Source organism: Pseudoclavibacter sp. CFCC 11306 (assembly GCF_008831235.1).
GTDB lineage: Bacteria > Actinomycetota > Actinomycetes > Actinomycetales > Microbacteriaceae > Pseudoclavibacter_A.
This window is the reverse complement of sequence record NZ_WBKF01000003.1, coordinates 115,343-172,131: the sequence shown is the minus strand read 5'-3', so window position 1 is coordinate 172,131 and position 56,789 is coordinate 115,343. Positions and strand designations below refer to the sequence as shown.

Genomic DNA, 56,789 nt, shown 5'->3' with positions numbered 1-56,789 from the left:
TCGACGAGGTAGCCGAGCGCCTCCTCGTATCCGAAGATCAGGCCGGGCACGCGGTTCACGTACTTGAAGCCGGTGAGCGTCTCGACGTGCTCGATGCCGTAGTGTTCGGCGATGCGGCCGAGCAGTGGGCTGGACACCAGCGAGGCGGCGAGCGCACCCGGAGTGCCGGGACGGTGCTCGCTGGCGATCAGGTCGCCGAGCAGCCAGCCGACCTCGTTGCCGGTGAGGCGACGCCAGCCGCCCTCGGCCGCATCGTCTGGAATTGCCACAGCCAGTCGGTCGGCGTCGGGATCGTTGGCGATGATGAGATCGGCCCCGGTCTTGCGGGCCAGTGCGAACGAGAGGTCGAGCGCGCCGGGCTCCTCGGGGTTCGGGAACGCGACGGTGGGAAACTCGGGATCCGGCGCGATCTGCTCTGTGACCGTCGCCGGTGCCGGAATGCCCAGCGTCTCGAAGAGTCGTGCGGCGACCTCCCAGCCCACACCGTGCATGGCGGTGTAGACGAAGCTGAGCCCGTCGGCGGAGGCCTGGGGCGCCCGTTGAGCGACTGCAGCCGCGGTCTCGGTGACGTAGGCGTCGATGACGTCTTCGCCCAGTACCCGGTAGGCCTGCGAGCGGGGCAGCTGGTCGACGGTGAAGTCTTGGGCGATCTGATCGATGTGCGCGGCGATCAGCTGATCGGCAGGGCTGATGATCTGTGACCCGGCGTCGATACCGCCGAGATACACCTTGTAGCCGTTGTCGGCGCCGGGATTGTGGCTGGCCGTCACCATCACGGCGGCCGAGGCGTCGAGGTGGCGCAGCGCGAACGCAGTGACCGGGGTGGGCAGGTTGCGCGGCAGCAGCAGCGCGTCGACGCCGGCGGCCTGTGCGAGCTCGGCGGTGTCGCGAGCGAAGATCTCGGAGTTGTGGCGACCGTCGTAGCCGATGACCAGCGTCGGGCGTTCGTCGCCGGCGTGCTCGACCAGGTACGAGGCGAGGCCGGCGGCGGCCTGCGAAACGAGCACGCGGTTCATACGGGCGGGGCCTGGGCCCATCTCGCCGCGCAGTCCGGCGGTGCCGAAGGCGAGGCGCTCGTCGAACTCGCTGTGCAGGGTGCTCAGTGCCTGCTCGTCGCCCTTGCGTGCCAGGTCGATCTGGTCGTCGAGCAGCTTCGAGGTCTTCGGGTCTGGGTCTTGGTCACGCCACTGCTCGGCCTGAGCGACCAGAGCGGCAAGCTGCTCAAGCTCTGCGGCGTCGCCGGGCTCTCGACCCGACGCGTCGGCGTGCGTGTTCCCCTGGGCGTTGGCGGTATCGGTCATACGATGTTCTCCAGTATCTCGGCAAGCAGTTCGGTGAGCTGTGGCGCTGCATCGCGGCCAGCCTGAATGACCTCGGCATGGCTCAGCGGTTGGGCAGAGACCCCGGCAGCGGCGTTCGTCACCAAAGACAAGCCTAGAACCTCGAGGCCCAAGGCGCGAGCTGCGATCGCTTCGAGGGCGGTCGACATGCCCACCAGATCGGCTCCGATCGCCCGCGCCATGCGCACCTCGGCCGGGGTCTCGTACTGCGGGCCGCGAAACTGGGCATAGACGCCTTCGCGCATCTGCGGGTGCCGCTCGCGCACCGCGGCGCGGAGCCTGGGGGAGTACACGTCGGTCATGTCGACGAAGGTCGGGCCGCTCAGCGGCGAGGTGCCGGTGAGGTTGACGTGGTCGCTGATCAGCACCGGACTGCCGGGAGCGAGCGACGGGTCGATCCCTCCGCAGCCGTTGGTCAGTACGATCGAACCCGCCCCGAGCGCGGCGGCGGTGTGCACGCCGTGCACCACGGCATCCACACCATGCCCTTCATAGAGGTGCGTGCGCGCGGCGATCAGCAGCACACGACGACCTGAGGCGGTCTGCACGATCTGCAGCGTGCCGGCATGACCGGGCACGCCCGACACGTGAAAGCCGGGCACCTCGGCTGCGGGCAGCGTCGTGAGGGTGGTGCCGAGACGATCGGCGGATGCTCCCCAGCCCGATCCGAGCACCACGGCGCGATCGATGCCCGAGACGCCGGAGCGCTGCCTGATCGTGTCGGCCGCCTGCTGCGCGAGCGGCGTGGGTGTGCGTCCGGAGGCCGCGGGTGCATAATGTGCAGGCGTGGCGGTCTCTGATGGGCCATCTGGAGTGGCAGAAGCTGTCATACTGATAAAGATAGGCAACTCTGCAGAGGGAGAACACCGCACATGGCATACGAGTTCGGCGACAAGCACGATCTGGTGGTCATCGGAGGAGGGCCTGGCGGTTACGAGGCTGCGCTGACCGGCGCCCAGCTCGGGGCCAATGTCACCCTCATCGAACGTCATGGAGTCGGCGGCTCTGCCGTGCTCACAGATGTTGTGCCCTCGAAGGCCCTGATCGCCGTGGCCGAGGCGACGACGCAGGTCGCGAACGCACAGCGTCTGGGGGTGCAGATCTTCGCGCCGGGCAGCGACGAGCCGATCGCTCCCGACTACCGCATCGACCTCAAGACGGTGAACCGTCGACTGCTCGATCTGGCCCGACAGCAGTCGGCGGATATGGCGGCGACCCTGGAGAAGCAGGGTGTGCGCATCATCAAGGGCACGGGTCGGCTGCTCAACCATCACGCCATCGCGGCAGATCTCACCAACGGGGAGGTCAGTGAGTTCCACGCCGACACCACGGTCGTCTCTGTTGGCGCGCACCCCCGCAAGCTGCCAAGCGCGATGCCAGACGGCGAGCGCATCCTCACTTGGACTCAGCTGTATCAGCTCGAAGAGCTGCCGCAGCACCTGATCGTCGTCGGCTCCGGTGTGACCGGTGCCGAGTTCGCCAGCGCGTTCCGCCACCTCGGCAGCGAGGTCACGCTGATCTCGAGCCGCGACCGCGTGCTGCCCGGACAGGACGAAGACGCCGCACGCGTGATCGAAGAGGTGTTCCTGCGCGAGGGGATGAACGTGCTCTCGAAGTCTCGCGCCGAGAGCGTTGTGCGCGAAGGCGACGAGGTCATCGCCACGCTCAGCGACGGCAGCACGGTGGTCGGCAGCCACTGCTTGATGGCGGTCGGGTCGATTCCGAACACGGCCGGGCTGGGGCTTGAGGGCGCCCGGGTGCAGACGACGGCATCCGGCCATATCAAGGTCAACCGTGTCGCGCGCACCTCAGTGCCCGAGATCTACGCCGCCGGAGACTGCACCGACTTCTTCCCGCTGGCCAGCGTGGCGAACATGCAGGGCCGAACCGCGGTGTTCCACGCGCTCGGTGACGCGGCGCAGCCGATCAAGCTGCGCAACGTGGCCTCGAACATCTTCACCGCGCCCGAGATCGCCTCGGTCGGCTGGTCGCAGTCGCAGATCGAAGAGGGCCTCGCACAGGGCGTCATCTACAAGTACCCGCTCGCCGAGAACCCGCGCGCCAAGATGCAGAACATCAGCGACGGGTTCGTCAAGCTCTTCGCCCGCACGCAGTCGGGCACGGTCATCGGCGGCGTCGTCGTTGCGCCCAAAGCCAGCGAGCTGATCTTCCCGCTCGCACTTGCGGTCGAGCAGCGGCTGACCGTCGACCAGGTCGCCAACGCCTTCGCGGTCTACCCCTCGCTGTCGGGAGCGATCACCGATGCGGCGCGGGCGCTGCACATGTTGAAGGGCTGATTCGCGAGCCTGCGCGGAGAGCGGTCTGCGGTGCCCTGCAGGCGTGTGCGGCGCTGGTGCGGATGGGATCGCCATGTGGCTTGGCGGGCCCCTGCAGTCGATCCTTCCGGTCAGTGAACCGAACGTCATCCACGGTTGGCGTCCAGTTGGGAATGGCCTCCGGCCGAAATTGTTGTAGCTTCATGTGAAAAATATCGCATTCCTGTCATTCGGGCATTGGCAGAACTCCATTCATTCGCCCGTGCGCACCGGCGGCGACGCGCTGCTGCAGTCGATCGATCTGGCTGTGGCCGCCGAAGAGATCGGCGTCGACGGCGCGTACTTCCGCGTTCACCACTTCGCTCAGCAGCTGGGGTCTCCGTACCCGCTGCTGGCCGCGATCGGCGCGCGCACCTCGCGCATCGAGATCGGCACCGGCGTCATCGACATGCGCTATGAGAACCCGCTCGCAATGGCAGAGAACGCCGGCGCGGCCGACCTCATCGCAGCGGGCAGACTGCAGCTGGGAGTCAGCCGCGGGTCACCTGAGCAGGTGATCGACGGATTCCGACACTTCGGCTATCAGCCGGAGGCACATGACTCCGACGGTGCTGAGATGGCGCGGGAACACACAGCTCGTTTCCTGGAGGTGATCGAGGGCGAAGGCTTCGCCGAGCCGAACCCCCGGCCGATGTTTCCGAACCCGCCGGGCCTGCTGCGCGTCGAACCGTACTCGCCGGGCCTGCGTGATCGCATCTGGTGGGGTGCCGGTTCTCGGGCGACCGCGGAGTGGACGGCGCGCCAGGGCATGAACCTGATGAGCTCCACGCTGCTCACCGAAGACACCGGTGTGCCGTTGAGCGTGCTGCAGGCCGAGCAGATCCGTCTCTTCCGTGCCGCGTGGAAGGAAGCGGGATGGGATCGCGAGCCTCGAGTGAGCGTCAGCCGCAGCATCATGCCGATCACCTCTGACCTCGATCGGCAGCTGTGGGCGGGTCGTGACGAGAGCCATGACACGGTCGGCTGGATCGACTCGAAGACCGTGGCTCGGTTCGGGCGCAGCTACGCAGACGAGCCCGATCGCCTGGTCGAGCAGCTGGCGCAGGATGAGGCCGTCGCCGAGGCCGACACGGTCACGCTGACCGTGCCCAGCACGCTGGGCGTCGAGTACAACGCGCATCTGCTGCGCAGCGTCGTCGAAGACGTCGCGCCCGGGCTCGGCTGGCGCTGACGACAGCCGCCGACACCGCAGAATGCCGCCAGCACGGTGACCGAAAGGGCCCGTGCTGGCGGCATTCGCAGCAGCGACTCGGCGCGCTGACTACTCGTCTTCGATGGTGAGCAGCGTGTGCCCGGACGGAATCGTCTGCCCGATCGGCGCGTTCAGATTGCGCACGACACCGGCGCGCTGCGCGGTGATCGGCTGTTCCATCTTCATCGCCTCGAGCACGACCAGCAGATCGCCCTCGATGACCTTCTGACCCTCTTCGACGGCGACCTTGACCACGCTGGCCTGCATCGGGGTCGAGACGGCGTTCGTGTTGTCGCCGGTGACCTCGGCGGCGCGGAATCGGCGCTTCGGGGCCGGGCGGCTCGCCGTGCCCCAATCGCCCTTCACCAGCACGTCTGGCACGCTGACCTCGATGCGTCGACCGGCGACCTCCAGCACCACGTCGCTGCGCTTGGCGAAGATGCTCTCGTCTTCAGAAGGGGTGCCGCTCCACGCCGGAATGCGATTGTCGAAATCGTTCTCGATCCAGGTGGTGTGCACCTTGAAATGCCCGTCTGCGGCCACGAAGTCGGGCTCGTTGACCACCACGCGGTGGAAGGGCAGTGCGGTCGGCATGCCGGTGATCTCGAACTCGGCCAGTGCTCGGCGTGAGCGCTCAAGCGCCTCTTCGCGAGTGGCGCCGGTCACCACCACCTTGGCCAGAAGCGAGTCGAACGCACCGGAGACCACGTCACCGCCGGTCACCCCTGAGTCGACGCGCACGCCTGGGCCGCTGCACTCACGGTAGGTGACGATCGTGCCGGGCGCAGGCAGAAAGTGGTTGCCGGGATCTTCTCCGTTGATGCGGAACTCGAACGCGTGCCCGTGGTTCTCCGGGTCTGGGTAGTCGAGTTCGCCGCCCTCGGCGATGCGGAACTGCTCGCGCACCAGATCGAGGCCGGTCACCTGCTCTGAGACCGGATGCTCCACCTGCAGTCGCGTGTTCACCTCGAGGAACGAGAGTGTGCCGTCGTGCCCGATGAGAAACTCGCAGGTGCCTGCGCCGACGTACCCGGCCTCGCGCAGGATCGCCTTCGAGGCGGCGTAGAGACGATCATGCTGTTCCTGCGTGATGAACGGCGCCGGGGCCTCTTCGACCAGCTTCTGGTTGCGCCGCTGCAGCGAGCAGTCGCGTGTGCTGACCACGACGACGTTGCCGTGCTCGTCGGCGAGGCACTGCGTCTCGACGTGGCGAGGGCGCAGCAGGAACTTCTCGACGAAGCACTCACCGCGGCCGAATGCTGCAACGGCCTCACGTGTGGCCGAATCGAACAGCGCGGGAATCTCGTCGAGCTCGTAGGCCACCTTGAGCCCGCGACCGCCGCCGCCGAACGCCGCTTTGATCGCGACCGGCAGGCCGACCTTCTCAGCGAAGGCCACGACCTCGTCGGCGCCCTTGACCGGGTCGCTGGTGCCCGGAGCCAGAGGAGCCCCGACCTTCTCTGCGATGTGTCGCGCCGAGACTTTGTCGCCCAGCGATGTGATCGCTGCGGGTGGTGGGCCGACCCAGATCAGACCGGCATCGATGACGGCCTGTGCGAAGTCGGCGTTCTCAGAGAGAAAGCCGTAACCGGGGTGGATCGCATCGGCACCGGAGCGTCGAGCCACCGAGATGAGCTTCTCGATCGAGAGGTAGGTGTCGGCGGCGCTGTCGCCGTTGAGTGCGTACGCCTCGTCGGCCAGGCTCGCGTGAATCGCGTTGATGTCCTGGTCGGCGTAGACGGCGACCGATGCGATGCCGGCGTCGCGTGCGGCTCGGATCACCCGAACGGCGATCTCACCGCGGTTGGCGATGAGAACTTTGGTGATCTTACGAGGCAGAGTGGTGTTGAGGGCAGTGCTCATAGTCGAACAGCCTACGATGCAGGCGCACAGATTCTGTGGCAACCTCCGACAAAATCGATTTGCCGGTTTCGTGCAGTCCTACAAGCGCACGGCGAGCCGACCTCGCACGTCAGCCTCGGGCCGCGCCTATGTTCCACAGGTCGGGCCAGAACACTCCGAGCTGTGCGGCGAGTCGGCGCACGACAGGCACTGAGAGCCCGATGACGCAGCTGGGCGCGCCCTGCACCGACGTGATGAACGCCTGCCCGAGCCCGTCGACAGTGAAGCTGCCGGCCACTTCGAGCGGCTCGCCGGTCGCGACATAGGCCTCGATCTCGGCGTCGCTGATGTCGTCGAACGTCACAGTGGCACTGTCCCACGCGCCTGCCTCGGCGATGGTCGAACCCCCGCGGTGGTCGACCAGCCAGTGCCCCGAGTAGAGCGTCCCGGTGCGTCCGCGCATCTGACGGATGCGCTCTGCGGCCCGCTGCGGTGTGTGCGGCTTGCCGAGCGGCACGCCGTCGATCTCGAACATCGAGTCTCCGCCGAGAACGAGCCCGTTGACCTCGGGGGTGAGCACCGCTCGCGCCTTCGCACGGGCGAGCGTCGAGACGATCTGCGCGGTGCGCCCGCCGTCGTCGACCGTGCGGTCGCGACCCTCGACCACGCTCTCACCGGCCAGTCCGGCGGCGGCGACCACGGCATCCTCGTCAACGTGGCTTGGCACGACGACCGGCTCGATGCCGGCCGAGCGCATCGTGGCGAGGCGGGCCGGTGACGTCGAAGCGAGCACGAACGGCACACGCGGGCGCCGAGCGGGGGCCGCCGTTGGCGCAGTAGAGTCGTTGATGTGCATGAGCAGACCTTTCCCGAACCGCAGTCGAACGCCAAGAACCCCAGCCGCAAGTCTTCGAACGTCGAGGGCGGTGCGGCGAGTGACACGCAGCCGCAGGTCGGCGACGTGATCGATCTCGATGTTACCGGCGTCGCTCATCAGGGCGTCTTCGTCGCGCGTCACGCGGGCCGCGTCGTGTTCGTGCCCGACACCATGCCCGGCGAGCGGGTGCGTGCCCGCCTGACCGAGGCGAAGCCACGATTCGCCAGAGCCGTTGCGCTCGAAGTCTTGGAGGCATCCTCGGATCGCCGTCGTCAGGTGCTGCCCGAAGGTGACATCAGCCGTGAGCCCGAGGTCCGGGCCGGCAGCGCCGACTTCGGGCATATCGCCCTGCCGCGCCAGCGCGAGCTCAAGAGCATCGTGCTGCGGGACGCCTTCGAGCGCATCGGCCACTTCGATGCGGATGCCGTGGCGGCCTGGAATCTCGATGTCGCGCCCGTCGGCGACGCGGCGTCGCGCGATGCCGTCGATCTGCCGGGACTCGACCCCGATCACAGACCCGGGCGGCGCTGGCGCACCCGCGAGCTGCTGCACGTCGACGCCGAAGGGCGGGTCGGCCCCTACGCGGCGCGTTCCCACACGGTCGTTCCGGTCGAGCATCTGCCGCTGGCCGTCGACGAGCTCGAAGAGCTGGGCGTTCACCGCGGGCTGCGCAAGGGCCACAAGACCGTGCAGCTGGTGCTCGACGAGCGCAAACACTTCGACGGGCCCGGTCGCGCACGCATCGTGCTCGACGGCGGACACGGCGCAACGGTCGTGCGTCGGGTGCACGGTGTCGAGTTTCAGGTCGACGAGGGCGGGTTCTGGCAGGTGCATCGTGATGCGCCGACCACACTGGTCGACGCGGTGGCGAGCCTTGTCGCCGTCGATCGGATCGACCCGGACGCACCCCACCTCGACCTCTACGGCGGCGTCGGGCTCTTCGCCGTGTGGCTCGCACGAGCAGGCCTGGCGGTCACCACAGTCGAGGCCGACCAGCGTGCCAGCGAGCTGGCCGACATCAACGCCCGCGAGTTCGAACGCGTCGACGCGCGCAGCGAGTCCGTCGAGGGCTTTCTGCGTCGTGAGGCGGAGCAGGCGCCCGCGTCGATGTACCGGCGTTCGCTGGTCGTGCTCGACCCGCCGCGCTCTGGTGCGGGCAAGAAGGTCGTCGCCGACCTGGCGAAGCTGCAGCCGGCGCAGGTGATCTATGTGGCCTGCGATCCCGTCGCTCTGGCTCGGGATGCTCGGCTGCTCGCCGACGCCGGCTATCAGATCGCCGATGTGCGCGCGTTCGATCTCTTTCCCCACAGCCACCACTTCGAGACGGTCGTGTCGTTCGTACGCTGAGCCGTCAGACGACGGCTGGAGCATGAGGCTCGCCCAGGCACTTCTCGTACGGCGGTCTTCTGAAGAATGCTCTGAGCTCGCTGTGAATGCCGTCGTCGCTGGTCGCCCAGAGCGAACGCCTTGGTGGGCCGACGTGCGCGGCCGGTAGTCTGAGCGGCATGGTTCTCCAACGTGTGATGGCTCGTCTGCAGCCTGCGCTCACTGTGCTCTTGCCGCTGTGGCTCTTCTTCGGCGGCGGCTTCCGCGCGCAGAGCGGATGGCAGGTGCTCGCGCTCGGAATCGGCGCACCGGTGCTGTTCATCGCACTGATCGTGCTGGCGCTGCTGATCTTTCTGCGTCCGGGCCGTCGCCCGGGGCACTTCGACTGGGTCGATGTCGTGGTGGTCATCGTCGTCGACATACTGGTGGTTGTGGCGTCGATGCTGGGCGATCTGGCCTGGCTGAGCTTTCTCCTGCTTGCGGTCGCTGCGGTCGGGGCGATCGCCCTGTCAGGCTGGCGGCTCGTGCAGGCGGGCAGACAGTCGGTGCAGCAGATGCGCGAGCGGTTTCAGCCGCGCACCGAGATCTCGGGCGAGACCATCGACGGCGGCGAGTACACCGTGATCGAGGTCGAGGAGTCGGGCCCGGACGCAGATGACCAGGCCGACGATTCGGGGCGCTCCAGAGAACCGAGAGCGTGAGACGACTCGCTCACAACGGCGCTCCGCTAACCTAGTCGTGTATCTCGTGCCTTGTTTCGTCGACACTGAAGCAGACGGCGCACGATTCGCGACCGGCAGCATCCCCTCACCAGATGACAGGAGCACCTCCGATGATCGAGGCCCGCGACCTCAGCAAAAGGTATGGCAGCAAGACCGCTGTCGACCACGTCACCTTTCGCGTGGAGCCCGGCCGTGTGACCGGGTTCCTCGGGCCGAACGGCGCCGGCAAGTCGACGACGATGCGGCTGGCACTCGGCCTCGACCGCCCGACCACCGGCACGGTGACGGTCAACGGACGTCGCTACGCCGAGCATCGTGCGCCACTGCGTGAGGTGGGCGCCCTGCTCGACGCCAAGGCCGTGCACCGCGGCCGCTCCGCCCGAGCACATCTGCGTGCGCTCGCTGCCACGCATGGCATTCCCGACGCACGTGTCGACGAGGTCATCGCGATGGCCGGGCTCGAATCGGTCGCCGACAAGCGGTCAGGCGGCTTCTCACTCGGCATGGGCCAGCGGCTCGGCATCGCGGCCGCGCTGCTCGGCGACCCCGACACGCTCATTCTTGACGAGCCGGTCAACGGCCTCGACCCAGACGGTGTGGTGTGGGTGCGGCAGCTGCTGCGCTACGAAGCGTCGAAGGGCAAGACGGTGCTCGTCTCAAGCCACCTCATGGCCGAGATGGCGCAGACCGCCGATCATCTGATCGTGCTCGGCCGCGGTCGGGTGCTGGCCGACACGTCGCTGCAGCAGTTCATCACACACGCAGGGCGAAACTACGTGCGTGTGCGCTCGCCACAGGGCGCCGACCTCGCCGCCGAGCTGCAGCGCATGGGTGCGACCGTGACCGCCGGCGCCGATGGCGCACTGTCGGTCACCGGGCTCGATGCCGCGGTGATCGGCCAGACGGCAGCCGACACACATGTCGTACTGCACGAACTGCACACCGTCGAGGCCTCGCTCGAGCAGGCCTACCTCGAACTCACTGAGAACGCCGTGCAGTACAACGCCGGCAGCCTGCCCGAAGGAGCCCGCGCATGACACCTCAGCCAGGACAGCCAGATCAGCCCGTACAGCCAGGCCAGCCCGTACAGCCAGGCCAGCCGGCTCAGCCGTCGGCCGAGTGGCAGGTATCGTCAGGCGTCGCCCCGCAGCCTGCGGCCGCACCTGTTCCCGGTGTCGCACCGCAGCCGCCGACGCGTCGCGCAGCCGCGGCAGCAGCTCGTCGTGACCGGCTCGGCAGCGCACGTCTCGGGTTCGGGGGAGTGCTGCGCTCTGAGTGGATCAAACTCTGGAGCGTGCGATCGACCTGGTGGACGCTCAGCGTGCTCATCGTGGTCGGAGTCGGCCTGGCCCTGCTGGTCGGGTTGGCGATCGCCTCGGTCGCCGGGCAGACCGGTACAGACAGCTCTGGGGTGACCGGTCTCTTCGAGTCTGGAGACTCCGACGCACAGACCGCACAGATGCTGCAGCTGGCTGCGTCCGGCATCGGAGCAGCGGCGCTCGTCGCCAGCGTGCTCGGCGTGCTGAACATCACCACCGAGTTCTCGGGTGGCTCGATCACCACCTCGATGCTCGCCGTGCCTCGGCGATGGCCGGTGCTGCTCGCCAAAGCCTTGGCCGTGGGCATCGTGCTCGCGGTGCTCGGCTTCGTCACGATGCTGTTGAGCGCGGTCGTGGTCTCTCTGCTGCTGCACGGAGTGCTGCCCGACCAACAGCCGTTCAGCTCTCAGATGCTGTTGGTCAGCCTGGGCGCCGCTGCCTACCTGGCTGCTCTCGGCATCATCTCGGTGCACATCGGAGCGGTCGTGCGCTCGCCGGCCGCCGGCATCGCGATCGTGGTGGGGCTCCTGATGATCGTGCCGACAGTGCTCTCGATCGTCAGCGGCTTCGACATCGACTGGGCTCTGACGGTCAACGACTGGCTGCCCAGTCAGGCTGGCACGGCACTGACGACGATGCCGATGGATGCTCCCGCTGGCATGCCCGCACCAGAGCACCCCGCGATGACGGCATGGCAGGGCGGGATCAGCCTCGCGGTCTGGTCGGTCGTGTCAGGCGCGGTCGCCTGGCTGCTGACACTGCGTCGAGACGTGTGACAGTTGGTGCTCAGGGAGCAGGTCGGCCGCTCTTCGGCTGAGTGCTGCTGGTGATCGGTATCGGCTCCAGATCGATTCACGGGCGTCGGAGTGGAGCGTCTGCGGCTCACCGGCATGGCGGCGAACTGGTGCCTCCTCGTTCTGTAGCCCGGTGCGGGCGCGGCGCGTGACGAACCACTTGTGCTGCGACAGGCTGAGGGACATGATCGACACATGACCGTCGAACCGTCCCATACCGTGCAGCCGCTGACCATCACCATGCTGCTGTTTCCCCAGATCACTCAGCTCGACCTCACCGGGCCGGCCGAAGTCTTCGCACAGATCGAGGGGGTGCACATGCAGTACGTGTGGCACGACCTGAATCCCGTCGAAACGAGCGCCGGCTTCGCGCTGGTGCCGACTGTTCGCTTCGACGAGGCACAGCCGGCCGACGTTCTCGTGGTTCCGGGAGGCCAAGGCGCCTTCGCTCTGCTCGAAGACGAACAGGCGATCGGGTTTCTGCGCAGCCAGGCCGAACACGCCCAGTGGATCACCTCGGTGTGCACTGGGGCCTTCGCACTCGCACAGGCCGGATTACTCGCCGGCCGACGCGCGACCACGCATTGGAGCAGTCGGCCGCTGCTGGCAAGGTACCCCGACATTCTCGTGACAGACGAGCGCGTCGTCGTCGACGGTAACTTCATCACCGCAGGCGGGGTCACCTCGGGCATCGACTTCGCACTGACCCTCGTCGCGCGGCTGCGCGGCGAACAGGTTGCCCGAGACATCGCACTCAGGCTTGAATACGACCCACATCCGCCTTTCGAGGCGGGCACGCCTCGCACCCATCCGTCAGAACAGGTGGAGGGCATCATCGCCGCCAACGAGCGCCGACGCGGCCCTCTGGTCGAACACGCGCTGACGCATCTCGGGCGCTGAAGGCCGCCCGCGGCCCGAGAGACGCCGCCTCAGTACAGCTGGCGATCGCGTCGTGCCGACCGCTGCTTCTCACGCCAGGACGGCTCCGGCTCGTGCGACTCAATGGCGCGCTTTCGCTGCTCACGGTGCCGCTCACGTTCTGCCAGGCTCAGCGCCGAAGCGATCGCCGAGAGATCTTCGGGCGTCGGCGAGCCTGAGACGACCTGCAGCTGCTCGAGATACTCCTGTGGGCTGTGTGCCTCAGGCTCGTCTGCGGGGATGCTGGGGTCAGGCCCGCCCGCGGCGGTGACGTTGGTGTGCTGGTCGTCGATCACAGCGGGATGTTCCCATGCTTCTTGGAAGGCCGGTTGTCTCGTTTGGTGCGCAGTGTGCGCAGGGCCTTCGTGATCTCGACTCGCGTGGCTGCGGGCTCGATGACGCCGTCGAGCTCGCCTCGTTCGGCTGCGAGGAACGGACTCGCGACGTTGTAGGTGTACTCATTTGCCAGCCGGGTGCGCACGGCTTCGACGTCTTCACCGCGTTCTTCGGCCTCTTTGAGCTCGTGGCGGTAGAGAATGTTCACCGCACCCTGGCCGCCCATGACCGCGATCTCCGCAGTGGGCCAGGCGAGGTTGAGATCGGCGCCCATCGATTTGGATCCCATCACGATGTACGCGCCGCCGTAGGCCTTTCGGGTGATCACTGTGACCACAGGCACGGTTGCGTCGGCGTAGGCGTAGAGCAGCTTCGCACCGCGGCGGATCACGCCGTTCCACTCCTGATCGGTGCCGGGCAGGTAGCCGGGCACATCCACCAGGGTGACGATCGGAATCGAGAAGGCGTCGCAGAACCGGACGAAGCGGGCGGCTTTCTCACCGGCGTCGATGTTCAGGGTGCCGGCCATCGCGGCTGGCTGGTTGGCGATGACGCCGACTGTGTGCCCCTCGACGCGGCCGAAGCCGATCACGATGTTCGGGGCGAAGAGCGCCTGCACCTCCAGGAACTCGCCGTCATCGACGATCGTCTTGATGACCGTCTTCATGTCGTAGGGCTGGTTGGTCGAGTCGGGGATCAGCTGGTTGAGCCGTCGGTCGACGTCGGTGATCTCGAGCTGGGTGTTCGACGCATAGGTCGGGGCGTCGTTGAGGTTGTTGTCGGGAAGATAGCTCAGCAGCGTGCGCGCGTAGTCGAGCGCGTCGTCTTCGTCCTGCGCCAGATAGTGCGAGACGCCGGAGGTCTTGTTATGGGTGAGCGCGCCGCCGAGCTCGTCGAAGCTCACCTCTTCGCCGGTGACGGTCTTGATGACGTCCGGGCCGGTGACGAACATGTGGCTGGTCTTGTCGGCCATGATCACGAAGTCGGTCAGCGCGGGGGAGTAGACCGCACCACCGGCGGCCGGGCCGAGCACGATCGATATCTGCGGGATGACACCGCTGGACTTGGTGTTCAGCCGGAAGATCTCGCCGTACTTCGAAAGTGCGGTCACCCCCTCCTGGATGCGAGCGCCGCCCGAATCGAGGATGCCGATGATCGGGATGCCCGTCTTGAGCGCCAGCTGCATGATGCGCACGATCTTCTCACCGGCGACCTCGCCGAGTGATCCGCCGAAGACGGTGAAGTCCTGACTGTAGACGGCGACCTGTCGGCCGTGGATCGTGCCGGTGCCGACGACGACGGAGTCACCGTATGGGCGCTTGTCCTCCATGCCGAAGGCATGTGTGCGGTGCCGCACGTAGGAGTCGATCTCGACGAACGATCCGTCGTCGAGCAGTTCGTGCACGCGCTCGCGGGCGGTCTTCTTACCGCGCTTGTGCTGCTTCTGCGCAGCGGTTCTGCTCGGCTCGACGACTGCTTCGCGGTAGCGGTCAGTGAGGTCGGCGATGCGTTCGGCAGTGGTGGATGGAACCACCTTGTCCGTGTTCTCAGCCGTGCTCTCGGCCGTTTTCGCGCTCGGGTTGGCGCTGGAATTCGCTGTCACAGAGGTCTCCTCGATGTCGATCGCAGACGAGTCTACCGGCGGGGTATGCCCGTTCTGCTGTAGTGATCACGCAAGACGACGGGGGGTGAATTGTGCGATCTGCACACTGTTTGGCTGTGTTTGCTGGTGTGAACCGGTCATTTTGCTCTAGTGAGGGATGCTCATCTCCGCTCTGCTGAGGGGGGCATGCTCGTCGTGCGGGGATGGTCGTCATGCGCTCTGGCAGACGTGCCGAGAGCAGTGGAGTTCGGAGACATCGAGCCAGGGGAAATATCGAGCCATGGGAAATGCTGTCCATACCGATCGAGACATGGCAAGTTCCATGTCTGGACGTTGTGGTGCAGCATTTGCGGCGACTGGACTGGCGTTCCTCACCCACAGTTCTGCCTCGTGCTCTGCGGCGGTGATCCGTTCCGTGCTTCGCAGCCGTGCTCGTCCCGGTGCTCCACAACTGTGCTTCGCAGCCCTGATACGCACGGGGCTGCCCGCCCAGGGGCGAGACCGCGAGAACGACCGGCTCCGTATGATCGAGACATGGAGTTTCCTCTGAGCAGCGCCGAGTCGCCCAACCTCATCGCTCTCGATCACGTCGATTCGACGAATACCGTGCTTTCAGACATGATCCGCACCCAGTGGGCCGATGGGCAGCCTACTGAAGCCTTCACGACTGTGGCGACACTCGATCAGCGCGGTGGTCGCGGCCGACTGGATCGTGTCTGGCAGGCGCCTCGCGGGTCGGCACTCGCCGTCTCGATCGCATTCGTCGTCCCAGCAGAAGACGTCGATCTGCTCCCATGGCTCCCACTCATCTGCGGAGCAGCCACCCAACAGGCCATGCAGCAGCTGGGTGTGCACGCCGGCGTCAAATGGCCCAACGATCTGCTGATCGAAGGACGCAAAGTCTGCGGCATCCTCAGCGAACTCGTCTCGACGACGCCTCGACCGGGACGCCAGGTTCCGACCGACCTGCCCGTCTTGGTGGGCTTCGGCATCAACCTCATGCAGACCGCTGCCGACTTCGAGGCGCAGGGGCTCGATCCCCGAACCGTGACCTCGCTCGCACGCGAGGGCGTCATGGTCACCGGCGACGTCATGCTGCAGCATCTGCTGGCGCGGCTCCGAGACCTCTGGGCGCGCGCCCTGCGGCACGACTCCTCCGTGTTCGACGCCGTGCGCGACGCCTGTGTCACCGTCGGACAGCGGGTGCGGGTGATGCTGCCGGGCGGCGACGCCCTGGTCGGCGTCGCCGTGGGCCTCGACGCCGGCGGCAGACTGATGGTCGAGGCCGGCGGCACGACGCACTCGCTGTCGGTGGGAGACGTGATCCATGTGCGCCCCGCGGCGCGCTAAGGTTTCTGACATGACGTTCGGCACGCAACCCGCAGAGGAGCCCCGCTCGCGGCCGCAACTCGACGGCGGCGACGAGGTGGCATCCGCCCGCGCCTCACACGGCGAGGCGGCCGGCGGGCGCGATCGGCGCGAGATCCGTCTGCGTGCGAGGGCGACCCGCCTGATTCTGCCGGTGCTGCTGCTCTGGGCCGCTGCCTGGGCGGTGCCGCAGTATTGGGGCGCTACCGCAGGGGCCATGCGCTGGGTGCTCGCCGTCGTCGCCGTTGCCATCGTGCTGCTGCTGCTCTGTGCGTGGATGTCATGGCGGGGTCGCGCCTGCCGACTCACCGACGAGACAGTGGCCATGACCGAAGGCGTGCTGCGTCGACGGCTGCGACAGATGCCGCTCGACACGATCTCTTCGGTCGAGATGCACCAGTCGCTCTCGCAGCGTTTCTGGGGCAGCGGAGACATCCGTCTGCTGGCCGGCGACCAGTTCTCGCTCGTGCTCAGGTCAATGCCTGACCCGACCAGCCTGCGTGAGGCGATTCTCGAGCGCTCGGCCCAGGCCCGTGCACGCCGAAACCGATATCAGCTCGCTGCGATCACCACGCAGCCCATGCAGCCACCGACGCCCCCCGACGTCGGCCCTCGATTCGCAATTGCGCCCCCGAGCGCAGAGAGGTTTCCGCAGCCATGACATATCGTGTCGGAGTCATCGGAGCCGGCCAGCTGGCCCGCATGCTCACCCCAGTCGCCGTCAATCTCGATATTGAGCTGAAAGTGTTCGCCGAGGCGGAAGGCGCTTCGGCGAAGCTCGCGACGACAGTGGTCGGCGACTACACCGATGCCGAGCAGGTGCTCGAGTTCGCACGCGGCGTCGATGTGATCACCTTCGACCACGAGCACGTGCCTCAGCCGGTGCTGCAGCGCCTCGTCGAAGCCGGTGTCGCCGTGCGACCGGGCCCGCAGGCGCTGCGCTTCGCACAGGACAAGATCGAGATGCGACAGAAGGTCGCCGAACTCGGGCTGGGCCAGCCAGAGTGGACGCGGGCGACCACAGCGGACGAGGTTCAGGCCTTCGTCGATCTGCACGGCGGTCGCGCGATCGTGAAGACGCCGCGTGGTGGGTATGACGGTCACGGCGTGCGTCTGGTCTCATCGGGCAGCGAGGTGTCCGACTGGCTGGCGGCCGAGGTGCTCGACCAAGTCGGCGGTGCGCTGCTGGTCGAAGAGGCCGTGGACTTTCGGCGCGAGCTGTCGCAGCAGGTGGCGCGGCGTCCCTCGGGCGAGATGTGTGCCTGGGCGCTGGCCGCCAGCGAACAGGTCGACGGCGTCTGCGCCGAGGTCATCGCCCCGGCGCCTGACACCACGGATGACGTGGTCGAGCAGGCCCGTCACATCGCGACCACCATCGCCGAGGCCGTCGAAGTGACCGGCGCGCTCGCAGTCGAGCTCTTCGAGACGAACGATGGTCGTGTGCTGGTGAACGAGCTCGCCATGCGCCCGCACAACTCGGGGCACTGGAGCATGGACGGTGCGGTCACCGGACAGTTCGAACAGCATCTGCGCGCAGTGCTCGACCTGCCGCTGGGCGACCCCGAAGCACGCCAGCCGGTGACGGTGATGGTCAACGTGCTGGGCGGTCATGACGGCACCGAGCACGAGCAGGCGCTCGTCCGTGCGCTCGCCGAGGTGCCGCAGGCGAAAGTGCACTGGTACGGCAAGTCGTACCGGCCGGGCCGCAAAATGGGGCACGTCAACGTGACCGGGTTCGACCTGGTCGAAACGAGGGATGCGGCCCGCGACGCCGCTCGCGCGCTCGGCTCCGAGGTCGTTGACAGTCTCTCCGTGTAGTCTGGGGTGTCATGACAGCTGTGAACCCCAAAGTCGCCATTGTGATGGGATCCGACTCCGACTGGCCGGTCATGTCGAAGGCCGTCGAGGCGCTTGACCGCTTCGGCGTCGCGCACGAGGTCGAAGTGGTCTCAGCACATCGCACGCCGCGTCGGCTGATGGAATTCGGATCGGCTGCAGCGGGTCGCGGCCTGCAGGTGATCATCGCAGGCGCCGGCGGTGCCGCGCATCTGCCCGGTATGCTCGCCGCGGTGACCGAGCTGCCCGTCATCGGAGTACCGGTGCCGCTGGCGAAGCTCGACGGTCTCGATTCGCTGCTTTCCATCGTGCAGATGCCGGCCGGCATCCCGGTCGCAACCGTCGCGATCGGCAACGCGTTCAACGCCGGGCTGTTGGCGGTGCGCATCCTCGGGGCCTCCGACCTCGGGCTGCGCGAGCAGCTGCACGACTACGCCGTCGAACTCGAAGAGCTGGTCGAGCAGAAGAACGCACGACTGCAGCGCTCGCTCGACTGAGATGACCTACCAGACCCCACTGCGCACCCCGAACCAGACTGACGAGCCGCTGATGCGGCGACGTGCCTGGTGGCTCGTCGTGCTGAACTTTCTGCTGCCGGGAACCCCGCAGCTGCTGACCGGCAATCGACGACTCGGTCGCATCGGCTTCGGGGCCTGGCTCATCATGGTCGCCGGTGCGATCGCTGCGCTGATCTGGTCGAAGAACAACCTCGCCGGGTTCACCTCGGTGGCGCTCAACGTCTGGACGCTCACGGCGCTGCAGGTGCTCATCGTGGCCTGGGTGCTGCTGTGGGTGCTCCTCACCGTCGACACCTTTCGCACGGCGAAGATCGGCCGGGTGCGGCCGGGCGCACGAGCCGCGCTGAGCCTCGTCACCGTGGTCGGACTCGCTGCGACCCTCTTCGGCGCATATGGCGCCGTGCAGTACATCGGCTCGGCGCGGTCGCTCTTCGACGATCTGTTCAAGGGTCAGGGGCAGCTCGAAGCGGTCGACGGCCGATACAACTTCCTGCTGCTCGGCGCTGATTCGGGCGAAGGCCGCGACGGTATGCGTCCCGATTCGATCTCTGTCGTGAGCGTCGATGCGAAGTCAGGGCAGGCCGCGATCATCGGCATCCCGCGCGACCTGCATCCGGTGCGACTGCCGGAGGGGTCGCCGCTGAAGGGCGTGTACCCACGGTCGTGGAAGGCCAACGGCGGCTACACATACGTCACGCAGGTCAAGACGGGGCTCTACCCAGACATCCATGACGACACCGGCTTTCAGCAGGGGATCCAGGCGATGAAGGACATCGCGTCGGGCGTCACCGGGCTTCGCGTGCCGTACTACGTGATGATCGACATGAACGGCTTCTCGAAGATGGTCGACGCTCTCGGCGGTGTCGACATCGACGTCACCGAGCATCTCGACTTCGTCGACGGCAGTGACACCCATCACGTCTACCACGGGTCTGTCGAAGCCGGACGTCAGCACATGAACGGTGAGACGGCGCTCTGGTACGCGCGCAGTCGTAAGACGACCAGCGACTGGGATCGCATGCGCAGGCAGAGGCAGGTGCAGGAGGCGCTGATCCAGCAGTTCACCCCGCAGACGCTGCTCACGAACTTTCAGCAGATCGCCGAGGCGAGCCCCGACTTCGTGAACACCGACGCTCCGCGCAATTCGATCGGGGCGCTGGTGTCGCTGGCCGACAAATCTCGCAAGCTGCCGATCAACAGCCTTGAGCTGGTCCCGCCCGACTTCCCCGAGTCGAACCTGGACTGGTCGAAAGTGGATGCCGCAGTGGCCGACGTGATCGCTCGGTCGCGCGGTGAGGGCTGAGGGCATCGGCGCCCGCCAGGCCAGCGGCGAAATCGACCGGCACCTCGGAGTGCGGATATCCGCCTCTAAGCCCTCTAAGCCGTGATCAGGCCAGGCTGCGATGCAGCGCCCAAATGGCGCGCGCAGAGTCTTCCCAAGTGAACGAGCGAGCGCGATCGGCGCCCTCCTGCGCGAGACGTTTGACCGCCTCTTTGTCAGTCATGACTGTGCGCATGGCTGCGGCCATGCCGTCGACCAGTGACGAACCCTCCAAAGGCACGCTGAGGCCGGCGCCCCCCGTGACTTCGAGCAGCGACTCGGCATTCGGGTAGATGACCGGGGTGCGAGCGACCATCGCATCGAACAGCGGCAGCCCGAGGGCGTCTCCGTCGCCGAAGTAGATCAGAGCGCTGGCCCGAGTGTTCAGCACGGCAAGGGCTTCGTCGTCGACCTCGCCGAGAAGCCGCACCTGATCGGCGTTCAGCCCGGAGTCGGCGATGATTCGCGAGGCCGGGGTCTGGCCGGGATCCTGGCGGCCGATGAGCAGCAGCGGTTCCTCGAGATGCGCCTGAGCGTAGGCAGCCAGCAGCAGTCGCAGGCTGGCCGGCCGTTCGCTGGCGAATGCGATCAGGAATCGATCGGGAAAGCCCAGCTCGCGAGCGCGCCCGGCGACCGATCCGCGGGCGACGAGATGGCGGGTAGGAGAAACCGGCACGACCTGCACTCGGTCGCCCATGCGCGTGTTCTGATCGACCAGATGCGCCAGCTCGTGGTGTGTGACCACGATCGCATCGGCGTATCGTTCGGTCAGTTTCAGCAGCCGGCCGATTCGCATGCGCTCACGGCGTGAAAGCGTCTCCGGAGCGGTCCAGATCGCCCCGGAGTGCAGCGTCACGGCGGTCTGGACGCCGGGCTCGATCATGCGGTTGTGCGAGAAGAACGGAGCCAGCATCGTCGGCGAGTGCGTCGTGCCGTCGCTGAGCAGTCGCGGCGGAATGCCCATGTTCCATGCCAGCGCGAGCTGACTGCTGCTGGCAGGCAGTCGGATGAGACGGTCGAGTCCCGGAAACTGGGACTCGAGCCGTCGCGTGAGCTCCTGCGGGTGCGAGGCGATGACACCGCTGACCGTATCGCCGTTCTCCGCGGTCCGAATGAGCGCGCGCGTGATCTCGGTGGTGTAACGGGTCACTCCGCTGGGGTCGGCATCGAAGAGATTGTCGATGACCACGCGAAGCTGCGTCATCTGTCCTCCTGTGCGATCATCGCATTGCTGTCGGTGTATGTGGGATGCGGTGCAGGCCGAGCCTCAGACCTCAGTGCCGGGGTGGCTGACGAGCCAGGCCTGCCAGGCGCTCGTCACGATATCAGACAGGTCGTGGCTGGCGTGCCAGCCCAGCACCTGATTCACTCGCGAGCTGTCGGCGATGAGCTGCGGAGGGTCGCCCGCCCGCCGGCCGCGCACCTCGGGCACCAGATCGCTCCCGGTGACCTTGAGGATCTCGTCGACCACCTGGCGCACGCTGAAACCGCTGCCGGTGCCGATGTTGAAGGTCGACTCTGAGCGGTCGTCGCCCTTGAGATAGGCGAGTGCGCTCAGATGTGCGTCGGCCAGATCGTAGACATGGATGTAGTCGCGCACGCAGGTGCCGTCGGGGGTGGGGTAGTCGTCGCCGAAGATGAGCGGCGCTTTTCCCTGGGCGATGCGGTCGAACACCATGGGAACGAGGTTCAGAATGGCCGGATCGCCGAGGTCGTCCCAGCCTGAGCCCGCGACATTGAAGTAGCGCAGCTTGGCGACGTGGATGCCGTGGGCGCGAGCAACGGCGTCGATCAGCCATTCACCCGCGAACTTGGTCTGGCCGTAGGGATTGATCGGCTGGCAGACGACGTCTTCGGGCACGACGGCCACGTCGGGTTCGCCGTAGACCGCTGCGGAGGACGAGAAGACGATGTTCTGCGCATCTGCGTCGACCATCGCCTGCAGGACGTTGTTCAGACCGTCGAGGTTCTGGCGGTAGTACCAGAGCGGACGCTCGACCGATTCGCCGACCTGCTTCTTCGCCGCGAAGTGGACGACAGAGTCGATCTGCTCATCGCGCATGATGCCAGCGAGTCGCTCGTTCGCGCCGGCGGCCGAGATGTCGAACTGATGCAGCGTGGCGTCACCGACTCGATCGGCTGCCCCGGTCGTGAGGTCGTCGACGACGACGACGTGTTCGCCACGCTCCTGCAGCAGACGGACGACATGTGCGCCAATGTACCCGGCACCGCCGGTAATCAGAGTTCCCATGAGAGCCAACTATACCGACTGGTGTCTGCTCGACGCGGATGCGAAGGACTCGCCGTTTCGAGGATGCGGTGTCGATGACGACCTGTCGGCAGCCCGGTTTCCGATGCGGTTCGACTTGACTCAGGAGAATTACACGGGTGTAATTAGACAGGTCGAATTGCTTACACACCATCTGCACAGAGGGAGGCACCTGCATGGCCGAGCAGCATCTCAGCGCGGTGCCTGACGACTGGTTCGACGACCCCATTCTGCGCGGTGTGGCCGGCTATACCGGCTATGATCGCGAAGCCGGCGTGCTCGAATGGCAGTCTGAGGCGCTGTGCGCCCAGACCGATCCAGAGGCGTTCTTTCCAGAGAAGGGCGGCTCTACCCGAGATGCGAAGCGCATCTGCTCATCCTGCGAAGTGCGCGCCCAGTGCCTTGAGTATGCTCTTCAGAATGATGAGCGATTCGGTATTTGGGGTGGTCTGAGTGAGCGTGAGCGCAGAAAGCTCAGAAGGCGTGCAGTCTGAAAGGCAGCAGTCTTAGATGAGCGCACGCATTTTCGCCGTCGTCGTCGTGCACAACGGTGCGTCGCAGCTGGCTGACACACTCACGGGCCTGCGCCAGCAGACGGTGCAGGTGCCAGTCATCGTCGTCGACACCGCATCAACCGACGACTCCGCAGCCGTCGCCAGAGCCGGCGGCGTCAACTACATCGTTCGCACCGGAGCAGACACATCGTTCGGTGCAGCTGTCGGCGACGCCGTCGACGCTGTCATCCCCGATCTGCAGGATGACGACTGGCTCTGGCTCCTGCATGACGACAGCACGCCCGAGCCCACCGCTCTCGCTCATCTTCTCTCCGAGCACGATCGGTCGCCGAGTGCGCTGCTGCTCGGGCCGAAGCTGATCGACGCCGACCGTCCCGATCATCTCGACGAGTTCGGCCTCACGATGACGACCCGCGGCGAGAAGGTGAGCCCCGCCGCAGGGGAGCTCGACCAGGCGCAGTTCGATACGCAGTCCGACGTGCTCGCCGTCGGCACGGCCGGCATGCTCATCCAAGGCGGGCTGTGGAGGCGTCTCGGCGGCCTCGACACCAATTTGGCCTTCAGCGACGACGGACTCGACCTCGGCATCCGTGCGCGCCTCGCCGGGGCTCGTGTCGTCACCGTGCCTTCGGCCCGTGTGGCGCATCATCGTCTCAGCGAACGCAGCAGCACTCCGGCCGCGCGGACGCGTCGGCCGAAGTATCGCCAGGTGCGCTGGGCGCAGCTGTACCGTCGGCTCAGCTACACCACCGGCACAAGTGCAGTGTTTCTGTGGCTTGCGTTGCCCTTCATCGCGTTCGGGCGAACTCTGCAGCACCTCTTCGACAAGCGTCCCGGACTGATTGCAGGGGAGTGGGCAGCCACTGTCACCGCCATGTTCAGTCGCGGCCGTGTGGCCGCGCACCGCAGACGCATCGCCGATGCCTCGGTCGCCCCATGGTCGGCCATCGAACCGCTGCTGCTTTCAGCGGGCAGCGTGAACCGACTGCGTGCCGATCAGCGTGAAGAGGCTCTCTTCATCGACACCGACGTCGACGACGATGACACGGTGCCGTTCTGGCGCTCGAAGGCCCCCCTGGTCGCTCTCGCGCTGTGGGCGTTCAACGTGCTGCTGCTGTGGCGCCTGATCGCCGCAGGCGAGGTCTCGGGCGGCGCAGTCGAGCCGCTGCGGCCTGACTGGTGGGCGAGCTTCACCTCGCTTTTCTCGCTGCAGCACTTCGGTGCCGTCGACACCGGTTTGATGACCGATCCGAACTCCGCCCTGTGGACTCTGCTCTCCGCCCTCACGTTCTGGCATCCGTCGACCGTCATTGTGCTCCTGCTGCTGACAGCGATGCCGCTCGCCTTCGCGTCCGGCTGGTATCTGATGCGGGCGCTGTCGAAGACGTCTTGGGTGCGCATCGTCGGCGCTGTCGTCTGGGCGCTGTCACCGGTGTTCGTGCAGGCGCTCGTCTCGGGAGACCTGTCACCGACGGTCTTCCACATCGTGCTGCCTCTGGCGGTCGGCTCTCTGCTCGCGGTGGCCCGCCCCGGAAACGGTCGAGAGCGCTCGATTGGTCGCGCAGCCGCTGCGGGCCTCTGGCTCGCCCTGCTGAGCGCCTGCTCGCCGATCGGATGGATCGTCCTGCTGGCGGGCATCCTCGTCTGGTCGGTCTTCGCACACCGACTGCTGCGGTCTCTCTGGGCGGTGCTGATCCCCAGCCTCGTGGTCTGGGTGGGGCCGGTGCGCGACGCAGTCGTGACTCACGACTGGCTGGGGCTCCTCTCCATCGGCGGCTCGCTGCCGTCCAGCGGCCCGAACGATCCCCTTGATCTGCTGCTGCCCGGATCCGCTCCATGGCTCTGGCAGACCCTGGTTCCTGCTCTCGACGGCCAACCGCTGGTCGCACAGGCTGTCGCCGCGATCTCGGCGGCGGTGCTCATCGTCATCGGGCTGGTCGGTCTCTTCACCCATCGTTGGGGACGCGTCCTCATCGGTCTCGTCCTGTTCTCGGCGACTGGTGCACTGGCCGTCGTGTTGTCAGGGATCACGTCGATCCGGGTCTTCGGAGCGCCCAGCACCTGGGACACGACCCCGCTGCTCTCTGCGGCGACGCTGTTCCTGCTGGTGGCTATCTCGGGCACGCTTGTCGGCGCACGGGTCGGCCTGGCGAAGACAGCGGCGGCCGTCGCCGTCTGCGGTGTCGCCGTGGGCATCGCCGCGCCGGGAGCGCTGGCGATCAGTCAGGGCGGGGCCGTGGGGGCGGTCGCGAACACCGCTCCGGCGCTGGTTCAGGCCGAAGAGCGCAACGCCCCCGGCGGGCGTGTGCTCGAGATCGTCGCGAATCCCGACGGGTCGTTTGATGCGACGACGACTCCGTCGGCGTTCTTCGGCACGCTGCAGGGCCGACATCGTCAAGTGATCAGCGCGAGAAGCCTCGACGACGGCCGGCAGCAGGTCGAATCGACCGTGTCGAATCTGGCGAGCTACAGCGGCTACGATCCCACGGACGCGCTGAACCAGATGGGGGCCCGTTTCGTCCTGCTGCGCGCCGCTGACTCCACCGTCTCGACCGATCGCGTGAGCTCGGTGCTTGACGCCAACACCGCGCTCGAGCCGGCTGGTCGCAGCGACATCGGTCAGCTGTGGCGCGTCACTGGATCGACTGCGGTGACCGACTCCGGGCCCAGCATTTGGTGGCTCATCGTGCCGCAGGCGATCGTGCTGCTGTTCTTCCTCGCGCTGAGCCTGCCGACCGGCCGCCTGCGCGACGAGGCCGAGACGTCGTCGGCACTCTCGCTGCTGGAAGGAGACGCCGATGATGTCTGATACGGCATCCGAACAAACGACCCCGAAGATCTCCGATACCCCCGCAGCCCAGCCAGAGGCGTCGTCGAGCGGGAAGCAGCCGGGCGGCGTCCGCCGTGTCGCTCGCCACGCCTCCCGGTGGCTGCTCAGCGTCGTGGTGGTCGTCGCATTGGTTGCCGGGGGATGGGCGCTGACCAGATTCGCCACACCCGAAGTCGACCTCAGTCGTCAGGCGAGCACCGTTGTGCCGGCCTCGGTCGAGAGCACTCGTGTCTGCCCGGTCGGGTTCCGCACCGGGGGCTCCATGACCTCGGTGGATGCCGGTGACGCCGTGGGCAGCGGATCGATCGCTGCGATCTCTGACTCAGACCTCACGGTGCAGAGCGTCGGTCAGTCGGAGCCGACACCGTTCGGCACGGCCGGCGGAGTCGCGACACGCGACGGCGTCTCAGCAAGCACCGTCGTGCGTACCAGCACTGACCATCAGTCTGCGCTGGGCGTGCTCAGCGGTGCACGGGTCGACGATGGGCAGAGCAGGGGCACGCTGCTGGCCGACTGCACCAGCCCGACGTTCGACAGCTGGATCGGCGGCGGTTCTCAGCAGGTCGGACGCTCCACGTCGGTGCGTGTGGTCAACCCGAGCTCGCTCGCCTCGACGGTGACGCTCACGGTCTTCACCGGCGAAGGACAGCTTCTGTCAAGCACCGGGGAGCTGAATGTCGAAGCAGGCAGCGAGCGTGTGCTGCCGATCTCGGCCGTCACCACCACCGATCAGCAGATCTTCGTGCGCGTGCAGGCGGTGCGAGCGCCGGTCGCCGCGTTTCTGCAGCAGTCGACCGTGCGCGGTCTCGAAGCCGGCGGCCTCGATGTGCAGGCGCCGGGGGCTCAGCCCGCGACGCAGCAGAACATCACCGGTGTGCGCATCTCCGGCGGAGCCGATCGTGCAGGCCTGGCAGGCGAGGGCGGCTGGGAGGACACTCAGCCGGTGCTTCGCCTGCTCTCGCCAGACGAAGGAACAGTCGCACACGTGACCGTGAGCGGCGCCGACTCGCGGTCGTTCGACGTCTCACTGACGCAGGGGGTCGTCGTCGACACGCCGCTTGGTGACCTGCCTGACGGCGACTACCAGATCTCGATCACGGCAGACGCATCGATCGTCGCCGCAGCGCGTGTGACCTCGGGCGGGCGCGATCAGGCCGACTTCACCTGGCTGCAGAGCTCAGACGCCGTGACGGCGCCGCTGTCGTTCGCCGTTCCGTCGACTCCGACTTCGCTGGCCCTGAAGCTCAGCGGCGCACCGTCGTCGACGGTTTCGGTGCAGGTCGACGGGGCGTCACGAGACGTTCAGCTCGACGACAGCGGCATCGGCTCGTTGGATCTCTCGGCGGGGCAGTCCGTCGAGGTGCGTCCGACACAGGCCGTGCATCTCGCGGTGGTGACGAACGGTGGCGATGGCATCGCGGCGACCGCGCTGGCGGGGCCAGAAGCCGCTGGCGCGGTGGACGTTCTGGCGCGCTGACGTCGACCGCTAGATCTGGTGGCCGTGCATCTCCCACGGCTGACGTCCAGTGAGTTCGGCGAAAGCCGACAGCACGCAGTATTCGATCGTCATCTGACGCTGCACCTCGTCGGCGTCCTCCACCTCGGCGCCGAGGGTCAGGGGCAGGCGATGCAGAACGATGGTGCGCTGACTCTGATCGACCGTCCAACGAGGGTCATGCCCGTCTTTGAGCTGATTCGGCATGTCGGAGAGCAGGACTGTCACGTCGTCGAGTTCGGGGGCCCAGTTCGCTTTGACGTACGAACTCGTGGCGGTGATCCGGTCGATGAGCGCCTGTCGGCGAGAGCCGAGCCTCTGCAGGTACGGACCTCCGACACGGCTGCGCAGACGGCGGTGCCGTGACCGGTGCCCGGAGCGTGACGGGTGAGACGAAGACGCTGACATGGCTCCAGTCTAGAGGCGAGCGCACCGACTACAGTTGGTACAGTCCGTCGATACTGCAAGGAGCACTGCCCAATGAGCGAGACCCACGAGCCCTTCGACTATCAGATTCGCGATCTGACGCTCGCCGAGGCAGGTCGACACCAGATCCGTCTCGCAGAGTACGAGATGCCGGGTCTGATGTCGCTTCGTGAGCAGTATGCCGGGCAGCAGCCGCTGAAGGGCGCTCGTATCGCCGGTTCGCTGCATATGACGGTGCAGACCGCTGTGCTCATCGAGACGCTTGTCGCGCTCGGCGCCCAGGTGCGCTGGAGCTCGTGCAACATCTTCTCGACGCAGGACGAAGCCGCCGCCGCTGTGGTGGTGGGCCCCCACGGCACACTGGATGCGCCGGCGGGTGTCCCGGTCTTCGCGTGGAAGGGCGAGACGGTCGACGAGTACTGGCAGATGCTCGCTCGGGTGTTCGACTGGTCGCATGAGGCCGAGCAGCAGGGTGCTGACTGGATCGGCCCGAACCTGATCCTGGACGATGGGGCAGACGCCACCGGATTCGTGCACCTCGGCTTCCAAGCCGAGCAGGATGCGACCTCGCGGCCGTCGCATGAGCTCAGCCACGAAGAGACGGCCATGTGGGCGGTCATCGACGCGCTGCTGTCGGAACGTCCAGGCTGGTTCACTCGCGTCATCCACGACATCAAAGGGTCGTCCGAAGAGACGACGACCGGTGTGCACCGGCTGGCGCACATGGCCCGCGATGGCGAACTCCAGTTCTCGGCCATCAACGTGAACGACTCGGTCACCAAGAGCAAGTTCGACAACAAATACGGCATTCGACACTCTCTGCCCGACGGCATCAACCGCGGCACCGACACGTTGATCGGGGGCAAGGTCGTGTTCGTCGCCGGCTACGGCGACACCGGCAAGGGCGCGGCCGAGGCGATGCGGGGCCAGGGTGCTCGCGTGATCGTCTCCGAGGTCGACCCCATCTGTGCGCTGCAGGCGGCGATGGACGGCTTCCAAGTCGCCCGACTCGACGACGTCGCCCACGAGGTCGACATCGTGGTGACCGCCACCGGCGACCTCGGAGTCGTCACCGTCGATCAGCTGCTGAAACTGAAGAATCACGCCATCGTCGGCAACGTCGGGCACTTCGACAACGAGATCGATATGGCCGGTCTCGAACGGCTTCAGGGCGCCAGCAAAGTGAACATCAAGCCGCAGGTCGACGAATGGCACCTGCCGAACGGCAACAGCATCCTGGTGCTCAGCGAGGGACGCCTGCTGAACCTCGGCAACGCCACGGGGCATCCCAGCTTCGTCATGAGTGCCTCTTTCACCAACCAGGTGCTGGCGCAGATCGAGCTGTTCACCAACCTCGAGGCATACCCGATCGGCCTGCACCGGCTGCCGAAGGCGCTCGACGAGCACGTGGCACGGGTGCATCTTGCCGCCCTCGGCGTCGAGCTGACCACTCTGACGCCTGCACAGGCCGACTACCTCGGCGTTCCCGTCGACGGCCCGTACAAGCCGGATCACTATCGGTACTGACCTATGGCACATCGCATTCTCGCCGTCGACGACGATCCCGATCTGCTGGAGATGATCGAGATCGTGCTGCGCGGGCAGGGGTGGTCGGTCGTCACGGCAGCGGACGGGCCGTCAGCCGTTCAGACCTGCCGCGAGCAGCACCCTGATCTGGTGCTGCTCGACGTGATGCTGCCCGGCTTCGACGGCGTCGAAGTGGCGCGACGCATCCGCAGAGAATCCGATGTGCCCGTCGTCATGCTCACAGCGCGCACCGACACCACCGACGTGGTCGCCGGGCTCGCCGCCGGCGCAGACGACTATGTGTCCAAACCGTTCTCACCGCAGGAGCTCGTGGCCCGCATCGAAGCCCGCCTTCGCCGACTGCCCGGAGACATCGCCTCGGTGCTGCGTCTTGGCGCGCTCACGATCGACACCGCAGCGCATCAGGTCACGAAGAACGGCGAGATCGTGCGACTCACACCGCTCGAGTTCGACCTCTTGGCGGCCCTGGCTCGACAGCCCGGGGTCGTCGTCAGCCGCGACCAGCTGCTCGAGGAGGTCTGGGGCTACCACTACAAGGCCGACACCCGACTGGTGAACGTGCACGTGCAGCGCCTGCGGGCCAAGATCGAGGACGACCCGGAGAACCCCGAGTACGTGCTCACCGTGCGCGGCGTCGGCTACACCGCAGGAGAGCGCTGATCGTGGCGGCAAATCTGCTTCGCGTGCCCGCCCGGCGTCTGATGCAGTGGCTGCGGCGCTCGCTCACGGCTCGCGCGCTCGTGGTGTCTCTGGTGCTCAGCACGCTGACCACACTGCTCGTGTTCGGACTCATCTCACTGCGCATCTCGACCGAGCTGTTCAAGTCGCGCAGCGAGACGGTGGTCGGTCTCAGCCAGTCGGCGATCGAAGACGTGCGATCGATCGGTCTGGGCTCGACGGCGCAGGACGAACAGTCTCTGCAGACGCTGAAAGTGTCGATGCTGCGCAGCGCCGAGTCTCTGGCCCTCTCACAGCAGGTCGCGCTGCTGCAGACGGAATCAGGCGAGCGGCCGGTGCTGAACAGCCCCGATCTGATCAGCGCCTCGCTGAACGCGCAGAGCATTCCCGCATCGCTGCGCGAACAGGTGCAGGCCAACCCCGACACGATCTTCTGGCAGTCGGTGAAGGGAGCCTCCGGAGAGCCCGCCATCGTGGTCGGCGGTTCGTTCAGCGTGCCGCTCGCCGGCGAGCACGAGATCTACATCGAGAACTCGCTGGCCCCCGAGCAGCAGACGCTGGAGTTCGTGCAGCTGATGCTGTTGATCGCGGCTCTCGTGCTGGTGCTGATGACCGGCGCGATCGCGGTCATCGTCACCTCGCTGATTCTGCGGCCGATTCGCCGCACCGTCCAAGTCTCGAGCCGCCTCGCACGAGGCGACCTCGGGCAGCGTCTGCCCCAGACAGGCGCGGCCGAGGCCGTCGCGCTGGGGCGTTCGTTCAACAAGATGGCCGACTCGCTCGAACGTCAGATCCTCGAGCTGCGCCGGCTGTCGACGCTGCAGCGGCGCTTCGTCTCGGACGTCTCACATGAGCTGCGCACGCCGATCACCACGATCAGCCTGGCAGCAGACGTCATCTACGCCAGGCGCGACGATCTGGAGGGGGCGACGCGTCGATCGGCCGAGATTCTGCACACCCAAGTGCAGCGCTTCGAACGGCTGCTGAGCGAGCTGCTCGAGACCAGCCGTCTCGACGCCGGCGTCGTCGCGCTTGACCGTTCAGAGGTCGATCTCGTCGGCCTGGTGCGCAGCGTCGTCACCGACTGCGAGGCGCTCTCCCAGCGACAGGGTAGCCCGATCACGGTGACGGCTCCAGACGGGGTCGTGCCTGCATCCATCGACAGCGTGCGAGTGGGGCGGGCGGTGCGCAACCTTCTCTCGAATGCTCTGGAGCACGGCGCAGGATCACCCATCGAGGTCGTCGTCGATCGACCGAGCGGGGCGACGCCGGCCGTCGGGCGCATCCGTGTCGTCGACCACGGTCGCGGCATCTCGGCCGACGATCTGGAACACGTGTTCGACCGGTTCTGGCGGGCCGACGCCTCGCGTCAGCGCACACTCGGCGGCACCGGGCTGGGGCTGTCGATCACACGTGAGGACATGCAGCTGCACGGCGGCAGCGTCTCGGCGGAGTCCGAGCTGGGGCACGGAGCGACGTTCACGATCACGCTGCCTCTCGAAGAGGAGAGCTCATGACGAGCGGGCCGAAACGAGTGCTCGTCGGGCTGGTCGCCGCTGTGCTGCTGCCGATTGCTCTGCTGCTCGGCGGATGCGTCCGGCTGCCCGATTCCGGGTCGCCGCAACGCGTGGTCGACAGCGGAGGCAGCGAGAACAGCAGCGGCTACGTGGTCAACGCCTCGGGGCCGGCTGACGGCGCGAGCCCGATCGAGGTCATCAACGGGTTCATCCTGGCGTCGGCAGACACCAGAGGCAGCCACTCTGTCGCCCGAGAGTTTCTGACCGACGGTCTGGCAGCCAGCTGGCAGCCAGATGCGCAGGTGCAGGTGCTCGACAGCATGCCCGACCTCGACGATCACGACAGCGGCCACGTCGAGGCAACGGGTGCGCTGCAGGCGACGGTCGACGCCGTCGGCGTCTACCGCGAGCAGACGTCTCGGCTGAAGCAGGAGTACTCGCTCGTGCAGGTCAACGGACAGTGGCGCATCAGCTCCGCACCCGACGGAGTGCTGATGACGCGAGCGAGCTTCGACCTGGTGTTCAGACCAGCGCGGCTCGCCTACCTCTCGACGTCCGGCGACACGCTCGTGCCCGACGTCCGCTGGTTCCAGGCGGGCGATCAGACGGCCACACGACTGGTCAAGGCCTTTCTCTCCGGCCCCGTGCCCACCGTGCAGGCCGGCGTGCAGCAGCTGATCGGCAGCGATCTGCATCTGGCGGTCGAGGCCGTGGGCGTGAGCAGCGGGGTCGCCTCGATCTCGCTGAGCGGTGAGTTCCTCTCACTCGACGAACTGCACCAGCGTCAGGTGAAGACCCTGTTGGTGCGCTCGCTCGAGCAGGTCGACGACATCCACGAGGTCAGTCTCACCGTCAACAATCTGCGCATCGATCTGCCCACCATTCCGACCGCTGAGATTGATTTTCCCCATACCCAGAACGGCGTCGTGCTCGGGTCCGAAGGCGAGAGCCTGCAGGCCATGGACGGCCAGAGCTGGCAGCCGGTCGATCCTCTGCCATCCGAGCTGCAGCCGGTTCGCTCGGCGCTGACCGATACCTCGGTCAGCTCGCTGAGTGTGGCGCGTGGGCGACTGGCCGCGGCCGCAGCCGACGGCATGCACTACATGGGCGACGATCAGAACCCGCGCGTGCTGAGCGGAACGGCGTCGGGCGTCGCATCGATCGACGTCGTCGGCACCGCCTGGACGCTGCGCGACGGCCAGATCGTCTGGGTCGATGCCAACAGCGGAGTCTCGGGTGCGCTGCCGCTGCCCGCAGACGTCGTCGGCACTGGAGCAGTGGTCGCCGCTGCCGCAGCTGCGGACGGTGCCCGCGTCGGAGTCGCGGTGGCCGAGGGACAGAACATCCGCCTGCTGGCGTTCGGCGTGCGTCGTGACGCGACGGGGCATCCGGCCGAGCTCACCGCGGCGACCGAGCTCGGACAGGCGTCAGGCACGGTGACGGCCCTCGCCTGGAACGCCGACGACCAGGTCGCGGTGGCACTCGCTCCGGGGTCCTCGACGGGTGAAAGCACGATCCTCGTCCGTTCGATGAGCGGGAGCGGCACTCAGGCCACAGTGCACGGGCATGTCACGCAGCTCGTCGGCGCGCCCCGCGACGGTCAGCTGCGCGTGGTGAGTGACGACCGGCTCTTCTCTGTGCAGAGCGGCAGCGTGACCGAACTCGGAGTGCGCGTCTCTGCACTGACCACCATCTGGCATTGACACGTGCACAGGGGGTGTCGAGGGCTGGTCTGTCGATTCCTTCTTGGGCGATGCTCGACGCATGGACATCATGGGCGCGCTGCGTGAGATCGGCACGCTGCTGCTGCCTGAGTCCTGCCTTGCCTGCGGAGGCAGGACGTCGACGGCTCTGTGCGCCACCTGTCTGCAGGCGTTCGACGATTCTCCGACGGTCGTGTGCGTCGAAGGTGTGCCCTGCTTGGGGTGGGACGACCATGACGGTCGCATCCGCGTCGTCATCCGTGCGGTGAAAGACGATCGGCGCACAGCCGAACTCGGCTTGCTGCGCATGCATGCGAACCGGCTTGCAGCAGTCGCACGTCGACGGCTCGCCTCTGACGGCGCACTGTGGGCGGCGCTGCCGTCGTCGGCGGCTGCCCGACGCCGACGAGGCTTCTGTCTTGCCGAGCGGGCATTCGGGCGCAGCGGGGAGTCCGTGCGTGAAGACGTGCTCTGGCCGGTTCGGAAGCTGCACGACCAGCGGGCACTCAGCGCCTCGGCCCGACGAAGCAACCTCGCAGATGCGCTGTATGCAGACCGGGGTACGGTCGTCGGGCGGCAGGTGCTGCTGATCGACGACGTGATGACGACGGGTGCCACCATGCGAGCGGCGAGAGACGCAGTGCTCGCGGGCGGCGGAGACGTCGTCGGAATGCTGGTGCTTGCGCGAACGCCTCGTGCTCTGGCTGCTCGATGAGAGAGCTGGGCATTCTCTGAGACGGCCCCACACTTCTGCTCGCAGACACGTAGAATGGTTCGGTGTGCGCCCTGCGGCAGCGACTGACAGTGTGCTGAGGCCTGCACGAGACCTGAGAGAGAGTGGACACGTGGCTGGAATCGTCGACAACATCCTGCGCATCGGTGAGGGGCGCATCCTCAAACGACTGAAGCGGGTGGTCAGCCAGGTCAACGCGCTGGGCGACGACTACAAAGAGCTCAGCGATGACGAGCTTCACGAAGAGACGCAGCGTCTGCGTGACCGCTATGACAGCGGCGAGACGCTCGACGATCTGCTGCCCGAGGCATTCGCCGCCGTGCGCGAGGCTGCCGACCGCACGTTGGGCATGCGTCACTTCGACGTGCAGATCATGGGCGGCGCGGCACTGCACCAGGGCAACATCGCCGAGATGAAGACCGGTGAGGGCAAGACCCTGGTCGCGACGCTGCCGGCCTACCTGAACGCGATCGCGGGCAAAGGCGTGCACGTCGTCACCGTCAACGACTTCCTGGCCAAGTACCAGAGCGATCTGATGGGCCGCGTGTTCCGTGCGCTGGGCATGACCACCGGCTGCATCGTCGCAGGGCAGACTCCGCAGCAGCGTCGCGAGCAGTACGCCGCCGACATCACCTACGGCACGAACAACGAGTTCGGCTTCGACTACCTGCGTGACAACATGGCCTGGCAGAAGAGCGACCTCGTGCAGCGCGAGCGCTTCTTCGCCATCGTCGACGAGGTCGACTCGATCCTGATCGACGAGGCTCGTACCCCGCTGATCATCTCGGGTCCTGGTGACGGCGACGCCAACCGGTGGTTCGGCGAGTTCGCCAAGGTCGCCCGTCGCCTCAGAGAGGGCACTGACTACGAGGTCGACGAGAAGAAGCGCACCATCGGCGTGCTCGAGTCCGGCATCTCGAAGGTCGAAGACTACCTCGGCATCGAGAACCTGTACGAGTCGGCGAACACCCCGCTGATCTCGTTCCTGAACAACGCCATCAAAGCCAAGGCGCTCTTCAAACGCGACAAAGACTATGTGGTGCTCAACGGCGAGGTGCTGATCGTCGACGAGCACACGGGCCGAATCATGCAGGGTCGTCGCTACAACGAGGGCATCCATCAGTCGATCGAGGCCAAAGAGGGCGTCGAGGTCAAGGCCGAGAACCAGACCCTCGCCACGATCACGCTGCAGAACTACTTCCGCTCGTATGACAAACTCGCCGGCATGACCGGTACCGCCATGACCGAAGCGGCGGAGTTCTCGAGCACCTACGAGCTCGGCGTCGTGCCGATTCCCACGAACAGGCCCATGATCCGCAAAGATCAGGCCGACTTCATCTTCCGCACGGCCGAGGCCAAGTTCCACGCGGTCGTCGACGACATCGTCGATCGGCATGAGTCCGGTCAGCCGGTGCTGGTCGGCACCACGAGCGTCGAGAAGAGCGAGTACCTCTCGCGTCTGCTCGCCAAGCGCGGGGTCAAACACGAAGTGCTGAACGCCAAGAACCACTCGCGTGAGGCCGCGATCGTGGCTCAGGCCGGTCGCCTCGGATCGGTCACGGTGGCCACGAACATGGCCGGTCGTGGCACCGACATCATGCTCGGCGGCAACGCCGAGTTCCTGGCGGTGTCTGAGCTGGCCAGCCGCGGGCTCTCTCCGACCGAGACCCCAGAAGAGTACGAAGAGGCCTGGGACACCGCCTTCGCCGACGTCAGACAGCGTGTGCACGACGAAGCCGAGAAGGTCATCGAGGCCGGCGGTCTGTACGTGCTCGGCACCGAGCGGCACGAGTCACGTCGCATCGACAATCAGCTGCGCGGTCGTTCCGGCCGTCAGGGAGACCCCGGCGAGTCGCGCTTCTACCTGTCGCTCGAAGATGATCTGATGCGGCTGTTCAACTCGTCGGCGGCCGAGGCGCTGATGGCTCGCACCTCGCCGGAAGACGAGACGCCGATCGAGTCGAAGATGGTCTCGCGTGCGGTCGAGAACGCCCAGGGGCAGGTCGAGGCGCGCAACACCGAGATTCGCAAGAACGTGCTGAAGTACGACGACGTGATGAATCGCCAGCGCAACGCGATCTACGCCGACCGTCGGCGCATCCTCGATGGGGCCGACCTCGCCGAACAGGTGCAGGGCTTCCTCACCGACAGCGTCGAGGCGATCGTCGACGACCACGTGACCTCGGGGTCGGCGGCTCAGTGGGATCTCGACGGACTCTGGCGTGACCTCAAGGGCGTCTTCCCCGTGTCGGTTACCCGTGACGAGGTGATCGAAGAGGCCGGTGGCGACCTTGGCCGAGTCACCGTGCCGATGCTGAAAGAGCAGCTGCTCTCAGATGCCCGCATCGCCTATGAGAAGCGCGAGCAGCAGCTCGGTGACGAGGCCATGCGCGAGCTCGAACGCCGCGTCGTGCTCTCGGTGCTGGATCGCAAGTGGCGCGATCACCTCTACGAGATGGACTACCTCAAAGAAGGCATCGGCCTGCGGTCGATGGCGCAGCGCGATCCGCTGGTCGAGTACCAGCGCGAGGGCTTCACGATGTTCAACCAGATGATGGGCGGCATCAAAGAGGAGTCGATCGGGTTCCTGTTCAACCTCGATGTGCAGATCGAGCACAAAGACATCGACGGCGACGGCATTCCCGACGTGCAGGTCGAGGCGAAGGGCCTCGATCGCACCGACAAGCCGGCGCAGTACAGCTACTCTGCGGCTGACGAAGACGGCGCCGAGAGCGACGGCGGCGAAGGCAAGCCGGCACCGGCCGCCAACCGCGCCCAGCGGCGCGCCAACAAGCAGAAATAGCCGTCTCGGGCGCACAGTCGCCGATGGCAGCAGTCAGGCCGGTCGTCCCACCTGGGAGACCGGCCTGACTCGTCTGCTCAGACGGGCTACAGCACGGCGAGCTCTTCGACCAGCCAGCGCTCCCGACTCCGGCCGAAGACCACGGTCGCGACCTGGGTGCGTACACCGTCTTTGGTGAACACCACGACGCAGTCGACGCGGCTCAGATCGTAGGTCGGGCGAACCAGTGTGCGCAGCACGCGCACGTCCGGCCGCGCCGGCCGTGCTCGCCTGAGGCGGTGCCTCTGCTGAGCGAGCTCTGAACGAACCCGGATCTTCATGAGCACGTCGTCAGACACCCACCTCGTGAGATGCTCCGCCGGGCGCACGCCGGCATCCACCTCTTGGGCGGCGACGAAGAGCTGGATCAGACGGCGCTCGAAGCTCGTCTGACTGCTGCGGTTCGGTGGATATGACGTCTGGCCTGACATGGTGTTCCCCTTTGATCGTGATCTGTAACGGCGCCAGCCGGCGATCTGCAGACGACCGATCTGACGTGGTCTCAGACTAAAAGTCGGGTGCCTTTAAGGTGGCGGATGCTGTGGAGAGATCTGTGGAGAGCCGGCGTGGAGTCGGGGCGCCGTCGATGCACAGGGCCGGTACACTGACAAGGTGTCGATACTCTCTGAATTCGCCGAGAAGAACCCCGGACTGGTCGCCGAAGACCTCGACTGGTTGCATTCGCTGATCGGCGACTGGCAGATGATCGCCGACATGGCGCTCGCCGATCTCATTCTCTGGCTGCCCACCAACGACGGTCAGTACGAGGCGGTCGCTCACGCTCGGCCGAGTGGGTCGCCCACGGCCTTCGCCCATGATCTCATCGGGCATCGAGCTCGCGAGGAGTGGGCGTCGCTGATCGATCAGACGTATGTGCAGGGCGTCGGACACGTCTCGAAGAACCCCGACTGGACCCAGCATTCGCCGACCCGTCTGCGCGCGGTGCCGGTGCGCCGGGCGATTCGCAAAGAGGGCGACCACATCGAGACGACCGCGCCGATCGCCGTGGTGACCAGACATACGAACGTGGCAGAGTCGCGCACTCCGAGCCGGCAGGATCTGGTCTTTCTCGGCTGTGCCAGTGATCTACTCGATATGATCGCCGTCGGCGACTTTCCCGATCTCTCGGCACCGACCGGCCCGCGCCGCGGCGCTCCACGGGTGAGCGACGGTCTCATTCGTCTCGACCGCGTCGGAGAGGTGCTCTTCGCGAGCCCCAACGCCATCTCGGCCTATAACCGTCTGGGGTTCGACGGCGAGATCGAGGGGCGCAATCTCTCAGATGTGACGGTGACGCTGGTCACCGGCGAGAGCATCGCCGACGAGAGCCTGCCTGTGGTGACGAGCGGCAAGGCGTCGTGGCGGGCCGACGTCGAAGGCAATGGTGCGACGATCACGCTGCGAGCCATTCCGCTGCGTCGCAACCACCACCGCATCGGGGCGATCGTGCTCTGCCGAGACGTCTCTGAGGTGCGTCGCCAGGAGCAGGAGCTGCTCACCAAGGATGCGACGATCCGCGAGATCCATCACCGCGTCAAGAACAACCTGCAGACGGTCTCGTCGCTGCTGCGCATTCAGTCGCGACGCACTCAGACGGAGGAAGCCCGGGCTGCGCTGCTCAAGGCCATGCGGCGCGTCGAGGCCATCGCCGTGGTGCATGACACGCTCTCTGAGGGGCTGTCGCAGTCGGTCGACTTCGACGAGGTGTTCGAACGCGTGCTGCGTCTGATCACCGAGGTGGCCTCGGTCGACACCGGCAAAGTGTATCCGACGTTCAGCGGCAGCTTCGGCGAGCTGCCCTCGGCCTCGGCCACGCCGCTGGCGCTGGCGCTCACCGAGCTGGTGACGAACGCGGTCGAACACGGGCTCAACGGCGCCGACGGTCAGGTCTGGGTCAAGGCCGATCGCGACGAGCAGGAGCTGCGCATCATCGTCGGCGACGATGGCGGGGGGCTGCCCGAAGGCAAGGTGGGTTCGGGCCTCGGCACGCAGATCGTGCGCACGCTGATCGAGGGTGAGCTCTCGGGTGCGATCGACTGGCACACGCTGACGGGCAGTGGCACCGAGGTGACCATCACCATTCCGGTGCGCTCGCTGCGCAGTCACGGCTGACGGGCATCCGTGTCGTCAGGGGACAGCACCCATCGACACACAGAATGAGAGCCGAGCCCCAAAGGGCTCGGCTCTCATGAGTCTTCTCAGTTCTGCCGAGGTCAGCTGGCGCGGCGTGCACGCGCTGCGCGGCGCTTCAGCGCCCGCCGCTCGTCTTCGCTCAGCCCGCCCCAGACGCCGGCGTCCTGCCCGGTCTCCATCGCATAGTGCAGGCACTCGTCAGTGACCTCGCAATCGGAGCAGACCACCTTGGCCTTCTCGATCTGGTCTACTGCTGGCCCGGTGTTCCCCACGGGGAAGAACAGCTCCGGGTCGGCTGCCAGACACGCTGCGTGATCGCGCCAGTCCATACCACTCCTTGTTCGAATTCCTTGCAGAGATGACGTGTCGCTGTAAGCGATATCGTCATGAGTGCAACTGAATCTTGGCATAGCATCGTTTCGAGCGCAAGGGTTCTGCCCCGACGAAATCGGGTGCTCTGCGCTAGGCTCTTCACCGCGAATCGTCCGTGTGGACGAAGAATCAGGAGAACACGCTCATGGCTGACCGCAGGCATCCGTGGCAGCTTCGACTCGCGAGCGTGCTGATGATGCTCGAAGGCGTGGCGGCATTGGTCTTGGCAGTGTGGCTGCTGATCGAGCTCTTCGTCGCCAAGGCGGAGTCTCCGGTCTCGGCGATCGCTCTGATCGTGATCTGTCTGGGGGCAGGCCTCTGGATCTTCAGCGCCGGTCGTTCCCTGCTCAAGGGGCGCGGATGGGCCCGATCCGCAGGCGTCTTCGTGCAGCTCGTACTGGCGGCCTTCGCTGCGGGCAGTCTGGGCGGAGAGGGCTCGAGCGTGCGCGCGTTCGCCTTCCTGCTCGCCCCCGCCATCGTCACAGTAATCCTGCTGTTCACGAAGCCGGTCGTCCAGGCCAGCCAGCAGCGCAGCGAGCGCTGACCTCACGGCGCACGCGCGGCATCCGCCGGCGCTCGGTCAGGCGTCGAGCTTCAGCGCCTTGCGCAGCGAGGCGACATGCCCGGTCGCGCGCACGTTGTAGCGCGCCAGGGTCAGCTCACCGGTCTCGTCGATCACGAAGGTCGAGCGAATCACGCCGGTGACCTCTTTGCCGTAGAGCTTCTTGACGCCATAGGCGCCATAGGCCTTGTGCACTGTCAGATCGGGGTCGCTGAGCAGTGCGAACGGCAGTTCGTGGTGCTCTCGAAAGTGCTGCAGTTTGGACTGGGCGTCTTTCGAGACACCCAGAACCGTGTAGCCCGCGGCCTGCAGCGACGCGATGCTGTCGCGGAAGTCGCAGGCCTCCTTGGTGCAGCCGGGAGTCTCGGCGGCAGGGTAGAAGTACACGATGACTTTGTGCCCACGCAGGTCGTGCAGTGAGACGGGGCGGCCGTCGGCGTCGGGCAGCGTGAAGTCAGGTGCCGGTGTGCCGGCCTGCAGGCGTTCGGGGTGGTTCTGTGCGGTGCTCATGCGAGCGATTCTAGACACTGTCAGCTGAGTTGTGACATGCATGCGCACTGTGCTAATGTCTTCTCTTGGCTCAAGCGAGCACAACATGCGCCTCTAGCTCAATTGGCAGAGCAGCTGACTCTTAATCAGCGGGTTCTGGGTTCAAGTCCCAGGGGGCGCACAAGGGGAACCCGGAGACCTCGTGTCTCCGGGTTTTTTCGTCACCGGGTACCGCCGCGCATCGTCGCCGAGCCGAACCCGCGCGACCGAGTGTCGTCGAGCAGCATGCTCCGACATCGGCCCGCCGAAGTCGCGTTCGACAACGAGAGATGGTGCACCATGCTGTTCGCTGCCGCAGACTCAACCCCAGAGCTGGGGGCCTTCGCTGGATTCATCACCACGATCATGGACGCACTCGGGGCGTTCGGGGTCGCCGTCCTGGTGGCTGCCGAGAACCTCTTTCCTCCGATCCCCAGTGAGGCCATCCTGCCGTTGGCCGGCTTCGCCGCGTCGCAGGGGTCGCTGAACCTCGTGGCCGTGATCGTCTGGGCCACGGTTGGCTCGGTCGTCGGTGCGATCGCCCTTTACGGGCTGGGAGCATGGCTCGGGCGCGAACGCTTCATCCGTCTCGCCGCCAAAGTGCCGCTGATCAGCGTCAGCGACATCGAGCGCACTGAGCAGTGGTTCGTGAGACACGGCCGCATGACGGTCTTCTTCGGGCGCCTGGTGCCGATCTTCCGCAGCCTGATCTCGATTCCGGCGGGCATCGAGCGCATGCGTCTGATCGTGTTCATTCCGCTGACCGCATTCGGCTCGCTGATCTGGAACACGGTGCTCGTTCTCGCAGGCTATGCGCTCGGCGAGAACTACGGCCTCGTCGAAGAGTATGTCGGGGCGTTCCAGTGGGTCGTCATCGCCGTGGTGCTGGTGGTGATCGCCGCATTCGTGGTGTGGAAGGTGCGCGCGTCGCGTCGCACACGCGACTGACCTGCCGTGGTCGCCGATGCGGTCTCGGCTCCGCAACGTGGTTAAGCTGGTGCCGTGACCAGCGACCCGAGCAGACGTGCGTTCCTGAGCGCGGCACTGGCTACGGGGATGCTCACACTCGCCGGGTGTAGCACTGACGGCGTCGAGCCTGGTCGCTTTCGCAATCTGCCGCTGCGTACCTTCGGTGGCTACGCTCCGAGCGACACCGTGCATCTGGCCGTGGTGGGCGACTCCCTCAGCGTGGGCGTCGTCGGTCAGCTGACCGGGGCGAACGTCAACGGCGACTGGCACGACATCGTCGACCTCGGCGCACTGCAGTTCTTGGGTGGCTGGTCGAAGGTCGGTGCGACGACCGCCGACATGGCGCGCTCCGCGAAGCCGGTCAGCGGTGCCGATGCCCTGCTCATCATGGCGGGCACGAACGACGTCGCCGCCAAGACGGTCTTCGACGACAGCAGCGTCTCGATCGGTCGCATCGTCGACGCTGTGCATCTGGACCGGGTCTCGGTGGCCATGATCCCGCCCTCGAACGCTTCGCCCCAGGCCGCCCTCGACTTCAACGACCGGCTGAGAGATCTCGCCGGAGATCGCGGCTGGAGCGTGGTCGACCCCTGGCGTTCGGCGCGCGACGACCAAGGCAGGTGGGTGACCCGGTACCGCGGTGACGGAACGCATCCGAACCAGAGCGGATACCAGGCAGGAACCGATCAGCTCGTCGACGACCTGGCCGAGGTCTACCTCGGTGCCGAACCGGTCGGATGACTGGGTGAGCTACCATGAAGGCAACTGACGCGAGGGAGACGGCATGAGCACACCCGCGGAGAAATTCGACCTGATCGTCGTCTCGAACCGACTGCCGGTCGACCGCACCGTCGACTCTGACGGAAATCCGGGATGGCGGCGCTCGCCGGGCGGTCTGGTCACCGCACTCGAACCGGTCATGGAGCTCTCGAACGGAGCCTGGGTCGGCTGGCCCGGCGTGCCGGACGAAGAGTTCGAGCCGTTCGTCGCCGAGGGAGGATCGCGCGGCGGGTCGTTCCACGTCTACCCGGTCAGTCTCAGCGAGACGGAACTCGAAAGCTATTACGAGGGCTTCTCGAACGCGACGCTCTGGCCGCTCTATCACGATGTGATCGCGCCGCCGCTCTACCATCGGGTGTGGTGGGACTCCTACAAATCGGTCAACGAGCGTTTCGCCGCTCGCGTGGCCGACATCGCGAGCTCTGGGGCGACCGTGTGGGTGCAGGACTACCAGCTGCAGCTGGTGCCGCGCATTCTGCGTCGCATCCGGCCAGATCTGAGCATCGGGTTCTTCAACCACATTCCGTTCCCGTCCTACGGCCTCTTCGCCCAGCTGCCCTGGCGTCGCCAGATTCTTGAGGGGCTGCTCGGCGCAGACCTGATCGGCTTTCAGCGCAGCGAAGACGCGCGCAACTTCGCACGCGCCGTGCGCACGCTGCTGGGCATCACGGTTCGGCGAGGCCAGATCGACGTTCCCGCCGAGCTCGACGGCGGCAGCGGGCATGTCGCGGCCTTTCACGACTACCCAATCTCGATCGACGCCGACGAGTTCGAGCAGCTCGGCGAAGATCCCGAGGTGCAGGAGCGCGCGCGGCAGATCCGCCGAGACCTGGGCGATCCGCATCGTGTGCTGCTCGGCATCGACCGACTCGACTATACGAAGGGCATCCGTCATCGGCTCAAGGCCTACGGCGAGCTGCTCGACGAAGGGCGCGTCGACGTCGAAGACACCACGCTGATCCAGATCGCCGTGCCGAGCCGCGAACGCGTCGAGACCTACAAGCGCCTGCGCGATGACATCGAGCTGTCGGTCGCCCGCATCAACGGCGATCACAGCACCATCGGCCGGCCCGCGATCCAGTATCTGCACCGCAGCTTTCCGCGACGTGAGATGGCGGCGTTCTACCTCGCCGCAGACATCCTGCTGGTGACGGCCCTGCGTGACGGCATGAATCTGGTCGCCAAGGAGTTCGTGGCAACGCACGTCGACAACGACGCCGTGCTGGTGCTCAGCGAGTTCGCCGGCGCCAGCGACGAGCTGAAGACGGCCCTGCTGATCAACCCCCATGACATCGACGGGCTCAAACAGGCCATCGTGGATGCGATGCAGATGCCCGAGGCAGAGGTGGCCCGACGCATGCGCATCATGCGGCGGCACGTGCGCGAAGACAACGTCGAGCGCTGGTCGGATGCCTTCCTGGCTCGGCTGCGCGAGGTCAGCGCTGACAATCGTGCGCAGAGTGACGACGCGCCTGAAGGCGCAACGCCGGAGACTCGCGCATGACGCCCGAACTCGACGCCGCTCTGCAGCGCATCACCGAGACTGAGAGACTGCTGATCGCTCTGGACTTCGACGGCACGGTCGCGCCCTTCACCGACAATCCGGCCGACTCCCGGTCACTGGCTGACTCGCATCTCGCCGTCATCCAGCTCTGGCAGCTGCCGCGTACCGATGTCGCGTACGTCTCGGGGCGCGCTCTCGAGTCGCTGCGCGCGGTCAGCGACGCCCCTCCGGGCATGCTCTTGGTGGGATCACACGGTGCGCAGATCCAGCTCGACAGCGGCGTGCCCGATCCCAGCCCGCTCAGCACCGGGACGATCCGTGACGTGAGTCGCCTGAGCTCGACGCTCGAAGATCTGGTGACAGGCGTGCACGGCGCCTGGGTCGAGCACAAGCCAGTCGGCGCGGTGCTGCACACCCGCAGCGTCGGCCGTGCAGAAGCCGAACGACTGCAGCGGCTGGCCCGTGAGCGAGTCGCCGCAGAGCTTCCCGTCGCACGTGTGCTCACCGGCCATGACGTGCTCGAGTTCTCGCTGCGCGAGACCAACAAAGGCGACGCGATCGAGCAGCTGCGCACACACACCGGCGCAACCGTCGTCTTCTACGCGGGCGACGACCGCACCGACGAAGACGTGTTCCGCGTGCTGCACGACGGCGACGTCGGCGTACACGTGGGCGAGGGACGAACAGCTGCCGAGTTCACCGTGGCGGGCCCTCGGGCGCTTGCGGGCGTGCTGCTCACCATGGCCTCGAGAAGACGACGGTACCTCGCCCTTGCCCGGTGACCGTCGCGGTGCGAACGACCCCACTGCGTGTGCTAGCGTTGAATGTCGCAGGCCTGATCGATGCAACCCATCTGATCGGCCGCTGAGACAGATCGCGTCGCCGAACCATGGCAGACGCTCTGAACAGGGGTGCACCGCAGAGACGATACGCTCGCAGGCTCATCGCGCAGCTCGCCCCTGCGTCCCCTTCCCGATGAACTCGGGTTCTTCTTCTGACTTGCCGCACGATGGCGACAACCAACGAATCATGATCGAGGAATGACAGGCATGGCTCCCACACCGAAACCGACACCCACCGTGCAAGAGCGCGATCTCACCGGGGCAGAGATTCTCATCGCCTCGCTGAAGAAGCTCGGTGTCACCGACGTGTTCGGGCTGCCCGGCGGCGCCATTCTGCCGACCTACGACCCGCTGATGGATGCCAAGGGGCTGCGGCACTACCTCGTGCGTCACGAGCAGGGCGCCGGGCATGCGGCCGAAGGGTACGCCACGGCCGGTCAGACGGTCGGCGTGTGCCTGGCGACCTCAGGGCCCGGTGCCACCAACCTGGTGACTGCGATCGGCGATGCCTATATGGATTCCGTGCCGATGATCGCGATCACGGGTCAGGTCTTCTCTGCGCTGATCGGCACCGACGCGTTCCAAGAGGCCGATATCGTCGGCATCACGATGCCCATCACCAAGCACGCCTTCCTCGTGCGCAGCGCAGACGAGGTCGCACCGGCGCTCGCTGCGGCGTACGAGATCGCCAGCACAGGTCGCCCTGGCCCGGTGCTCGTCGACATCAGCAAAGACGCCCAGCAGGGGCTCGCCGACTTCAGCTGGCCGCCGCAGATCACCCTGCCCGGCTACCACCCGGCGACGCAGCCGCACGGCCGCCAGGTGCAGGCAGCGGCGCAGCTGCTCGCGAACGCCCAGCGCCCCGTGCTCTACGTCGGCGGCGGCGTCATCCGCAGCGGAGCATCCGCCGAACTCACAGCGCTCGCCGAGGCCACCCATGCGCCCGTCGTGACCACGCTGATGGCCCGCGGTGCGTTTCCCGACTCACACCCGCAGAACCTCGGCATGCCCGGCATGCACGGCACCGTGCCTGCTGTGCTTGCATTGCAGCAGGCCGACCTCATCGTCAGTCTCGGTGCTCGCTTCGACGACCGCGTCACGGGCAACGCCAAGACCTTCGCGCCGCTGGCCAAGGTCGTGCACATCGACATCGACCCGGCCGAGATCTCGAAGATCAGGCACGCCGATGTGCCGATCGTCGGCGATCTGCGTCAGGTGCTCGACCAGCTCGTGCCCGAGTACGAGGCCGAGACCTCGGAGCAGACCCCCGATCTCACACATTGGTGGGAGCATCTCAACAAGCTGCGCGAAGACTACCCGCTCGGCTTCACCCAGCCCACCGACGGTCTGATCGCGCCGCAGCACGTCATTCAGCGCATCGGCGAGCTCACCGGCCCAGAGGCCGTCTACGCCGTGGGCGTCGGCCAGCACCAGATGTGGGCCGCACAGTTCATCAAGTACGAGCGCCCGAACTCGTTCCTCAACTCGGGAGGCGCCGGCACCATGGGATACGGCGTGCCCGCAGCGATGGGTGCGAAGGTGGCACAGCCCGACCGAGTGGTCTGGGCGATCGACGGCGACGGCTGCTTCCAGATGACCAATCAGGAACTCGCGACCTGTGTGCTCGAGGGCATCCCCATCAAGGTGGCGATCATCAACAACTCGTCGCTGGGCATGGTCAAACAGTGGCAGTCGCTGTTCTACGACAAGCGCTTCTCGAACACTGAGCTGCACACCGGTCACGGCTCAGAACGAGTGCCCGACTTCGTCAAGCTCGCCGAGGCGTACGGCTGTGCTGCGCGCCGCGTCGAGAGCGAAGACGAGGTGGATGCTGCGATCGAGTGGGCGCTGTCGGTCGACGACCGGCCCGTGGTGATCGACTTCGTGGTCTCGGCCGACGCCATGGTGTGGCCGATGGTGCCGCAGGGAGTCAGCAACGACTTCATCCAGTACGCGAAAGACGAGTCACCGGCATTCGAAGGCGAGGAGTGATCTGATGAGCAAGCATGTGCTCTCAATGCTGGTCGAGGACACCCCCGGCCTGCTGACCCGAGTCGCGGGGCTCTTCGCCCGGCGTGCGTTCAACATCGACTCGCTCGCCGTGGGGCAGTGCGAGGTCGAGGGGTTCTCGCGCATGACCGTGGTCGTGAACGTCGAACGTCAGCCGCTCGAACAGGTGACCAAGCAGCTGAACAAGCTGGTGAACGTGATCAAGATCGTCGAGCTCGAAGACGAGACCTCGGTGCTTCGCGAGCACATGCTGGTGAAGGTCAAGGCCGATCCCGGCACCCGCTCGCAGATTGTCGAGATCGTCGAGCTCTTCCGCGCCCGCATCGTCGACGTCAGCCAGGACGCCGTCGTCGTCGAGGTGACCGGCGACGCCGCGAAGAACCGCGCACTGCTCAAACTGCTCGAGCAGTACGGCATCCGCGAGCTGGTGCAGTCCGGCCTGCTTGCGATCTCGCGCGGCCCCCGGTCGATGACCGACCGCGTCACCCGTGGCTGACCCCGGCCACCCTCGGGCAGCGACCCGACAGACTCACCTTCCGACCGCATCCACACAACAGAAATGGAGTAACACCATGGCAGCAGAGATCTTCTATGACGACGATGCCGATCTGACCATCATCCAGGGCAAGAAAGTCGCCGTCATCGGCTTCGGCTCACAGGGCCACGCGCATGCGCTGAACCTTCGTGACTCGGGCGTCGAGGTGAAGGTCGCCCTGCGCGAGGGCTCAGAGACGCGCTCTCGCGTCGAGGAGCTCGGCTTCGAGGTGCTCGACAACGCAGAGGCGACCAAGTGGGCCGACCTCATCGTCGTGCTCGCTCCCGACCAGTACCAGGCCGACATCTACAAGAACGAGATCGAGCCGAACCTCTCAGAGGGCAAGACCCTGCTCTTCGCTCACGGCTTCAACGTGCGCTTCGGCTACATTCAGGCGCCGAAGGGCGTCGACGTCGTCATGATCGCCCCGAAGGGCCCGGGACACACCGTGCGTCGCGAGTACGAAGCAGGTCGTGGCGTGCCGATCCTGGTCGCCGTCGAGAACGACGAGTCGGGCAAGGCCTTCGAGACCGCCCTCTCATACGGCAAGGGCATCGGCGGCACCAGAGCAGGCGCCATCAAGACCACGTTCAAAGAAGAGACCGAGTCTGACCTCTTCGGCGAGCAGGCTGTGCTCTGCGGCGGCCTGTCGAAGCTCATCCAGAGCGGCTTCGAGACCCTGACCGAGGCCGGCTACCAGCCCGAGATCGCGTATTTCGAGGTCTGCCACGAGATGAAGCTCATCGTCGACCTGATCAACGAGGGCGGCATCGCCAAGATGCGCTGGTCGATCTCTGACACCGCCGAGTACGGCGACTACGTGTCGGGCCCGCGCGTCATCGACGCCAGCGTCAAGGAGCACATGAAAGAGGTGCTCGCCGACATTCAGTCGGGTGCCTTCGCCGAGCGTTTCATGGCCGACCAGGCGGCTGGCGCTCCGGAGTTCAAGAAGTTCCGCGCCGAGGGCCAGGAACACCCGATCGAGGCGACCGGCAAGGGACTGCGCAAGCTGTTCTCGTGGTCGAACGCCGAGATCGACGCCGACTACGTCGAGGGACAGGTCGACCGCCACGCCTGATCCGCGCTGCTCACCATGTGACCTCCTCCGCGTACAGATGAGGTGACGCAGACCCTGAGGGCCGTCCGAACTCGTTTCGGGCGGCCCTCAGTCGTCTCTGCAGACGTGGTCGTCTCAGGCGCAGTGGCAGCTCGACCGTGCAGTGCCACGGATCGGTATCATTGAGGGCGGACGCTCGGGCAGATCACGCCCGACAAGATGACGTTCGCACAACCGGAGATGGCGAGGCCTGACAGCATGGGTGACAAAGAACGCGACGGCACCGACGACGAGGCGCTCGTCTGGGAGTCAGACCGGCTCGATACGTCGGCCGTCGTCCCGGGAGGCCGATCGACAGAGTATGACGAGGTGCCGGTGGTCGAAGAAGACCGCAGCGCACTCGCCGCGATCGACCAGCTGCCCTCCGGCGTGCTCGTCGGGTATGGCGCGATTCTCGGCGTCTTTCTCGTCTACACGATCTCGTGGGTGACGATTCTGCTCAAGCGTCTCTCGACCCCGCCGCAGCCTCTGCTCGACGGCATCGACCGTGCGCAGATGCTCCTGGGGCTCGCCGGCCCCGCTCTGTGGGTCGTGTTCGCCTTCTTCTTCGTGCGCGGCCGTCGTTGGTACTGGCAGACGCTCTGGCTGGTGCTGGGGCTGGTGCTGCTGGCACCGTGGCCCTGGATCATCACACTGATCACCGCGAGCAACGGAGGCGCACAGTGAACACCGGCGACGAACTGAACGAGACGAGTGGTGCGCGCATGAACCGCAGCAGCACTGACCACGTCGACACCGCTGTGCTCGGCGATGACGTCCAGCGGCTCGGCGGGCAGTCGAACGCCGATCATGCTGGGGCCGCAGCCGAACAGCCGGGCGGTCTGAGCATCCGCGTCTCAGACGCACTCTGGGGTGTGCTGGCGGCGGTGCTCTTCGCCTACCCGGTGTGGCAGGCGTTCGCGTTCGCATTCGCGAACTCAGACACCGGCTGGCAGGCCGTCTTCGGCGGGCTCGGCTGGGTCAGATGGACGCTGCTGCTGGTCGGCCTCGTCGTGCCGCTCGCGCTGCTGGCCGCGTCATGGTGGATCACTCGTGGGATGACCTGGTGGCGTCATCTGCTGGCCTATGCGACCGGGTGGGCGATCGTGCCGCTGATCATGATCTCGGTGCAGCAGCTGGTGATGGCCAACCCGCAGGTCAACGACATCGTGCTCTCACACCTGCTCTTCGGCGACTGAGCCGAAGCGGCTGAGGTGAGCCTCGCTCAGTCGACGGGCAGGCCCTCTGAGGCCCAGGCGAATGTGCCGCCGCTGACGTTCGCGGCGGCGACGCCCTGCTGATCGAGCCACAGCGCGGCCTGCTGTGAGCGTCCGCCGGCCTGACAGATGATCAGCAGATCGTCGGCGTCGGGCACGTCGCCCAGACGCGACTGCAGCTCGGAGAGCGGGATGTTCACCGCGCCCGTCGCATGACCCGCAGCGAATTCGTCGGTCTCGCGCACATCGAGAATGACGGCGCCGGCCTCCTGCCGTTCGAGTGCCTGCTGCGGGGTGATCTGCTCGACCATGGTGACTCCTCGTGTGCGAATCCGCGCGTCGCGCGCCGATTCAGTGATCTGTCTTTTCTGACACTGTACCTGCGCTGCCGCTAGGCTGGAACACGTCATGCCCGGAGGCGCTGCAGCGCCCTGTTCGCGGGTCAATGCTGAGGAGGAAACGGTGAGCACACAGATCGATCTCGGAGTCATCGCCGGTGACGGCATCGGGCCAGAGGTGGTCGCCGAGGGGCTCAGAGTACTCACCGCGGTCGCCGCCGCAGACGGGTTCGCCTTCGCCACGACTGACTACGATCTGGGCGCACGCCGCTATGAGCGCACCGGCGAGGTGCTCGCCGACGAGACTCTGGGCGAACTGCGTCAGCACGACGCACTGCTGCTCGGCGCCGTCGGCGATCCGCGCCGCGTGCCCGCCGGCGTGCTCGAGCGCGGCCTGCTGCTCAGGCTGCGCTTCGCGTTCGACCAGTACGTCAACCTGCGCCCGGTCGAGCTCTTCCCGGGTGTGCGCTCGCCGCTCTCGAACCCCGGCGACATCGACTTCGTGGTCGTGCGCGAGGGCACAGAGGGGCTCTACACGGGCAACGGGGGAGCGCTCCGGGTGGGCACGGAGCACGAGGTCGCCACCGAGGTCTCGGTGAACACGGCGTTCGGTGCGGCACGGGTGATCCGCTACGCGTTCGAGACGGCGGCGAAGCGCCCGCGTCATCACGTCACGCTCGTGCACAAGAAGAACGTGCTCGTGAACGCCGGCGGCATGTGGCAGCGTCTGGTCGACGAGATCGCCGCCGAGTTCCCCGACGTGACCCACGACTATCTGCACGTCGATGCTGCCACGATCTTCCTGACGACCGACCCCGCACGCTTCGACGTGATCGTCACCGACAACCTGTTCGGCGACATCCTCACCGACCTCGCTGCCGCGGTCACCGGCGGCATCGGGCTGGCGGCGTCGGCCAACATCAACGCCGACGGCACCGCACCCAGCATGTTCGAACCCATTCACGGCTCTGCGCCCGACATCGCCGGCCAGCAGAAGGCCGATCCGACCGCAGCGATCCTGTCAGTCGCCCTCATGCTGCAGACGCAGGGGCATGCCGACTCGGCCGCTCGCATCGTCGAGGCAGTACGGGCCGACACCGCGTCGCGGGCGGATGCGGTGCGTTCGACTGCCGAGATCGGCGACGCGATCGTCGCGCGACTGCGCGCCTGACCACATGCGCCTGACCATACCGCCAGGCCGCGGTCTGACTGATCTGGGCGAGCATACCGCGGCCTGGCGCCATGCGCGGTACGATAGAGAGCGCGGCGTCGAGGCCGCCTCGCGCGACACGATCGCGCCCCATGTGCGCCCCGCGCTCCACCATCCCCGAGCTGGCAGCTGCACCACGACAAGAACTCTGTAGACCTCTCTGAGGAAGGACGAAATGACCGAGACGAACGCGATGACTTTCGCGAAGCACCTGACCACGAACCCCACCGATGCGGCGAAGCGCAGCGAGATTCTGAAAGATCCGGGGTTCGGCGTGAACTTCTCGGATCATATGGTCACCATCGACTACAGCCAGGACAAGGGCTGGCATGATGCGCAGGTGCTGCCGTACGGGCCGCTCTCGGTCGATCCGGCGGCGAGCGTCTTCCACTATGCGCAGGAGATCTTCGAGGGGCTGAAAGGGTTTCGCCACGACGACGGCAGCGTGTGGACGTTCCGTCCCGACCGCAACGCCCACCGCTTTCAGCGCTCGGCCGAGCGCCTGGCTCTGCCGCAGCTGCCGGTCGACACCTTCGTGCAGTCGCTGAAGGAGCTCGTCGAGGTCGACGCCGACTGGGTGCCCGACGCTGAGGGCGAGAAGAGCCTGTATCTGCGCCCGTTCATGATCGCCACCGAGGTGTTCCTCGGCGTGCACTCGGCGCATGAGGTCAAGTACGTGCTGATCGCCAGCCCGGCGGGGCCGTACTTCAAAGACGGCGTCAAGCCTGTCAACATCTGGCTGTCGACCGACTTCTCGCGCGCGGCCCTGGGCGGCACGGGCGAGGCCAAGTGCGGCGGCAACTATGCCGCCAGCCTGGAGCCGCAGGAAGAGGCCTACCGCAACGGCTGCTCGCAGGTGCTCTTCCTCGACGCCGAGACGCACACCAACGTCGACGAGCTGGGCGGCATGAACATCATGTTCGTGACCAAGGACGGCCGCCTGGTCACGCCGAAGCTCACCGGGTCGATTCTGCACGGTGTGACTCGCGAGTCGGTGCTGCAGCTTGCCGAAGAGGAGTTCGGTCTGAAGACCGAAGAGACCTCGGTGTCACTCGACTGGTGGCGCGACGGCGTGGCTTCGGGCGAGATCACCGAGATCTTCGCCTGCGGCACCGCAGCGGTCATCAACCCGCTCGCCGAGCTGCGCAGCCCGGACTTCACGATCGCAGCCCCGGCCGAGACCGCTGGCAAGATCACTTCGGGTCTGCGCAAGGCACTCACCGACATCCAGTTCGGCCGCGTCGAAGACAAGCGCGGCTGGCTGACGCGTCTGGCCTGAGCCGTTTAAGAGCCAGTCTCTCATCCGAAGGCGGCGGCACTCGTGCGAACTGCGCAGGTGTCGCCGCCTGACTTGACCAATGGAGTGAAGCATGAAGATCGCACGTTTCAGCCACGAAGGCGCTGACCCGGCATTCGGAATCATTGACGGGGACGAGATCGTCGTCCTCAGCGGAGACCCGATGTTCGCCGGCTATGACACGACGGGCGATCGCGTTCCGCTTGCCGAGGCGCACCTGCTCGCCCCGGTCATCCCTCGCTCGAAAGTCATCGCGGTGGGGCGCAACTATGCTGCGCACGCGGCCGAGAAGGGCAACGCGGTGCCGACGCATCCGCTGCTCTTCTTCAAGCCGAACACTTCGGTGGTCGGCCCGGGCGACCCGATCGTGATTCCGGAGTTCGCCGGAACCGTCGAGCCCGAGGCAGAGCTGGCGATCGTGATCGGCAAGGTCGTGAAGAACCTGCCACGCGAGCACTGGCAGAAGGCGGTGTTCGGCTACACGCTGGGCAACGACGTCAGTGCGCGCACGCTGCAGCAGGGCGACGGGCAGTGGGCTCGTGCAAAGGGAATGGACACGTTCTGCCCGCTGGGCCCCGTGATCGAGACCGAGCTGGATCCGGCGGCGGTGACGGTGACCTCGTCGATCAACGGCGAAGCTGCGCAGTCGGGCGAGACGAAAGACTTCATCTTCGATGTGCCGACCCTGCTGGAGTTCATCAGCCAGGCGTTCACTCTTCTGCCGGGCGATGTGATTCTGACGGGAACGCCTGCAGGCGTGCGGCCGATCGTGCCCGGAGACACCGTGACAGTCGCGGCCACGGGCATCGGCGAACTCACGAACCCGGTGCGTGCTGCACTGTGAGGTGCGGCGGTCTGCAGGCCGCCTTCTGCCGACTCAGCTCACCGAGCGCAGCGAGCCATCGTCATCGGCACGATGCGTGTGCGGCCCCAACAGCTCATGCGCGATCGGGCAGCGGCCGCAGGTTTCGGCGTCTTCGTCAGGCATGTCGGCCTGGATGCCGTAGAGCGCTTCGAGCGCATCGACGAAATCGTGCGGACGATCTTCGGCCGCCAGGTCGCGCGAACGCTGCATCGACGTGTTTAGCAGCACCCCGACTAAGTGGTGCAGGGCCTTCTCAGTGTTCGCCTGGCTCGGCTCATGGCGTCGTGACCGTTCGATCTCGGCATCGAGCTTGTCGAAGAACATCGCCTTCAGCTGGGCGAGGCCGCGGCCCACACGCTGCTGATTGCGCTGCTGGTGAAAGCTCTGCGCAGCCTCGTCGACGAGCGAACGTGCGTCGTCACTCGATCTCAGCTCGCTCAGCGGCGCGTGCAGCTTGATCGTCTCGAGATCGAGCAGCTCCACTTCGGGCAGGTCGGTGACGTCGACGGCCACGTTGCGCGGCATACCGAGGTCGATGACGAGCTGGCGCGCGGGCAGGTTCGGCACTGCTGCGACCGAACCGACGGAGCCGTGATCGAAAGGGCACCCCGTGGCTTCGGAATCGCTGACCGTCGCATCGACAGCGGTGGGGGACACCCCGGTGTGGGCGGCCTCGGTGCGGCTGGCGCGCAGGAGTGCGGCGTCGATCACCGTGTGCGGCGACGTCGTGCAGGTGACGATCAGGTCGGCACAGGCGAGCTCGTGGGTGAGGCGCTCTGGCCTCACCGCGCGCAGTTCGCGCATCTCGGCGAAGTGCTCGGCGCGGCCGCTGGCCGAGTGCACGGCGATGTCTGTGACCCCGCGGGTCTTCAGCGCGGCGACGGTGACGCGTGCGTACTGTCCGGTGCCGACCAGCAGCACGCGCAGCTTCGACCAGTCCACGATGCGGCTGTCGCTGAGGTCGAGCGCCAGCTGCACGATCGAACGGCCCATGCGGCCGAGCTTGGTCTGATTCTTCACATCGCGCGAGGTCTTCGCTGCGGTCTGGAACAGCCGCTCAAGGTCAGAGGTCGTGGTGCCGATCTCGCGAGCGTGCTCGAGCGCGTTGGCGACTTGGCCAGAGATCTCTGTCTCTCCGACGACCAGCGACTCGAGCCCGGCAGTCACCGAGAACAGATGTTGGGCGGCGGCATCGCCGACATAGACCGCACTGCCGGTCTTCAGATCTTCGTATTCGACACCGGTGTGCGCACAGACCGCCTGCCAGGCGGCCACCACCGCGAGACGGGGATCGGACCCTTCGGGCTGGCGCACATCGAGGTACGCCTCGAAGCGGTTGCAGGTGGCGACGACGACGGCGCCACTGAAGAACTCGTTTCGCGACGTGAGGGTGCGCGCAGCGTCAGCGGCGCCGGAAAGTCCCTCGAGCAGGGAGAACGGCGCGTTTTTATGACTGGACGACACGCAGAGAAGCACGTCTGACATTCTAGGCGTTTGGTGTCAATTCTCTAAATCGTCAGATGTTTGCGAGAATGGGGTCGTGAGTCTTTCTGCCGCACATCCCCTGAACCCGGTTTCTCAGGCATCGAACCCCCCGAAGTCCACGGCTGACTCGGCCCTGGTGCGCGCTCTGCGGGGCGAGCCGGTCGACCACGTGCCGGTGTGGTTCATGCGACAGGCGGGTCGGTCGCTGCCTGAGTATCGCTCGGTGCGCGAGGGCATCGCAATGCTCGACTCCTGCCTGCGGCCCGATCTCGCCGCCGAGATCACCCTGCAGCCGGTGCGCCGCCATCATGTGGATGCCGCGGTCTTCTTCTCTGACATCGTCGTTCCTCTGAAGCTGGCCGGGGTCGATGTCGACATCGTTGCGGGGCGGGGCCCCGTCTTCGGCTCGCCGGTGCGCACCGCGGCCGATGTGGATGCACTGCCCGAGCTCACCGCCGATCAGCTTGCCCCGATCGCCGAGGCCGTGCGTCTCACCGTCGCCGAACTGGGCGACACTCCGCTGATCGGCTTCGCGGGTGCGCCCTTCACTCTCGCCGCCTATTTGGTCGAGGGCGGCCCGTCGAAAGACCATCTGGCCGCGCGCACGCTCATGTTCGCCGAACCCGAGGTCTGGGATCGTCTCGTGATGAAGATGGCTGACTACTCGGCGGCGTTCCTGCGCGTGCAGGTGCTTGCCGGTGCCTCGACCGTGCAGCTCTTCGACTCGTGGGTCGGGTCGCTGGCACCGACCGTCTACCGTGCTCATGTGCGCCCGGCATCCGCTCGCGTGCTCGCCAGCGTCGCCGATCTGCGCACTGCCGACGGACGCGGCGTGCCGCGCATCCACTTCGGTCTCGCCGGGCCTGAGCTGCTCTGCGACCTGCGCGATGCGGGCGCTGACGCGGTGGGCGTCGACTATCGCACCGAACTCGCCGACGCGATCGACCGTCTGGGCGTCGACGTGCCCGTGCAGGGCAATCTCGACCCGGCGCTGCTGGGCGCCCCGGCCGCCGTGCGCGAAGCAGCGGCCGATCGTATTCTGCGGGCCGGGCAGCGAGCTGCCGGGCATGTGTTCAACCTCGGTCACGGTGTGCCTCCGGCGACCGACCCCGACGTGCTCACGCGCCTCGTCGCACACGTGCACGCATGGGAGGCGACCGAGCGGTGACCGACGAACGCGACGCTGAGCTCGACGCCGACCTGCTGGTCGTCGGCGGCGGCATCGCCGGGCTGGTCAGCGCCTGGACGGCTGCTGAGGCCGGGCGACGTGTGACCGTGCTCGAGGCCGCAGACCACGTGGGCGGGCCGGTTGCGTCGCACGTGCTCGTCGGCCTTGAGATGGACGCCGGCACCGAATCGTTCGCGACCCGCGGGGGCCGGGTCGAACCGCTGCTGGCCGAGCTCGGGCTGGCCGACCGGGTGGTCGAGCCGAACCCGGTGGGTGCGTGGGTCGGGTACCGCTATCGGGGACGCTTCGCCGCAAGTCGTCTGCCGCGCACGGGGATGCTGGGCATTCCGGGCGATCTCGACGAGCACGGCACAGCATACGGCGAGCTCGTCGAAGCCATTGGGGCCGAGGGAGCTCGTGCTGCTCGACGTGATCTGACCCTGCCGCCGACGGTGGGCGTCGACGCGACCGATCCCGGCGCGACGACCCTCGGCGCATTGGTCGAGGCGCGCATGGGTCGTGCGGTGATCGATCGTCTTGTGGCGCCGGTCGCCGGCGGCATCTACTCGGGCGACCCGTATGAGATGCCCGTCGAGTCGGTTGCGCACGGCCTGCTCTCAGCGCTCGTCGAGGTCGGAACGCTCAGCGGCGCGGTGCGGCATCTGCAGGCGCAACGGGCTCCGGGGTCTGCTGTGCGCGGCCTCGTCGGGGGCATGCACACGCTGACCGATCGACTGCGAGACCGCATCGTCGCGGCCGGTGGTCGCATCCTGCTGCACCGAGAGGTCGATCGCATCGAACGCACGGACGAGGGATGGCGCGTGCGGGTCGCTGCGGTCGGAGACCGCCCGAGCAGCGGGTCGCCGATGTCTCCGGGTGCGTGCCATCCCGGCTCGCAGGCATGTCACACCGCATCCCAGCTCGTGCTGGCGACCACGGCCGACCCTGCCCTGCGGCTGCTCAAGCTCTCAGAGGCGGGCCCGTGGGCGCATCCTGCTGCAGTCGCCCTCGTCACGCTCGTCGTCGACGATGCGCGACTCGACGTCGAACCGCGCGGCACCGGAATGCTCGTCGCCGCAGATGCGCCTGATGTGCAGGCGAAGGCGATGACTCATGCCTCGGCCAAATGGCGCTGGATCGCCGACGCTGCAGCATCGGCGCACCCCGGCCGCCACGTGCTGCGGCTGAGCTACGGCCGCGCGGGCCAGCCGAGCACGATGACCGACGACGAGCTGTGCGCACAGGCCGTTCGCGACGTGCGCGTGCTCACCGACGTCGACATCGCCGATCGGGCTGTGGCGGCGACGGCGGTGCATCGCTGGCTCAACGTGCAGCCGAGTGCTCGGGCTGATGAGATCCGGCAGACGGTGGATGCCGTGGTCGCGAATCTCGGAGACCTCGCGGTGGTCGGGTCGTGGCGTTCGGGAACCGGTCTGGCCTCGGTGCTTCCGTACGCTCGTGAACAGACACTGAGACTGCTGGCTCGCCACGATCGCCCTCGAAGCGGCGCATCGGGTGCGAGCACAGCAGACACAACATATGAAGAGGTGGCAAAGTGACAGGCATGACCATTCGTCTCGGCACACGAGGGTCTCGACTGGCGGTGGCGCAGTCGCAGCTGGTCGCCGACGCGCTCGAAGAGGCGACCGGACGTTCCGTCGAGCTCGTGCAGGT

At 66.6% G+C, this 56,789-nt stretch carries 52 protein-coding genes and 1 tRNA gene (2 of these 53 running past the window's edge); 39 read left to right on the top strand and 14 right to left on the bottom strand.

Going from position 1 to position 56,789, the window contains the following annotated elements; genetic code table 11:
• A protein-coding gene (locus tag F8O09_RS09615) for a phospho-sugar mutase (protein WP_158055138.1) crosses the window boundary here: on the bottom strand, positions 1-1,301 show its 5' portion. The gene continues 475 nt to the left of window position 1, outside the view; 1,301 of the gene's 1,776 nt are visible here — the first part of the coding sequence; the start codon lies at positions 1,299-1,301; the stop codon falls past the left edge of the window.
• Entirely contained in the window at positions 1,298-2,170 is an 873-nt protein-coding gene (locus F8O09_RS09610; protein WP_158055137.1) for a purine-nucleoside phosphorylase, read from the bottom strand. The genes F8O09_RS09615 and F8O09_RS09610 overlap by 4 nt, the downstream gene beginning before the upstream one ends.
• Positions 2,171-2,212: 42 nt before the next feature.
• Between F8O09_RS09610 and F8O09_RS09605 the strand changes: the two genes are divergently transcribed.
• On the top strand, positions 2,213-3,637 hold the full coding sequence (locus F8O09_RS09605) for an NAD(P)H-quinone dehydrogenase (protein ID WP_158055136.1): 1,425 nt from the start codon (positions 2,213-2,215) through the stop codon (positions 3,635-3,637).
• A 184-nt stretch (positions 3,638-3,821) separates the two neighbouring features.
• Positions 3,822-4,847: an LLM class flavin-dependent oxidoreductase gene (locus tag F8O09_RS09600; RefSeq protein ID WP_158055135.1), complete on the top strand. Its 1,026-nt coding sequence runs from the start codon at positions 3,822-3,824 to the stop codon at positions 4,845-4,847.
• A 90-nt stretch (positions 4,848-4,937) separates the two neighbouring features.
• Here F8O09_RS09600 and F8O09_RS09595 read toward each other — a convergent pair whose 3' ends face one another.
• Together F8O09_RS09595 and F8O09_RS09590 are read right to left on the bottom strand one after the other, a co-directional pair.
• Complete coding sequence (locus F8O09_RS09595; RefSeq protein WP_158031995.1) at positions 4,938-6,731, bottom strand: acetyl/propionyl/methylcrotonyl-CoA carboxylase subunit alpha; 1,794 nt, start codon at positions 6,729-6,731, stop codon at positions 4,938-4,940.
• Positions 6,732-6,840: 109 nt separating this feature from the next.
• The gene (locus F8O09_RS09590) at positions 6,841-7,566 is read right to left on the bottom strand and encodes a Maf family protein (RefSeq protein WP_158031994.1); all 726 of its coding nucleotides are present in this window, start codon (positions 7,564-7,566) and stop codon (positions 6,841-6,843) included.
• Between F8O09_RS09590 and F8O09_RS09585 the strand changes: the two genes are divergently transcribed.
• The 5 genes from F8O09_RS09585 to F8O09_RS09565 all read left to right on the top strand — a co-directional run bounded on the left by F8O09_RS09585 (position 7,561) and on the right by F8O09_RS09565 (position 12,648).
• Positions 7,561-8,934 carry a class I SAM-dependent RNA methyltransferase gene (locus F8O09_RS09585; protein ID WP_158055134.1) on the top strand — a complete coding sequence of 458 codons (1,374 nt, stop codon included), beginning with the start codon at positions 7,561-7,563 and terminating at the stop codon, positions 8,932-8,934. The genes F8O09_RS09590 and F8O09_RS09585 overlap by 6 nt on opposite strands.
• 158 nt (positions 8,935-9,092) lie before the next feature.
• Positions 9,093-9,614 carry a hypothetical protein gene (locus tag F8O09_RS09580; protein WP_158031992.1) on the top strand — a complete coding sequence of 174 codons (522 nt, stop codon included), beginning with the start codon at positions 9,093-9,095 and terminating at the stop codon, positions 9,612-9,614.
• A gap of 131 nt (positions 9,615-9,745) precedes the next feature.
• Positions 9,746-10,672 (top strand): ATP-binding cassette domain-containing protein, encoded by a 927-nt coding sequence (locus tag F8O09_RS09575; RefSeq protein WP_158055241.1) that lies wholly within the window; start codon positions 9,746-9,748, stop codon positions 10,670-10,672.
• Complete coding sequence (locus tag F8O09_RS09570) at positions 10,669-11,730, top strand: ABC transporter permease subunit (protein ID WP_158055133.1); 1,062 nt, start codon at positions 10,669-10,671, stop codon at positions 11,728-11,730. Before F8O09_RS09575 ends, F8O09_RS09570 begins: the two co-directional genes overlap by 4 nt.
• 213 nt (positions 11,731-11,943) lie before the next feature.
• Positions 11,944-12,648 (top strand): DJ-1/PfpI family protein, encoded by a 705-nt coding sequence (locus F8O09_RS09565; protein WP_225732979.1) that lies wholly within the window; start codon positions 11,944-11,946, stop codon positions 12,646-12,648.
• Positions 12,649-12,677: 29 nt separating this feature from the next.
• On the opposite strand, the gene F8O09_RS09560 is transcribed toward F8O09_RS09565, so the two are convergent.
• Complete coding sequence (locus tag F8O09_RS09560; RefSeq protein ID WP_158055132.1) at positions 12,678-12,962, bottom strand: acyl-CoA carboxylase epsilon subunit; 285 nt, start codon at positions 12,960-12,962, stop codon at positions 12,678-12,680.
• Positions 12,959-14,536 carry an acyl-CoA carboxylase subunit beta gene (locus tag F8O09_RS09555; RefSeq protein WP_158032146.1) on the bottom strand — a complete coding sequence of 526 codons (1,578 nt, stop codon included), beginning with the start codon at positions 14,534-14,536 and terminating at the stop codon, positions 12,959-12,961. Before F8O09_RS09555 ends, F8O09_RS09560 begins: the two co-directional genes overlap by 4 nt.
• A gap of 603 nt (positions 14,537-15,139) precedes the next feature.
• Between F8O09_RS09555 and F8O09_RS09550 the strand changes: the two genes are divergently transcribed.
• Genes F8O09_RS09550 through F8O09_RS09530 form a run of 5 tightly spaced genes read left to right on the top strand, consistent with a single transcriptional unit; the run spans position 15,140 to position 19,630 of the window.
• Positions 15,140-15,955 (top strand): biotin--[acetyl-CoA-carboxylase] ligase, encoded by an 816-nt coding sequence (locus F8O09_RS09550; protein WP_192497647.1) that lies wholly within the window; start codon positions 15,140-15,142, stop codon positions 15,953-15,955.
• A gap of 10 nt (positions 15,956-15,965) precedes the next feature.
• On the top strand, positions 15,966-16,634 hold the full coding sequence (locus tag F8O09_RS09545; protein ID WP_192497646.1) for a PH domain-containing protein: 669 nt from the start codon (positions 15,966-15,968) through the stop codon (positions 16,632-16,634).
• Positions 16,631-17,791: a 5-(carboxyamino)imidazole ribonucleotide synthase gene (locus tag F8O09_RS09540; RefSeq protein ID WP_158055129.1), complete on the top strand. Its 1,161-nt coding sequence runs from the start codon at positions 16,631-16,633 to the stop codon at positions 17,789-17,791. Before F8O09_RS09545 ends, F8O09_RS09540 begins: the two co-directional genes overlap by 4 nt.
• Before the next feature lie 11 nt (positions 17,792-17,802).
• The gene (purE, locus tag F8O09_RS09535) at positions 17,803-18,306 is read left to right on the top strand and encodes a 5-(carboxyamino)imidazole ribonucleotide mutase (protein ID WP_158031986.1); all 504 of its coding nucleotides are present in this window, start codon (positions 17,803-17,805) and stop codon (positions 18,304-18,306) included.
• Position 18,307: 1 nt separating this feature from the next.
• On the top strand, positions 18,308-19,630 hold the full coding sequence (locus F8O09_RS09530; protein ID WP_158031985.1) for an LCP family protein: 1,323 nt from the start codon (positions 18,308-18,310) through the stop codon (positions 19,628-19,630).
• Between the two features lie 85 nt (positions 19,631-19,715).
• On the opposite strand, the gene F8O09_RS09525 is transcribed toward F8O09_RS09530, so the two are convergent.
• Together F8O09_RS09525 and galE are read right to left on the bottom strand one after the other, a co-directional pair.
• Positions 19,716-20,852, bottom strand: a complete 1,137-nt coding sequence (locus F8O09_RS09525; RefSeq protein ID WP_158031984.1) for a glycosyltransferase — start codon at positions 20,850-20,852, stop codon at positions 19,716-19,718.
• Positions 20,853-20,915: 63 nt separating this feature from the next.
• Positions 20,916-21,899, bottom strand: a complete 984-nt coding sequence (galE, locus tag F8O09_RS09520) for a UDP-glucose 4-epimerase GalE (protein WP_158055128.1) — start codon at positions 21,897-21,899, stop codon at positions 20,916-20,918.
• A gap of 194 nt (positions 21,900-22,093) precedes the next feature.
• Here galE and F8O09_RS09515 point away from each other — a divergent pair, with 194 nt between their 5' ends.
• From F8O09_RS09515 to F8O09_RS09505, 3 genes are read left to right on the top strand one after another with little or no spacing between them, the layout of a single operon-like run.
• Positions 22,094-22,411: a WhiB family transcriptional regulator gene (locus F8O09_RS09515; RefSeq protein ID WP_158031982.1), complete on the top strand. Its 318-nt coding sequence runs from the start codon at positions 22,094-22,096 to the stop codon at positions 22,409-22,411.
• A gap of 16 nt (positions 22,412-22,427) precedes the next feature.
• Entirely contained in the window at positions 22,428-25,241 is a 2,814-nt protein-coding gene (locus F8O09_RS09510; protein ID WP_158055127.1) for a glycosyltransferase family 2 protein, read from the top strand.
• A complete protein-coding gene (locus F8O09_RS09505) occupies positions 25,231-26,739 on the top strand; it encodes a DUF5719 family protein (RefSeq protein WP_158055126.1) in 1,509 nt (502 codons plus the stop codon). Before F8O09_RS09510 ends, F8O09_RS09505 begins: the two co-directional genes overlap by 11 nt.
• Positions 26,740-26,748: 9 nt before the next feature.
• Here the strand turns inward: F8O09_RS09505 and F8O09_RS09500 are convergent, their stop codons facing one another.
• Positions 26,749-27,165: a hypothetical protein gene (locus tag F8O09_RS09500; RefSeq protein WP_158031979.1), complete on the bottom strand. Its 417-nt coding sequence runs from the start codon at positions 27,163-27,165 to the stop codon at positions 26,749-26,751.
• 72 nt (positions 27,166-27,237) lie between these two features.
• On the opposite strand from F8O09_RS09500, the gene ahcY reads away from it, so the two are divergent.
• The 6 genes from ahcY (at position 27,238) to secA (ending at position 36,165) form a co-directional block, all read left to right on the top strand.
• Entirely contained in the window at positions 27,238-28,710 is a 1,473-nt protein-coding gene (ahcY, locus tag F8O09_RS09495) for an adenosylhomocysteinase (RefSeq protein ID WP_158031978.1), read from the top strand.
• Positions 28,711-28,713: 3 nt separating this feature from the next.
• Positions 28,714-29,391 (top strand): MtrAB system response regulator MtrA, encoded by a 678-nt coding sequence (mtrA, locus tag F8O09_RS09490; RefSeq protein ID WP_158031977.1) that lies wholly within the window; start codon positions 28,714-28,716, stop codon positions 29,389-29,391.
• A 2-nt stretch (positions 29,392-29,393) separates the two neighbouring features.
• The gene (mtrB, locus tag F8O09_RS09485; RefSeq protein WP_158055125.1) at positions 29,394-30,926 is read left to right on the top strand and encodes an MtrAB system histidine kinase MtrB; all 1,533 of its coding nucleotides are present in this window, start codon (positions 29,394-29,396) and stop codon (positions 30,924-30,926) included.
• A complete protein-coding gene (locus F8O09_RS09480; protein WP_158055124.1) occupies positions 30,923-32,629 on the top strand; it encodes a GerMN domain-containing protein in 1,707 nt (568 codons plus the stop codon). The genes mtrB and F8O09_RS09480 overlap by 4 nt, the downstream gene beginning before the upstream one ends.
• Positions 32,630-32,690: 61 nt before the next feature.
• Entirely contained in the window at positions 32,691-33,344 is a 654-nt protein-coding gene (locus F8O09_RS09475) for a ComF family protein (protein WP_158055123.1), read from the top strand.
• A gap of 130 nt (positions 33,345-33,474) precedes the next feature.
• A complete protein-coding gene (gene secA / locus F8O09_RS09470) occupies positions 33,475-36,165 on the top strand; it encodes a preprotein translocase subunit SecA (RefSeq protein WP_158042769.1) in 2,691 nt (896 codons plus the stop codon).
• An 86-nt stretch (positions 36,166-36,251) separates the two neighbouring features.
• Here the strand turns inward: secA and F8O09_RS09465 are convergent, their stop codons facing one another.
• A complete protein-coding gene (locus F8O09_RS09465) occupies positions 36,252-36,635 on the bottom strand; it encodes an Rv3235 family protein (protein ID WP_158055122.1) in 384 nt (127 codons plus the stop codon).
• 181 nt (positions 36,636-36,816) lie between these two features.
• Here F8O09_RS09465 and F8O09_RS09460 point away from each other — a divergent pair, with 181 nt between their 5' ends.
• Positions 36,817-38,316 (top strand): sensor histidine kinase, encoded by a 1,500-nt coding sequence (locus F8O09_RS09460; protein WP_158031971.1) that lies wholly within the window; start codon positions 36,817-36,819, stop codon positions 38,314-38,316.
• A gap of 101 nt (positions 38,317-38,417) precedes the next feature.
• Here F8O09_RS09460 and F8O09_RS09455 read toward each other — a convergent pair whose 3' ends face one another.
• Complete coding sequence (locus tag F8O09_RS09455) at positions 38,418-38,666, bottom strand: WhiB family transcriptional regulator (protein WP_158031970.1); 249 nt, start codon at positions 38,664-38,666, stop codon at positions 38,418-38,420.
• A gap of 188 nt (positions 38,667-38,854) precedes the next feature.
• Here F8O09_RS09455 and F8O09_RS09450 point away from each other — a divergent pair, with 188 nt between their 5' ends.
• On the top strand, positions 38,855-39,253 hold the full coding sequence (locus F8O09_RS09450; protein ID WP_158031969.1) for a hypothetical protein: 399 nt from the start codon (positions 38,855-38,857) through the stop codon (positions 39,251-39,253).
• 36 nt (positions 39,254-39,289) lie between these two features.
• On the opposite strand, the gene bcp is transcribed toward F8O09_RS09450, so the two are convergent.
• Positions 39,290-39,781 (bottom strand): thioredoxin-dependent thiol peroxidase, encoded by a 492-nt coding sequence (gene bcp / locus F8O09_RS09445; protein WP_158031968.1) that lies wholly within the window; start codon positions 39,779-39,781, stop codon positions 39,290-39,292.
• Positions 39,782-39,868: 87 nt separating this feature from the next.
• Here bcp and F8O09_RS09440 point away from each other — a divergent pair.
• The 10 genes from F8O09_RS09440 to F8O09_RS09395 all read left to right on the top strand — a co-directional run bounded on the left by F8O09_RS09440 (position 39,869) and on the right by F8O09_RS09395 (position 48,734).
• A tRNA-Lys gene (locus F8O09_RS09440) sits at positions 39,869-39,941 on the top strand.
• 158 nt (positions 39,942-40,099) lie between these two features.
• Entirely contained in the window at positions 40,100-40,747 is a 648-nt protein-coding gene (locus tag F8O09_RS09435; protein ID WP_192497645.1) for a DedA family protein, read from the top strand.
• A gap of 54 nt (positions 40,748-40,801) precedes the next feature.
• Positions 40,802-41,509: an SGNH/GDSL hydrolase family protein gene (locus tag F8O09_RS09430; protein WP_158055120.1), complete on the top strand. Its 708-nt coding sequence runs from the start codon at positions 40,802-40,804 to the stop codon at positions 41,507-41,509.
• A 43-nt stretch (positions 41,510-41,552) separates the two neighbouring features.
• A complete protein-coding gene (locus tag F8O09_RS09425) occupies positions 41,553-43,052 on the top strand; it encodes an alpha,alpha-trehalose-phosphate synthase (UDP-forming) (RefSeq protein WP_158031965.1) in 1,500 nt (499 codons plus the stop codon).
• On the top strand, positions 43,049-43,834 hold the full coding sequence (otsB, locus tag F8O09_RS09420) for a trehalose-phosphatase (protein WP_158055119.1): 786 nt from the start codon (positions 43,049-43,051) through the stop codon (positions 43,832-43,834). Before F8O09_RS09425 ends, otsB begins: the two co-directional genes overlap by 4 nt.
• A gap of 258 nt (positions 43,835-44,092) precedes the next feature.
• Positions 44,093-45,886, top strand: a complete 1,794-nt coding sequence (locus F8O09_RS09415; protein ID WP_158055118.1) for an acetolactate synthase large subunit — start codon at positions 44,093-44,095, stop codon at positions 45,884-45,886.
• Positions 45,887-45,890: 4 nt separating this feature from the next.
• On the top strand, positions 45,891-46,400 hold the full coding sequence (ilvN, locus tag F8O09_RS09410; protein WP_158031962.1) for an acetolactate synthase small subunit: 510 nt from the start codon (positions 45,891-45,893) through the stop codon (positions 46,398-46,400).
• A gap of 76 nt (positions 46,401-46,476) precedes the next feature.
• Complete coding sequence (gene ilvC / locus F8O09_RS09405) at positions 46,477-47,517, top strand: ketol-acid reductoisomerase (RefSeq protein ID WP_158031961.1); 1,041 nt, start codon at positions 46,477-46,479, stop codon at positions 47,515-47,517.
• 237 nt (positions 47,518-47,754) lie between these two features.
• Positions 47,755-48,222: a hypothetical protein gene (locus tag F8O09_RS09400; protein ID WP_158031960.1), complete on the top strand. Its 468-nt coding sequence runs from the start codon at positions 47,755-47,757 to the stop codon at positions 48,220-48,222.
• Complete coding sequence (locus F8O09_RS09395) at positions 48,219-48,734, top strand: hypothetical protein (RefSeq protein WP_158055117.1); 516 nt, start codon at positions 48,219-48,221, stop codon at positions 48,732-48,734. The genes F8O09_RS09400 and F8O09_RS09395 overlap by 4 nt, the downstream gene beginning before the upstream one ends.
• A gap of 26 nt (positions 48,735-48,760) precedes the next feature.
• Here the strand turns inward: F8O09_RS09395 and F8O09_RS09390 are convergent, their stop codons facing one another.
• Entirely contained in the window at positions 48,761-49,063 is a 303-nt protein-coding gene (locus F8O09_RS09390; protein ID WP_158055116.1) for a rhodanese-like domain-containing protein, read from the bottom strand.
• 151 nt (positions 49,064-49,214) lie between these two features.
• Between F8O09_RS09390 and F8O09_RS09385 the strand changes: the two genes are divergently transcribed.
• The 3 genes from F8O09_RS09385 (at position 49,215) to F8O09_RS09375 (ending at position 52,441) form a co-directional block, all read left to right on the top strand.
• Positions 49,215-50,261, top strand: a complete 1,047-nt coding sequence (locus F8O09_RS09385; protein WP_225732977.1) for a 3-isopropylmalate dehydrogenase — start codon at positions 49,215-49,217, stop codon at positions 50,259-50,261.
• 214 nt (positions 50,262-50,475) lie between these two features.
• Complete coding sequence (locus tag F8O09_RS09380) at positions 50,476-51,579, top strand: branched-chain amino acid aminotransferase (RefSeq protein ID WP_225732976.1); 1,104 nt, start codon at positions 50,476-50,478, stop codon at positions 51,577-51,579.
• Between the two features lie 91 nt (positions 51,580-51,670).
• The gene (locus tag F8O09_RS09375; protein WP_158037422.1) at positions 51,671-52,441 is read left to right on the top strand and encodes a fumarylacetoacetate hydrolase family protein; all 771 of its coding nucleotides are present in this window, start codon (positions 51,671-51,673) and stop codon (positions 52,439-52,441) included.
• Positions 52,442-52,474: 33 nt separating this feature from the next.
• On the opposite strand, the gene F8O09_RS09370 is transcribed toward F8O09_RS09375, so the two are convergent.
• Positions 52,475-53,938, bottom strand: coding sequence for a glutamyl-tRNA reductase (locus F8O09_RS09370; protein ID WP_158055114.1), 1,464 nt, complete (start codon positions 53,936-53,938; stop codon positions 52,475-52,477).
• 64 nt (positions 53,939-54,002) lie between these two features.
• Between F8O09_RS09370 and hemE the strand changes: the two genes are divergently transcribed.
• The 3 genes in view from hemE to hemC are tightly spaced (at most 5 nt apart) and all read left to right on the top strand, a layout consistent with a single transcriptional unit that may run on beyond the window.
• Entirely contained in the window at positions 54,003-55,115 is a 1,113-nt protein-coding gene (gene hemE / locus F8O09_RS09365) for a uroporphyrinogen decarboxylase (RefSeq protein WP_158055113.1), read from the top strand.
• A complete protein-coding gene (locus tag F8O09_RS09360; RefSeq protein ID WP_158055112.1) occupies positions 55,094-56,674 on the top strand; it encodes a protoporphyrinogen/coproporphyrinogen oxidase in 1,581 nt (526 codons plus the stop codon). Before hemE ends, F8O09_RS09360 begins: the two co-directional genes overlap by 22 nt.
• 5 nt (positions 56,675-56,679) lie before the next feature.
• A protein-coding gene (gene hemC / locus F8O09_RS09355; protein ID WP_158055111.1) for a hydroxymethylbilane synthase crosses the window boundary here: on the top strand, positions 56,680-56,789 show its 5' portion. The gene runs 895 nt beyond the window's last position; the window shows 110 of its 1,005 coding nt (coding positions 1-110); it begins with the start codon at positions 56,680-56,682; its stop codon lies off the right edge, out of view.

Bases quoted from the DNA above. Each gene is read 5' to 3' on its own strand.
- F8O09_RS09610 (WP_158055137.1), bottom strand. From the start codon at position 2,170: ATGACAGCTTCTGCCACTCCAGATGGCCCATCAGAGACCGCCACGCCT.
- F8O09_RS09605 (WP_158055136.1), top strand. From the start codon at position 2,213: ATGGCATACGAGTTCGGCGACAAGCACGATCTGGTGGTCATCGGAGGA.
- F8O09_RS09595 (WP_158031995.1), bottom strand. From the start codon at position 6,731: ATGAGCACTGCCCTCAACACCACTCTGCCTCGTAAGATCACCAAAGTT.
- F8O09_RS09590 (WP_158031994.1), bottom strand. From the start codon at position 7,566: ATGCACATCAACGACTCTACTGCGCCAACGGCGGCCCCCGCTCGGCGC.
- F8O09_RS09580 (WP_158031992.1), top strand. From the start codon at position 9,093: ATGGTTCTCCAACGTGTGATGGCTCGTCTGCAGCCTGCGCTCACTGTG.
- F8O09_RS09575 (WP_158055241.1), top strand. From the start codon at position 9,746: ATGATCGAGGCCCGCGACCTCAGCAAAAGGTATGGCAGCAAGACCGCT.
- F8O09_RS09570 (WP_158055133.1), top strand. From the start codon at position 10,669: ATGACACCTCAGCCAGGACAGCCAGATCAGCCCGTACAGCCAGGCCAG.
- F8O09_RS09565 (WP_225732979.1), top strand. From the start codon at position 11,944: ATGACCGTCGAACCGTCCCATACCGTGCAGCCGCTGACCATCACCATG.
- F8O09_RS09550 (WP_192497647.1), top strand. From the start codon at position 15,140: ATGGAGTTTCCTCTGAGCAGCGCCGAGTCGCCCAACCTCATCGCTCTC.
- F8O09_RS09545 (WP_192497646.1), top strand. From the start codon at position 15,966: ATGACGTTCGGCACGCAACCCGCAGAGGAGCCCCGCTCGCGGCCGCAA.
- F8O09_RS09540 (WP_158055129.1), top strand. From the start codon at position 16,631: ATGACATATCGTGTCGGAGTCATCGGAGCCGGCCAGCTGGCCCGCATG.
- purE (WP_158031986.1), top strand. From the start codon at position 17,803: ATGACAGCTGTGAACCCCAAAGTCGCCATTGTGATGGGATCCGACTCC.
- F8O09_RS09530 (WP_158031985.1), top strand. From the start codon at position 18,308: ATGACCTACCAGACCCCACTGCGCACCCCGAACCAGACTGACGAGCCG.
- F8O09_RS09525 (WP_158031984.1), bottom strand. From the start codon at position 20,852: ATGACGCAGCTTCGCGTGGTCATCGACAATCTCTTCGATGCCGACCCC.
- galE (WP_158055128.1), bottom strand. From the start codon at position 21,899: ATGGGAACTCTGATTACCGGCGGTGCCGGGTACATTGGCGCACATGTC.
- F8O09_RS09515 (WP_158031982.1), top strand. From the start codon at position 22,094: ATGGCCGAGCAGCATCTCAGCGCGGTGCCTGACGACTGGTTCGACGAC.
- F8O09_RS09510 (WP_158055127.1), top strand. From the start codon at position 22,428: ATGAGCGCACGCATTTTCGCCGTCGTCGTCGTGCACAACGGTGCGTCG.
- F8O09_RS09505 (WP_158055126.1), top strand. From the start codon at position 25,231: ATGATGTCTGATACGGCATCCGAACAAACGACCCCGAAGATCTCCGAT.
- F8O09_RS09500 (WP_158031979.1), bottom strand. From the start codon at position 27,165: ATGTCAGCGTCTTCGTCTCACCCGTCACGCTCCGGGCACCGGTCACGG.
- ahcY (WP_158031978.1), top strand. From the start codon at position 27,238: ATGAGCGAGACCCACGAGCCCTTCGACTATCAGATTCGCGATCTGACG.
- mtrA (WP_158031977.1), top strand. From the start codon at position 28,714: ATGGCACATCGCATTCTCGCCGTCGACGACGATCCCGATCTGCTGGAG.
- F8O09_RS09480 (WP_158055124.1), top strand. From the start codon at position 30,923: ATGACGAGCGGGCCGAAACGAGTGCTCGTCGGGCTGGTCGCCGCTGTG.
- F8O09_RS09475 (WP_158055123.1), top strand. From the start codon at position 32,691: ATGGACATCATGGGCGCGCTGCGTGAGATCGGCACGCTGCTGCTGCCT.
- F8O09_RS09465 (WP_158055122.1), bottom strand. From the start codon at position 36,635: ATGTCAGGCCAGACGTCATATCCACCGAACCGCAGCAGTCAGACGAGC.
- F8O09_RS09455 (WP_158031970.1), bottom strand. From the start codon at position 38,666: ATGGACTGGCGCGATCACGCAGCGTGTCTGGCAGCCGACCCGGAGCTG.
- F8O09_RS09450 (WP_158031969.1), top strand. From the start codon at position 38,855: ATGGCTGACCGCAGGCATCCGTGGCAGCTTCGACTCGCGAGCGTGCTG.
- bcp (WP_158031968.1), bottom strand. From the start codon at position 39,781: ATGAGCACCGCACAGAACCACCCCGAACGCCTGCAGGCCGGCACACCG.
- F8O09_RS09435 (WP_192497645.1), top strand. From the start codon at position 40,100: ATGCTGTTCGCTGCCGCAGACTCAACCCCAGAGCTGGGGGCCTTCGCT.
- F8O09_RS09425 (WP_158031965.1), top strand. From the start codon at position 41,553: ATGAGCACACCCGCGGAGAAATTCGACCTGATCGTCGTCTCGAACCGA.
- otsB (WP_158055119.1), top strand. From the start codon at position 43,049: ATGACGCCCGAACTCGACGCCGCTCTGCAGCGCATCACCGAGACTGAG.
- F8O09_RS09415 (WP_158055118.1), top strand. From the start codon at position 44,093: ATGACAGGCATGGCTCCCACACCGAAACCGACACCCACCGTGCAAGAG.
- ilvN (WP_158031962.1), top strand. From the start codon at position 45,891: ATGAGCAAGCATGTGCTCTCAATGCTGGTCGAGGACACCCCCGGCCTG.
- ilvC (WP_158031961.1), top strand. From the start codon at position 46,477: ATGGCAGCAGAGATCTTCTATGACGACGATGCCGATCTGACCATCATC.
- F8O09_RS09400 (WP_158031960.1), top strand. From the start codon at position 47,755: ATGGGTGACAAAGAACGCGACGGCACCGACGACGAGGCGCTCGTCTGG.
- F8O09_RS09390 (WP_158055116.1), bottom strand. From the start codon at position 49,063: ATGGTCGAGCAGATCACCCCGCAGCAGGCACTCGAACGGCAGGAGGCC.
- F8O09_RS09380 (WP_225732976.1), top strand. From the start codon at position 50,476: ATGACCGAGACGAACGCGATGACTTTCGCGAAGCACCTGACCACGAAC.
- F8O09_RS09375 (WP_158037422.1), top strand. From the start codon at position 51,671: ATGAAGATCGCACGTTTCAGCCACGAAGGCGCTGACCCGGCATTCGGA.
- F8O09_RS09360 (WP_158055112.1), top strand. From the start codon at position 55,094: ATGGGAGGCGACCGAGCGGTGACCGACGAACGCGACGCTGAGCTCGAC.